Annotated in this window: 49 protein-coding genes and 1 pseudogene (1 of these 50 running past the window's edge); 18 read left to right on the top strand and 32 right to left on the bottom strand. The window is 69.1% G+C overall.

Annotation, left to right across the window (positions count from 1 at the left end):
* A protein-coding gene (locus ON41_RS06205; protein WP_040745914.1) for an FHA domain-containing protein crosses the window boundary here: on the bottom strand, window positions 1–666 show its 5' portion. Its footprint begins 633 nt before the window's first position; 666 of the gene's 1,299 nt are visible here — the first part of the coding sequence; it begins with the start codon at window positions 664–666; its stop codon lies beyond the left edge, outside the window.
* 294 nt (window positions 667–960) lie between these two features.
* Here ON41_RS06205 and ON41_RS06200 point away from each other — a divergent pair, with 294 nt between their 5' ends.
* Window positions 961–2,376, top strand: coding sequence for a type VII secretion-associated protein (locus ON41_RS06200; RefSeq protein ID WP_040745912.1), 1,416 nt, complete (start codon window positions 961–963; stop codon window positions 2,374–2,376).
* An 87-nt stretch (window positions 2,377–2,463) separates the two neighbouring features.
* On the opposite strand, the gene ON41_RS06195 is transcribed toward ON41_RS06200, so the two are convergent.
* Window positions 2,464–3,576 (bottom strand): metallophosphoesterase, encoded by a 1,113-nt coding sequence (locus ON41_RS06195; RefSeq protein WP_373281322.1) that lies wholly within the window; start codon window positions 3,574–3,576, stop codon window positions 2,464–2,466.
* Between the two features lie 194 nt (window positions 3,577–3,770).
* Between ON41_RS06195 and ON41_RS06190 the strand changes: the two genes are divergently transcribed.
* The 5 genes from ON41_RS06190 (at window position 3,771) to ON41_RS06170 (ending at window position 10,448) form a co-directional block, all read left to right on the top strand.
* Window positions 3,771–4,979, top strand: coding sequence for a DUF7373 family lipoprotein (locus tag ON41_RS06190; RefSeq protein ID WP_040745902.1), 1,209 nt, complete (start codon window positions 3,771–3,773; stop codon window positions 4,977–4,979).
* Entirely contained in the window at window positions 4,976–6,253 is a 1,278-nt protein-coding gene (locus ON41_RS41025; protein ID WP_040745901.1) for a DUF7373 family lipoprotein, read from the top strand. The genes ON41_RS06190 and ON41_RS41025 overlap by 4 nt, the downstream gene beginning before the upstream one ends.
* Window positions 6,254–6,332: 79 nt before the next feature.
* On the top strand, window positions 6,333–7,898 hold the full coding sequence (locus ON41_RS06180) for a serine/threonine-protein kinase (RefSeq protein WP_040745900.1): 1,566 nt from the start codon (window positions 6,333–6,335) through the stop codon (window positions 7,896–7,898).
* A gap of 117 nt (window positions 7,899–8,015) precedes the next feature.
* A complete protein-coding gene (locus tag ON41_RS06175; RefSeq protein WP_040745899.1) occupies window positions 8,016–9,233 on the top strand; it encodes a DUF7373 family lipoprotein in 1,218 nt (405 codons plus the stop codon).
* Between the two features lie 6 nt (window positions 9,234–9,239).
* Entirely contained in the window at window positions 9,240–10,448 is a 1,209-nt protein-coding gene (locus ON41_RS06170) for a DUF7373 family lipoprotein (RefSeq protein WP_157185377.1), read from the top strand.
* Window positions 10,449–10,503: 55 nt separating this feature from the next.
* Here ON41_RS06170 and ON41_RS06165 read toward each other — a convergent pair whose 3' ends face one another.
* The 3 genes from ON41_RS06165 to ON41_RS06155 form a co-directional block, all read right to left on the bottom strand.
* On the bottom strand, window positions 10,504–10,809 hold the full coding sequence (locus tag ON41_RS06165) for a WXG100 family type VII secretion target (RefSeq protein WP_040745896.1): 306 nt from the start codon (window positions 10,807–10,809) through the stop codon (window positions 10,504–10,506).
* A gap of 37 nt (window positions 10,810–10,846) precedes the next feature.
* Complete coding sequence (locus tag ON41_RS06160) at window positions 10,847–11,191, bottom strand: WXG100 family type VII secretion target (RefSeq protein ID WP_040745893.1); 345 nt, start codon at window positions 11,189–11,191, stop codon at window positions 10,847–10,849.
* A 353-nt stretch (window positions 11,192–11,544) separates the two neighbouring features.
* Complete coding sequence (locus tag ON41_RS06155) at window positions 11,545–15,582, bottom strand: type VII secretion protein EccC (RefSeq protein ID WP_040745892.1); 4,038 nt, start codon at window positions 15,580–15,582, stop codon at window positions 11,545–11,547.
* A gap of 158 nt (window positions 15,583–15,740) precedes the next feature.
* Between ON41_RS06155 and eccD (ON41_RS06150) the strand changes: the two genes are divergently transcribed.
* Window positions 15,741–17,207: a type VII secretion integral membrane protein EccD gene (eccD, locus tag ON41_RS06150; RefSeq protein WP_040745890.1), complete on the top strand. Its 1,467-nt coding sequence runs from the start codon at window positions 15,741–15,743 to the stop codon at window positions 17,205–17,207.
* Between the two features lie 5 nt (window positions 17,208–17,212).
* On the top strand, window positions 17,213–18,634 hold the full coding sequence (gene mycP / locus ON41_RS06145) for a type VII secretion-associated serine protease mycosin (protein ID WP_246460905.1): 1,422 nt from the start codon (window positions 17,213–17,215) through the stop codon (window positions 18,632–18,634).
* A 40-nt stretch (window positions 18,635–18,674) separates the two neighbouring features.
* On the opposite strand, the gene ON41_RS06140 is transcribed toward mycP (ON41_RS06145), so the two are convergent.
* Window positions 18,675–19,208 carry a pyridoxamine 5'-phosphate oxidase family protein gene (locus tag ON41_RS06140; protein ID WP_040745886.1) on the bottom strand — a complete coding sequence of 178 codons (534 nt, stop codon included), beginning with the start codon at window positions 19,206–19,208 and terminating at the stop codon, window positions 18,675–18,677.
* A gap of 49 nt (window positions 19,209–19,257) precedes the next feature.
* A complete protein-coding gene (gene eccB, locus ON41_RS06135; protein WP_040745885.1) occupies window positions 19,258–20,769 on the bottom strand; it encodes a type VII secretion protein EccB in 1,512 nt (503 codons plus the stop codon).
* A 110-nt stretch (window positions 20,770–20,879) separates the two neighbouring features.
* Here eccB (ON41_RS06135) and eccE (ON41_RS06130) point away from each other — a divergent pair, with 110 nt between their 5' ends.
* The gene (eccE, locus tag ON41_RS06130; RefSeq protein WP_051161031.1) at window positions 20,880–22,523 is read left to right on the top strand and encodes a type VII secretion protein EccE; all 1,644 of its coding nucleotides are present in this window, start codon (window positions 20,880–20,882) and stop codon (window positions 22,521–22,523) included.
* An 80-nt stretch (window positions 22,524–22,603) separates the two neighbouring features.
* Here eccE (ON41_RS06130) and ON41_RS06125 read toward each other — a convergent pair whose 3' ends face one another.
* Complete coding sequence (locus ON41_RS06125; RefSeq protein ID WP_040745884.1) at window positions 22,604–23,164, bottom strand: NADPH-dependent FMN reductase; 561 nt, start codon at window positions 23,162–23,164, stop codon at window positions 22,604–22,606.
* Window positions 23,165–23,356: 192 nt separating this feature from the next.
* Between ON41_RS06125 and ON41_RS06120 the strand changes: the two genes are divergently transcribed.
* Window positions 23,357–24,343, top strand: a complete 987-nt coding sequence (locus ON41_RS06120; protein ID WP_040745994.1) for a GAF domain-containing protein — start codon at window positions 23,357–23,359, stop codon at window positions 24,341–24,343.
* Between the two features lie 89 nt (window positions 24,344–24,432).
* Here ON41_RS06120 and ON41_RS06115 read toward each other — a convergent pair whose 3' ends face one another.
* Together ON41_RS06115 and ON41_RS06110 are read right to left on the bottom strand one after the other, a co-directional pair.
* On the bottom strand, window positions 24,433–25,626 hold the full coding sequence (locus ON41_RS06115) for an NAD-dependent epimerase/dehydratase family protein (protein WP_040745882.1): 1,194 nt from the start codon (window positions 25,624–25,626) through the stop codon (window positions 24,433–24,435).
* Window positions 25,627–25,667: 41 nt separating this feature from the next.
* Complete coding sequence (locus tag ON41_RS06110) at window positions 25,668–26,477, bottom strand: S-methyl-5'-thioadenosine phosphorylase (protein WP_040745880.1); 810 nt, start codon at window positions 26,475–26,477, stop codon at window positions 25,668–25,670.
* Window positions 26,478–26,569: 92 nt separating this feature from the next.
* Here ON41_RS06110 and ON41_RS06105 point away from each other — a divergent pair, with 92 nt between their 5' ends.
* Entirely contained in the window at window positions 26,570–26,911 is a 342-nt protein-coding gene (locus ON41_RS06105; RefSeq protein WP_051161030.1) for a metal-sensitive transcriptional regulator, read from the top strand.
* Between the two features lie 246 nt (window positions 26,912–27,157).
* On the opposite strand, the gene ON41_RS06100 is transcribed toward ON41_RS06105, so the two are convergent.
* The 11 genes and pseudogenes from ON41_RS06100 to ON41_RS06050 form a co-directional block, all read right to left on the bottom strand.
* Window positions 27,158–27,991 (bottom strand): LLM class F420-dependent oxidoreductase, encoded by an 834-nt coding sequence (locus ON41_RS06100; protein WP_040745878.1) that lies wholly within the window; start codon window positions 27,989–27,991, stop codon window positions 27,158–27,160.
* 37 nt (window positions 27,992–28,028) lie between these two features.
* A complete protein-coding gene (locus tag ON41_RS06095; RefSeq protein ID WP_040745876.1) occupies window positions 28,029–28,931 on the bottom strand; it encodes a hypothetical protein in 903 nt (300 codons plus the stop codon).
* 84 nt (window positions 28,932–29,015) lie between these two features.
* Window positions 29,016–29,870 (bottom strand): tRNA pseudouridine(38-40) synthase TruA, encoded by an 855-nt coding sequence (truA, locus tag ON41_RS06090; RefSeq protein ID WP_051161029.1) that lies wholly within the window; start codon window positions 29,868–29,870, stop codon window positions 29,016–29,018.
* Window positions 29,871–29,936: 66 nt separating this feature from the next.
* Window positions 29,937–30,452 carry a 50S ribosomal protein L17 gene (gene rplQ / locus ON41_RS06085; RefSeq protein WP_040745875.1) on the bottom strand — a complete coding sequence of 172 codons (516 nt, stop codon included), beginning with the start codon at window positions 30,450–30,452 and terminating at the stop codon, window positions 29,937–29,939.
* Window positions 30,453–30,497: 45 nt separating this feature from the next.
* Window positions 30,498–31,557 (bottom strand): annotated as a pseudogene (locus ON41_RS06080) (DNA-directed RNA polymerase subunit alpha).
* A 113-nt stretch (window positions 31,558–31,670) separates the two neighbouring features.
* Entirely contained in the window at window positions 31,671–32,276 is a 606-nt protein-coding gene (rpsD, locus tag ON41_RS06075) for a 30S ribosomal protein S4 (RefSeq protein WP_040745874.1), read from the bottom strand.
* 21 nt (window positions 32,277–32,297) lie between these two features.
* Entirely contained in the window at window positions 32,298–32,711 is a 414-nt protein-coding gene (rpsK, locus tag ON41_RS06070; protein WP_040745873.1) for a 30S ribosomal protein S11, read from the bottom strand.
* 9 nt (window positions 32,712–32,720) lie between these two features.
* Window positions 32,721–33,092: a 30S ribosomal protein S13 gene (gene rpsM, locus ON41_RS06065; protein WP_040745871.1), complete on the bottom strand. Its 372-nt coding sequence runs from the start codon at window positions 33,090–33,092 to the stop codon at window positions 32,721–32,723.
* Window positions 33,093–33,270: 178 nt separating this feature from the next.
* Window positions 33,271–33,384 (bottom strand): 50S ribosomal protein L36, encoded by a 114-nt coding sequence (gene rpmJ, locus ON41_RS06060; protein ID WP_025347279.1) that lies wholly within the window; start codon window positions 33,382–33,384, stop codon window positions 33,271–33,273.
* A 138-nt stretch (window positions 33,385–33,522) separates the two neighbouring features.
* Window positions 33,523–33,744: a translation initiation factor IF-1 gene (gene infA / locus ON41_RS06055; RefSeq protein WP_003886926.1), complete on the bottom strand. Its 222-nt coding sequence runs from the start codon at window positions 33,742–33,744 to the stop codon at window positions 33,523–33,525.
* Between the two features lie 204 nt (window positions 33,745–33,948).
* Complete coding sequence (locus tag ON41_RS06050) at window positions 33,949–35,220, bottom strand: MFS transporter (RefSeq protein WP_040745869.1); 1,272 nt, start codon at window positions 35,218–35,220, stop codon at window positions 33,949–33,951.
* 194 nt (window positions 35,221–35,414) lie between these two features.
* Between ON41_RS06050 and ON41_RS41390 the strand changes: the two genes are divergently transcribed.
* Window positions 35,415–36,218 (top strand): hypothetical protein, encoded by an 804-nt coding sequence (locus tag ON41_RS41390; RefSeq protein ID WP_157185376.1) that lies wholly within the window; start codon window positions 35,415–35,417, stop codon window positions 36,216–36,218.
* Between the two features lie 170 nt (window positions 36,219–36,388).
* Window positions 36,389–38,419, top strand: a complete 2,031-nt coding sequence (locus ON41_RS42895; RefSeq protein ID WP_246829457.1) for a MinD/ParA family ATP-binding protein — start codon at window positions 36,389–36,391, stop codon at window positions 38,417–38,419.
* Window positions 38,420–38,424: 5 nt separating this feature from the next.
* Here ON41_RS42895 and ON41_RS06035 read toward each other — a convergent pair whose 3' ends face one another.
* The gene (locus ON41_RS06035) at window positions 38,425–39,414 is read right to left on the bottom strand and encodes a GlxA family transcriptional regulator (RefSeq protein WP_040745865.1); all 990 of its coding nucleotides are present in this window, start codon (window positions 39,412–39,414) and stop codon (window positions 38,425–38,427) included.
* Window positions 39,415–39,538: 124 nt separating this feature from the next.
* Between ON41_RS06035 and ON41_RS06030 the strand changes: the two genes are divergently transcribed.
* Window positions 39,539–40,060: a hypothetical protein gene (locus ON41_RS06030; protein WP_040745863.1), complete on the top strand. Its 522-nt coding sequence runs from the start codon at window positions 39,539–39,541 to the stop codon at window positions 40,058–40,060.
* A gap of 3 nt (window positions 40,061–40,063) precedes the next feature.
* Here ON41_RS06030 and ON41_RS06025 read toward each other — a convergent pair whose 3' ends face one another.
* Entirely contained in the window at window positions 40,064–40,459 is a 396-nt protein-coding gene (locus tag ON41_RS06025; RefSeq protein ID WP_246829456.1) for a DUF4254 domain-containing protein, read from the bottom strand.
* Between the two features lie 285 nt (window positions 40,460–40,744).
* On the opposite strand from ON41_RS06025, the gene ON41_RS06020 reads away from it, so the two are divergent.
* Window positions 40,745–41,584, top strand: a complete 840-nt coding sequence (locus ON41_RS06020) for a GntR family transcriptional regulator (protein ID WP_051161027.1) — start codon at window positions 40,745–40,747, stop codon at window positions 41,582–41,584.
* Window positions 41,581–42,153, top strand: a complete 573-nt coding sequence (locus tag ON41_RS06015) for a GNAT family N-acetyltransferase (RefSeq protein ID WP_051161026.1) — start codon at window positions 41,581–41,583, stop codon at window positions 42,151–42,153. The genes ON41_RS06020 and ON41_RS06015 overlap by 4 nt, the downstream gene beginning before the upstream one ends.
* Window positions 42,154–42,158: 5 nt before the next feature.
* Here the strand turns inward: ON41_RS06015 and ON41_RS06010 are convergent, their stop codons facing one another.
* The 3 genes from ON41_RS06010 to eccD (ON41_RS06000) are packed head-to-tail and all read right to left on the bottom strand — an operon-like array spanning window position 42,159 to window position 49,112.
* A complete protein-coding gene (locus ON41_RS06010; protein ID WP_040745861.1) occupies window positions 42,159–46,220 on the bottom strand; it encodes a type VII secretion protein EccC in 4,062 nt (1,353 codons plus the stop codon).
* A 7-nt stretch (window positions 46,221–46,227) separates the two neighbouring features.
* On the bottom strand, window positions 46,228–47,640 hold the full coding sequence (mycP, locus tag ON41_RS06005; RefSeq protein WP_051161025.1) for a type VII secretion-associated serine protease mycosin: 1,413 nt from the start codon (window positions 47,638–47,640) through the stop codon (window positions 46,228–46,230).
* The gene (gene eccD, locus ON41_RS06000) at window positions 47,637–49,112 is read right to left on the bottom strand and encodes a type VII secretion integral membrane protein EccD (RefSeq protein WP_040745860.1); all 1,476 of its coding nucleotides are present in this window, start codon (window positions 49,110–49,112) and stop codon (window positions 47,637–47,639) included. The genes mycP (ON41_RS06005) and eccD (ON41_RS06000) overlap by 4 nt, the downstream gene beginning before the upstream one ends.
* Window positions 49,113–49,299: 187 nt before the next feature.
* On the opposite strand from eccD (ON41_RS06000), the gene eccA reads away from it, so the two are divergent.
* Window positions 49,300–51,150: a type VII secretion AAA-ATPase EccA gene (gene eccA / locus ON41_RS05995; RefSeq protein ID WP_040745859.1), complete on the top strand. Its 1,851-nt coding sequence runs from the start codon at window positions 49,300–49,302 to the stop codon at window positions 51,148–51,150.
* Between the two features lie 31 nt (window positions 51,151–51,181).
* Here the strand turns inward: eccA and eccB (ON41_RS05990) are convergent, their stop codons facing one another.
* Window positions 51,182–52,687 (bottom strand): type VII secretion protein EccB, encoded by a 1,506-nt coding sequence (gene eccB / locus ON41_RS05990; RefSeq protein WP_040745858.1) that lies wholly within the window; start codon window positions 52,685–52,687, stop codon window positions 51,182–51,184.
* Window positions 52,688–52,925: 238 nt separating this feature from the next.
* Here eccB (ON41_RS05990) and eccE (ON41_RS05985) point away from each other — a divergent pair, with 238 nt between their 5' ends.
* Complete coding sequence (eccE, locus tag ON41_RS05985) at window positions 52,926–54,629, top strand: type VII secretion protein EccE (protein ID WP_040745857.1); 1,704 nt, start codon at window positions 52,926–52,928, stop codon at window positions 54,627–54,629.
* A 57-nt stretch (window positions 54,630–54,686) separates the two neighbouring features.
* On the opposite strand, the gene ON41_RS05980 is transcribed toward eccE (ON41_RS05985), so the two are convergent.
* Genes ON41_RS05980 through ON41_RS05960 form a run of 5 tightly spaced genes read right to left on the bottom strand, consistent with a single transcriptional unit; the run spans window position 54,687 to window position 57,485 of the window.
* Window positions 54,687–54,989 (bottom strand): WXG100 family type VII secretion target, encoded by a 303-nt coding sequence (locus ON41_RS05980; protein WP_040745856.1) that lies wholly within the window; start codon window positions 54,987–54,989, stop codon window positions 54,687–54,689.
* A 49-nt stretch (window positions 54,990–55,038) separates the two neighbouring features.
* Complete coding sequence (locus tag ON41_RS05975; RefSeq protein ID WP_040745855.1) at window positions 55,039–55,332, bottom strand: WXG100 family type VII secretion target; 294 nt, start codon at window positions 55,330–55,332, stop codon at window positions 55,039–55,041.
* 53 nt (window positions 55,333–55,385) lie between these two features.
* A complete protein-coding gene (locus ON41_RS05970; RefSeq protein WP_040745854.1) occupies window positions 55,386–56,180 on the bottom strand; it encodes an ESX secretion-associated protein EspG in 795 nt (264 codons plus the stop codon).
* On the bottom strand, window positions 56,177–57,154 hold the full coding sequence (locus ON41_RS05965) for a PPE domain-containing protein (protein ID WP_040745852.1): 978 nt from the start codon (window positions 57,152–57,154) through the stop codon (window positions 56,177–56,179). Before ON41_RS05965 ends, ON41_RS05970 begins: the two co-directional genes overlap by 4 nt.
* Window positions 57,155–57,158: 4 nt before the next feature.
* Window positions 57,159–57,485: a PE family protein gene (locus ON41_RS05960; RefSeq protein ID WP_040745851.1), complete on the bottom strand. Its 327-nt coding sequence runs from the start codon at window positions 57,483–57,485 to the stop codon at window positions 57,159–57,161.
* Window positions 57,486–57,515 lie beyond the last annotated feature (30 nt).

Here is a 57,515-nt window from a genome sequence, read left to right as displayed (position 1 = left end):
GGCCGGTTCCGGAAGCTGTTCTCGCGCATGGGAATCCGGCATTTCACCGTCCAGCCGCGAGGTGGGCGGCGGCGGCCCCTCCTCGGGCCGGTGATGGGCACCCCGGTTGGGCCGCACCCGATCTCGCGCCCGGGTCCGATCGCCCTCGAACCACACGATCGCACCGGCGGCCGGCGCCACCCCCTCGACCAGCGATCCGATGCCGCGGTCCGGGAGATCGGGGATGCGGCCGTCGTCATCGATGAACAGGGCCACCGCGCGTTCGGGCGGCGACGCCACCCGATCGACGGTGAAGGCGGCGTCCACACCGCGGTAGTGCTCGATATGCTCCCCCGCCAGCACCGCGGTCACCTCGCCGTGCAGGAAGATCGCCACTCCCCCGGTGTCCGATCGCGACAGGATTCCGAGATCGATCGGCCGGTCCGGACTGATCTGCTCCGCGTCCCGCATCAGCCAGCGGGTCGCCTCGCGGGCCACCAGCCGGCCCGGACCGCCCGGCGCGTGCTCCGCGGCCTCCCAGACCAGTTGGGCGAGCGCCTCGGCCGCCCGCATCGCCGGGGCGTCCGGGGTCACCGGCCCACGCTCCCGGTGCCCGACCACCAGCACGGCGCCGGCCACCCGGACCGCCACATGCCTTCCGGTGACAACCTCGACCTGCCGATCCATCAACGGAATCGGCCTCCGCGCCACACCACTGCGGTCGTCACCACACGCACCAGGTTAAGGCAAACGTCTCGCTCCGAACCCCCGCCCGTCCCCGATCCGGTATTTCGCCCCGCTCCGAGGGGAACGAACCGGGCGGTTACCGGGGATTACGGTCGGACGGTGGCGGTCGGGGGGCTGAAGTAGGATTCGCGAGACGTACACGGAAGGGGAGGGCGTGAAGATCGCCGGGAGACTACTGCCGATCGGGGTCGGCCTCGGGGCGCGGCGGAGCACGACGGCCGAAGCGGCGATCTGATGACCGGCGTCGAACTCGTCCTGACCGATACCCGGCTGTGGGCGCGCAGCGAGGCCACGCACTGGGACGGCCCGCCGTCGATCGTTCCCGCCAGCGACGGCGCGAGTTTCGTTGTGGGCGAGGCACTGCGGCCGCAGTATCCCGCGGTGTCGGTGGTCCGGCTCGCCGATGCCGACCGGATCGCGTTCCCTACGCTGCCGACGCTGGCCGATGCCTTCGCGGTGCTGTTCGGCGCGGTGCTCACCAACCTGCACCTGCCCGGCCCGTGTGAGCGGCTGACCGTACTCGCGCCCTCGGACTGGGGACGCCGACGCCGCGCCGCGGTTCAGGCCGCCGCCACGCGCCTGGTCGCCGATACCACCGTGGAACCGCTGGCGCTGCGGGCGGTCTCGCTCGGGGCCAGCACCGCGCAGCATCAGCGCATCGCGGTGCTGGAGGCGAATCCGCTGTCCACGACGGTGACCCTGGTCGGCCGTTCGGGAACGGACATCTGGATCGACGCCTGCGAGCACGAGCCGACCGTCGGCCTCGCCGACGGGCCGAACGGATTCGACGGCATCGGCGCGGTCGTGGCCCGCCTGCTCGCCGGGCAGACTCCGACATATCTGCTGGCGGTAGGCATTTCCGAGCCGGGTCTGCTGGAGGGCCTGCGCGCCGCGATCGCCGGGCAGTGCGGCTTCCCGGTCGACGTGCGCCCGATCGGTGGCGCCGAACTGATCCACGGCGCCCATCCCCCGGTCGCCGCCTCCGGTATGCCCTATCGTCCGGCGGCCGAGGCACAGCCCGACCGCGAGAGTTCGCTGCGGGAGTACGCCCTCGCCGCTCAGCCGCCGCAGCCGCGGCGCAACCGGTTCCTGCTCGCCGCCGCGGCGACCGTCGTGGTCGTGATCGCCGCCGCGGTGGGTGTGATCGTGCTACTGACGGGGTCGTCGGACGAGACGACGACCGCCGCGCAGTCCAGTGCCCCGCCCGCCCCGAAAGCCTCGGCGGCACCCAGCCCGCAGGTTTTCGGCCGGGTCCGCACCCAGATCCCCGCCGGTTGGCATATCGCCTCGCAGACCGACGCGCGCGTGGACCTCGCGCCGGACGGCGGTGCGCGCCAGCGCATCACGCTCACCCAGAAGCCCCTCGCTCCCGGAGCGACCGCCGACGACGTCGCCCACAGCCTGGAGTCCCAGATCCAGCGCCGCCCGCCGGGCACCGTGACCGAACTGCGCCGCGACCCCAGCTTCGGCGGCCGCCCCGGCCTCTCCTACGAGGAATACCCGCCCGACGGCACCACCGTCCGCTGGCAGGTCCTCGTCGACTCCGGCGTCCAGGTCAGCATCGGCTGCCAATACCCCTCGGGCAGCTGGCAACCCCTCGCCCCCACCTGCGAGCAGTTCGTCCACGACGCCCGCATCACCCCGCAATAGAGCGCGAGGCAATACGAGCAGCGTCCCCGCCCAGCGCGCGAGGTAGTGCAGGCAAGGTCCGAGGCAGGTGGGTAGGGCCGGGGCGGATCAGACTCGGAGGGTGAGGACGGTGATCTCGCTGGGGGCGAACAGGCGGAAGGGTGGGCCCCAGAAGCCGGTGCCGCGGCTGGTGTAGAGCTGGGTGCGGGTGCCGTGGCGGCTCAGGCCCGCCACGACGGGCTGGTCGAGGCGGACGAGGTAGCGGAAGGGCCAGATCTGGCCGCCGTGGGTGTGGCCCGAGACCTGGAGTGCCACATCGGCTTTCACCGCGTCCACGATCTGCTTCGGCTGGTGGGCGAGCAGGATCACCGGCACGTCCGGATCGGCCCCGCGCAATGCGGCGGGCAGGTCGGGGCCGTGCCCGTCCAGCGCGACGCCGGTCGGATCGTCGATACCCGCGATCACCAGCCGGTCGCCGCCCCTCTCCACGACCTCGTGCTGATTGCGCAGTGGCTGCCAGCCCAGTTCGGTCATGTAGTCGATCCAGCCGGGTGCATCGCCGAAGTACTCGTGGTTGCCCGTGATGTAGAACCGGCCCAGCGGGGCCTCGACCTTGCCGAGCGGCTCGACCTGCGCACGCCGCTTCGCTACCGACCCGTCCGCGAGATCACCCGCGTGACACGCGATATCGGGACGCAACTCGTTGACGATCTCGACCACCCGCCGCGACCACCCCAGCCGGTTCAACGCGGCGAAGTGGGTGTCGGTGACGACCACCAGCCGCAGGCCGTCCAGCGCGCGGCCGAGACCCGGAATGGTGATGTCGAGCGACCGCACCCGCGGGATCCGCCGGGCCTCGAACGTCGCCCAGCCCATCAGCGCGACCCACACGACCACCACCCCGGCCGCGACGATCCGCGACCGTGCGGGATCGTCCACGCCCGCGACGATCAGCCCGCCCCGCACCACGGCCCCGATCACCGACCAGGTGAACAGCATCCACGCGGCGCCGAGCAGCGTGTCCCCCACGACGACCGCCGCATCCGACTGCCGCGGCCCGTGCCCGAGGAACATCCCCGCGGGCAGGCTCAGGGCGGCGAGCACGAACACCGCCGACCCGGCCCAGAACAGCGGCCCCGAACTGGTGGCATAGACCAGCAACCACCACGGAACCCCGAACAGCAGGGCCGGGATCGCCAGAAATAGAGCCACACGCGGGATGTACTTCACTACGTCATCCTGTCGGCCGCGGGCCCGGCGCGCCACCCCGGCCGCCCGCTACCGACGGCGAGCCCCCCAAAACGACGGTGCCCGGCCGGAGCGTCCAGGTGCTATGTTGTCAACCGCTCGATTGCGTGCCTGTGCCCGGTCACGGTGGCTACGGCGCGGCCGCCGAGTTCCAACGGAGGGGAAGTATGCGGAGGACCACGGGACTCCTGGCGGCCGGGCTGCTGGCCGCGTCGTTGCTGGCCGGATGTGGTTCGGGCGGCGGCGCGGCGGTGCCGGCCGATCCGGTCATCGATATCAAGCAGTTGGATCTGGGTCCCTACAGCGGGCAGCCGCACGATATGGGGACACCCAAGAACAACGAGGCGGCCCGGATGATCGAGGCGGAGCGGCTGGGGAATTTCGTCCCGCTCCCGATGGATATCGATCCGGCGTTCGTCCATCCGGCGCCGTTCGCGTCCCTGGTCTTCGTGGATCCGAAGGATTCGCTGCTGAACAACATCATCAAGGTCGACACCAGCCGGTTCGCCGAGGATGCGCCCGATTTCATCAGCGGCTTCGCCAGTTATGCCCGCAACGATCCGTACAACGAGGGAATGGAGCTGGCCAACACCGTCATGCTCTTCCCCGACGAGCAGAAGGCCGCCAACGCGGCGGCGGCGCTGGAGCGCACCGACGCCGGCTTCAACGACCGCAACCAGCCCGTCTCGCTGCCGAAATACCCCGGCGTGCACGCCCATTGGGATCCGACCGTGCAGTCGATCGGATCGTGGTACGCAACCGGGCGGTACGTCGTCTACACCTGGATCTACGACCAGGCGAAGGCCTGGCTGAACAAGGTGGACCTCCCAGCACTGACAACACTGCTGCAGAAGAGCTTGGACGTCGTCGTCCCCTCGATCGCCAAGTTCACCCCGCACCCGCCCGACACACTCATGTCGCAGCCCATCGACGACGAGGCGATGCTGCGCCGGACCCTGATCCGGCCGAAGGAGGACACCGGCGGCGCCTGGCTGAACCCGCCCGGCGTCTACAACGCGCACTCGGCGCTGCACTTCAACTCCAATCCGGACGAGACGAAGAAGGTCTTCGAAGACAACGGCGTGGACAAATTCGCCGACTACGGCAACCAGCTGTTCCGGGCGCGCGACGCGGAATCCGCCAAGAAGGTCCGCGACGAATTCGGCGGCCCGACGAAGCACTTCCACACCGCCGAGTCCCCCGCCAACCTGCCGGTCGCGAAATGCCGCGAGTACCACGGGAAGGAGAAGCTGGCGGTCCGCTACTACTGCGCCGTGTCCTACGACCGCTACGCCGCACTGGCCTGGGGCAGCCAATTGCTCGACGCCCAGCAGCGGATCTCCGCGCAGTACGCGATGTTGGTGAATGCCGCATGATCACCTCGAACACGATCTCCAGGCACGGCATTCGCAGGGTCGCGGGCGTGCTCGCGACGGTCGGTCTCGTGGCCGCGCTGAGCGCCTGCAACGCGACCCTCACCGGTATCGCGCAGCCCGGCGAGGTCGATATCCGCAAGCTCGACGTGGGCTCGTACCCCATCGAACCGGTCGATATCTACGAGGACTACCGGCCCGGCTTCTACGCCATGGATTCCGTCGGCGCCATGCGGCTGGCCGATTATGTGGCGACCGCCGAAGACGTCGACCAGCGGTTCACCTATGCCGTGGACTCGTCCGACTTCAGCGCCGGCGCCCCCGACGGCCTGCTGGGCCGGGGCGATGCCGTGGAGACCATCCTCAAACGCAACAAGATGATGTTCGGCTTCAAATCGGAGGGCTCCGACCGGCCGACCTCGGTTCTCGACTTCACCTGGCCCGAGGTCAGCCGCACCACACCCGACGCGACGACCGTGAACCTGCTGGTCATGCAGTTTCCCGACGCCGACGCTGCGAAACGGACCGCCGGCGAACTCTACGACGCGGACTTCGAGGCGAACAAAGACAAGAACCAGCCGCTCGCGCTCCCGAAATATCAAGACGCGCGCGCCCATTGGCGGCCGGGCGGCACGGCCTCACGGGCGTTCCTGGCGCACGGCCTGTACGTGGCGGCCGTCGTCCTCACGGTCCCCAAGGCCGATCCGGCCACGCTCACCTCGCTGACCGAGGCGGCCTACAGCACCCAGGTGCCGATGCTGGATCAATTGAAGCCGCTCACCGACGAGGAAGCGCTGCATCTGCCCTGGGATCAGGACCACATTCTCAGCCGCACCCTGAATCCCAACGAGCTCAACAAACCCGGGCTCGGCTCCACCCCCGCGATCCTCGGCCGCCGCGGCATTCTGCAATTCATGCCCAACCGCACGCAGGCCCGAAAGACGTTCGAGGCCATCGGCGCCGACCGGTTCGCGATGACCGACGCGGCCCTGCTGGCACGGGGGAAGGACGAGGCGTCCGCGAAAAAGGCGGTGACCGAACCGCTTACGATCGCTCCGGTCGGCAAGCCCGCGGATGCGCCGCCGAACGTTCCGGATTCGGTGTGCATGGAGAACAGCACCGCCGGACAGGCCTCGCGGACGAAGGCCAAGCGCTTCACCTGCATCGTCGCGTATCGCCAGTACGTCAGCTATCTGTCGGCCGATCAGCTGCTGGACGCGCACCAGCGCACGGCCGCGCAATACGCGCTGCTCGCGAACAGTCAGTGGCAGCCGTGACTCGACCCGTACCGGCACGGCACAGTAGGCTCCGCCTGAGCAGGATCGGCCCCACCGCGCGACCAGGAGTTTGTTTCAGATGGCGATGAGTCCCGGCACGATCGTCGGTGGGTACCGGATCGAGCGTGTACTCGGCGCGGGCGGTATGGGCACCGTCTATCTGGGCAAACACCCGAGCCTGCCGCGCATGGACGCCATCAAGGTGCTCGGCGGCGAGCTGTCGAGTAATGCCGAATTCCGCGGTCGCTTCGAGCGCGAGGCCAATCTCGCTGCGGGCCTTGATCATCCGAATATCGTCTCGGTCTACAACCGCGGCGAGGAACACGGCCAGCTGTGGATCGCCATGCAGTACGTCGAGGGCACCGACGCCTCGGCCGAACTCGCCCGCGACCCGCACGCCATGACCCCGCTGCGCGCGCTACGCATCGTCACCGAGGTCGGCAAGGGCCTGGACTACGCGCACCGGCGCGGCCTGCTGCACCGCGACGTGAAACCCGCCAACTTCCTGCTCTCCCGCGACGACGAGGAAGAACGGGTCCTGCTCACGGATTTCGGCGTCGCCAAATCCACCGACGACGCCACCGAACTCACCCAGACCGGCAGCTTCGTGGCCACCATCGCCTACGCCCCGCCGGAACAGTTGCAGGGCATGCAGGTCGACCACCGCGGCGACATCTACAGCCTCGCCTGCGCCCTCTACAAACTGGTGACGAACCAGAATCCCTATCCGGCAACGCAACCCGCCATGGTCATGATGGGGCATCTCTACGAGCCCCCGCCCCGCGCGACGGCCGTCAACCCGAACCTGCCGAACGCCCTGGACCACATCTTCGCCCGCGCCATGGCGAAGAACCCCGCCGAACGATTCAACACCTGCCGGGAATTCACCGACGCCGCGGCCAACGCCCTGATGCCCGGCCACAATCCGGTCCACTCCAACACCTCCCCCACCTACCCCATCCAGGTCCCCGACTCCCGCCCCCGCACCGATCCGCGCGTGGCCCTCTCGGCCCCCGGCCGCCCCGACTTCGACGTCTCCTCCCTGACCAAAGAGCCCCCGAACCCGCGCAAGAAGTGGATTCTCGGCGGCAGCGCGGCAGCGGTAGTCGTCGCCCTCGCCGCCGGCCTCGGCATCTGGGCCACCCAGAGCGGAGGCGGCGGAACCACCACAACCACAACAACAGCCGCCACCCCCACCGCCATCGCCACAGTCGCCGACGCCCGCAAGGCGAACCCCGCATTCGAGGGCAAGACCGTCACCATGGTCGACGTCACCGGCAGCGAATACGGGAAGTTCGGGATCTACCTCAGCGGCACCACGCAGACGCAGTTCCTGGAAGGCCTCGGTTTCGTCTACAACCTGAGCTACGCCAAGAACGGCGACGAGACCTCGCCCCGCCCGGCGCCCGACAGTTACCCGAGGTTGTCGGCGCCCTCCGACAGCTACATCCTCGCCGTGCGCAGTGACGAGAAAGCAGGCGGCGGCGGACTCATCGGATTGCCGTACGAGATCACACAATCCCGCGCCACCGTGATCCCCATCGATGAACCAGCGGTGGTCGCGGCCATCCGCAACTGGTCGCCGAACTCCGAGAAGACACTGCTGGACAAGCTGATTCCGGTACTGCACACCCGGATCAAGTAGTGCTGGGCGGCGTCCCGGGCGAACGCCTGAAGTAGGATTCCGCTCGTACTACACGAGAGGGGGGTGCGTGAAGCTCACCGTACACATTTCCGCGACAGGGGTGGGGGGAATTCGACCGTGCACAGTCTGATCAAGAGCCTGACCGCATTGTGCGTCGCTACCGCTATTGCATCGACAGCAGCGTGTGGTTCGGACTCCCCCGATACCTCGGGGACCGACCCATCCGTCGACCTCACCAAGCTGGATACCGGCCCTTACGCCACGACGCCGCGTCGCATCGACAACGCGCAGAACATGGTAGTGGCCCGATACATGGAAGCTGAGCGGCTGGGAAATATCATGCCGCTCCCCACGGAGGTCGACCCCGCCCTGAAATACGGCGATCCGAGCGGGACACACGCGTTTCTCGGCGCGGGCAAGGAGACGCACTCGAGTCAAATGTTCCGATGGCTGCGCAGCGATAATTTCGACGAGGCTGCACAGAATTACGTCGCAGGATATTCGACCATCGGACTTTCGAACAAGATTCTGAATCTTTCCTACGAACTGGTGAACTCGGTTCTGATCTTCTCGGACGAGGATTCTGCGCGCGCCGCTGCCGGAAAGCTCTCCGAAGCTGGCTATTACATGGATGGGCAAGTAGATCCGGGAAGACTCGAAAAATACCCCGACGCGATCGTACGCCAGCAGGCGAAGGATCAAACCCTGTTCTCGTGGCTCGCTACCGGGAAGTACGTCATCGTCACGATCGTGCAGCACCACGAGAACAAGCAGCTCGATGTTTCCGATTTTCCGTTCATGTCCGCTCTTGCCGAGAAGACGGTCGCGGCGACGATACCGGCCCTCGAGAAGTTCGTGCCGACGCCACCGGACAAACTCATGACGGTACCTATCGACCCGGAAAATATGCGCGGTCGAACGGTACGAAGGCCGGAAGGCGATTCTTTCACCAATGTTCCGGGAACCTACACGGTGCACGGCGCCCTGGACTTTGCGGATGACATCGAAGAAGCTCGGCGGCTCTACGAGGAGGCGGGCGTCGACCTCGTGACTTTCGACGGAGCGGACCTGTACCGCACGAAGGGGCCCGCCGCGGCCGCGAAGTTGTTCGAAGCCACGACCCAACCGGACCGCTTCTCGAGGCATGCGCCCTCGCCTGCCGGGCTTCCGAACGCCTTGTGCTTCGAGTTCAAGGGTCCGAAAGGCCGTGGCCTCGTCCGGTACAACTGCCAGATCCATTACGACCGTTTCGCCGCGCAGGCTTCCTCGAGCCAGCTGCAGGACGCTCAGCAGAAGATCTCGGCCCAATATGCAATTCTTGCCAATAGCAAGTAGGCGGCAATGACTACCAAGACCTGTAAATTTTCCCATTCTCTCATCGGACTGACAGCTGCGCTGACACTCGTCGGCTGCGCCACCGTGACGGGAAACAGTAAACCCGCCGAAATCGATGTCCGGAAGCTCGACACCGGAAGCTACAGCACCGAGCCCAATGACCTCCGGTACGACTACACTCCGACGCTGGAAGGAAACAAGGCCGAAGCCATCTTCCGCTTGGCAGACGTTGTCGCACCAGGGCCGGAAATCGATCCGAAACTGAATTACGGCGCCGGAGCGACGGAGATCCGGCTTCCACAGGACGCTGTGAAGAGCAAATATCTCGAGAATTTCTCGCCGGTACTGCTCACGCATCAGATGCTGTACGGGCTGACGATCGCAAGCAGCGACAAGCCGTCGGAAACAGGGTCCACAGACGGTGATACCTACGTCGAAGTCACGATATTTCAATTCCCGGACGAGAAAAACGCCGCCGACGCCGCGCGCGAGTACGAGACAGCGGATTTCGATATCGCGAAAGACCAGAACCAGCCGGTGACGCTGGCAAAGTACCCGCAGGCTCTTTCACATTGGCGACCAGGTATCCGGACCCTTGGTGCACGAATGGCACGGGGCTCCTACCTGGTCAACCTCTTCGTGCGTACCCCGAAAGACAATCTGTCGGATCTGACAGCGTTGGCCGAGCGAGCCTACGATGTACAACTGCCTTTGCTGGACACGTTGAAACCACTCTCGAAGAGAGAAATTCTTCACCTGTCCAAAGATCCACTGGGAATAATGCGGAAGACGCTACATCCGGAGGATTACTTCACTTCGTCGATTATCAACGACATGGCCATCGGACCGCGGGGATTCGTGAACCTCGTCGGCATGGACAAAAAGGGCGCGAAGTCGATGCTGGACCGCGCCGGAGTCGACGCCATCGGAGTAGTCAACAGGGTGAGCATCGCCTACCGGGCCCGAGACGAGGAAGCGGCAAAAGGTCTGATCCAACAGACACGCGACAGCACGGCGAAACGCCCCGTCGACCCCCCACCGGGCATTCCCAACAGCTCGTGCACGGAAGATACCAACACCTCGGTGTCCTACAACCGCTACGCGTGCCTGGTGCGATACGACCGGTATGTGGCCAAGATTTCGAGTGGGCAGTTGATGGATGCATATCAGCGCAGCGCCGCACAATTCGCGCTCTTCGCGAACAGCAGCTGGTAAAAATACATCGGCCGCATTTCCCTTGGCGGGAAATGCGGCCGATGTGTCGTCGTTCTCAGCCGCCGATGATTTTGGCGGCAAGACCGTCGGCACTCTGCATGGCCTCGCCGGCACTCACGGTCGTGGTGCCGAGCTTGCCGAGGGTCAGCGACAGCTCCGCAGACTGGCCCTGCCACCTGGTCTGAACCGCGTTGAACGCCTCATTACCCTGACCACCCTGCCAGTGCGAGGTGATGAAGGTCTGAAATTCCTTCTCCATGTCTTCCAGGAGAGAGGTGATGTTCTTCGCGGTGGTGTGCAGGCCGGTACCTACGTCGTTGATCGAACCGAAATCGTAGGAAATTTCACCAAAGTCGCCCATTGTTTACTCCAGAAGTATTGTTGGATTCGGATCAGAATTAGGTGCCCATGTTGAGGCTGGGAGCAGGCGCGCCGCCGGGCAGCGAGCCGTTCACAGCCTTCAACTGGGAGATCTGATCTTCTTCGGTGCTGCCGAACTGCTTGGTGACCTGCTCCAGGTTGGTGGCATTGCTCATCAGCGTTTCGTTCATCGCGTTGGCGGCGCGGAGAAACTCCTGGAATGTCTGCTTGAACATCTGGCCGGCCCCACCTTTGAATGCCGGGCCGTCCAGTGTGCTCGCGCTGGACTCAGCGCCAGTCACCAACCTGCTGATCTCGTCATGCTTCGTCTGCATCGTGTCCTTGAACCGGACGAATGCAGCATGATCGGCTGACAACCCCATCTGGGTAGCTCCTTCAGTCGGTCACCACGGTGCGCAGTGACTGTGATGGTCCTTCAATCTGTTTGGACGCACGAGTGGCGTCACCGGTTCCATGTCGGCCCCCTGCTTGTGGGTAGGCACGGCAATCGACCGTACGACCCGGGCATATGCAGATTCGCTGGTATCCCACCTCCCCCTTCTCACCGACACTGCACGCTCGCCCGCGAACCTCGTCGGCGCTAAGGTACCACCGAAGTTCGCAGCTACGTAAGGCCTTCGAACAGCACGTTCGGTACAGCCGCGGCTCCTCGTACCGTCCCCTGGCGCACAAGCGAACTCGGCCCGGAACGAGGTTTCACAGTGTACCGCCCCGGTCATGGCGCCGCGCTCCATGCGGTTTGGACCAGCGCGGCCCCCGACCGCGTGATCATGGTGCCACGGCCGGGCGGCATCTCGCTCGGCCGGATATTGCCGAGCAGCATGCCCTCGTCGCGGTTACCGCTCATGATCAGGCCCGTTGTGCCGACATCCTTCATGCGGGAGATCAGCGGCTCGTACATCGCGCGCGAGGCGCCGCCGGAGCGGCGGGCGATGATCAGGTGGAATCCGATGTCCTTGGCGTGGGCCAGGTATTCGGTGAGCACGCCCAGCGGATTACCGCTCGAGGTGACGACCAAGTCGTAGTCGTCCACGACGACATAGATTTCCGGACCGGTCCACCACGACCGCTGCCGCAATTGCTCCTGGGTAACGTCCGGACCGGGCATGCGCTGGCGAAGAATTCCGACCAGCTCGGCCATCATCTGCTCGAGCCGCTCCTGCAACGGCGCGTACCCCGCGAGGTGCATGCTGTCGACGACGCCCAGCAAGGTGCGGCGATAGTCGGCGATGATCAGCTTGGCCTGCGCCGGGGTGTTGGAGTCGACGATTCCGCGGATCACGCTCCGCATGAGGTTCGTCTTGCCGCATTCGGTATCGCCGAACACCAGGAAGTGCGGCTGCTCGTTCATGTTGAGATACACCGGCGCGAGCTCGGATTCGTTGAGCCCGATCGGGATCTGCAGGTTGGGACCCCGCGTATCCAGGCCGTTCGGCCAGCCGCCGAGGTGCTGCAGCAGATCGTCGCGGCTGAAGGTGTCGGGCAGCATGCGGACCGTGGGGGCCGGGCGGCCCGGGGTCTGCTGGGCCAGGCGGGCGACGGCGTCGGCCACGCCCGTGCCGAGCGTTTCGGGGTTGGAATCGCCGTCGACGCGGGGCAGGGCGGTGAGCATGTGGAGGGCGTCGGGGGTCATACCGCGGCCCGGGCGGCCCTGGGGCACCAGGGCGGCGACGCGGCGGCCCAGGTCGGAGTCCATCGGGTCGCCGAGGCGCAGTTCGATGCGGGTGCCGATCTGGTCCTTGAGGGCCGGGCGGGCCTCGGCCCAGCGGTTCAGCGCGATCACGATGTGCACGCCGTACGAGAGGCCCTGTGCGGCAAGGTTGTTGATCTGTTGCTCGAGGACGTCGAAGTCCTGGCGGATGGACATGAAGCCGTCGATCACCAGGAATACGTCGCCGAAGGGGTCCTCGTGGACACCGGCCGCGGCGGGGCTGGACGACGGCTCGGTGGCGCGCAGCCGCCGGAACTCCGCCATGGACTCGACGCCCAGCTGGCGGAAGCGCAGCTCGCGCTGCCGGACGATCGTGGTGACCTCGGAGAGGGTGCGGCGCACCTTGTCCACGTCCAGGCGGCCCGACACCGAACCGACGTGCGGCAGGCCCTCGAGGCCGGCCAGGGTGCCGCCACCGAAATCGAGGCAGTAGAACTGCACCTGCTCCGCGGTGTGGGTCAGCGCCATCGCCATGATGAGCGAGCGCAGCGCCGTCGACTTACCGGACTGCGGGCCACCGACGATGGCGACATTGCCGCGCGCGCCGGACAGGTCGACGATCAGCGGGTCGCGGCGCTGGTCGTACGGGCGGTCGACGATGCCGATGGGCGCCCGCAGCGAGGCGGCCGCGTTGTACTCGCCGGTGAGGATCGACCGCGGCAGCAGCTGATCCAGCGTCGGGGCCTCCTCGAGCGGCGGCAGCCAGATCTCGTGCGCCTGACGGCCGTGACCGCGAATGCGGGAGACCAGCATGTCGAGGTTGGACATCTTCTCGGCGGCCTCGTCCTTGGACTCCTCGGCCATGGTCGGCTCCGGCGGGAGCGGAATGCGGTCGCTGTTGCGGAAATCCACGTGGCCGGCGGTGAACAGCCGGGCGTTGATATCGATCTCGCCGCCCGCGATACCGGCCTGGGTGACCTCGCGCTGCGCGCCGCCGCCGACGTACGTTCCGGACACATACGAGGCCTGGAAGCGCCGGATCTCGCCGTCGCCGGATTTCAGGTAGCCGCCACCCGGGCTGTTCGGCAGGTTGTAGGCGTCGGGGACCCCCAGGACCTGGCGAGACTCGTTGGCGGAGAAGGTCTTCAGGCCGATGCGGTAGGACAGGTGCGATTCGAGGCCCTTGAGCTTGCCCTCTTCCAGGCGCTGCGAGGCCAGCAGCAGGTGCACGTGCAGCGAGCGGCCGAGGCGGCCGATCATGACGAACAGTTCCGCGAAATCCGGGTGCTGGGTGAGGAGTTCGGAGAACTCGTCGAGCACCACGAACAGCGCGGGCAGCGGGTCCAGGTCGGCGCCGGCGGCGCGGGCCTTCTCGTACTCGCCGACGTTGGCGAAGTTGCCGGCCGCGCGCAACACCTCCTGGCGGCGGTTCATCTCACCGGCCAGGGCGTCCTTCATACGGCCGACGAGGTCGGCCTCCTCCTCCAGGTTGGTGATGACCGCCGCGACGTGCGGGACACCCTCCAGACCGAGGAAGGTCGCGCCGCCCTTGAAGTCGACCAGGACCAGGTTCAGCTGGTCGGGCGAATGCGTCGCCAGCTGCGAAAGCACCAGTGTGCGAAGGAATTCCGATTTACCGGAACCGGTGGCGCCGATGCACAGGCCGTGCGGGCCCATGCCGTTCTCGGCGGCCTCCTTGATGTCGAGGTACACCGGCAGGCCGTCGGCGCCGACGCCGAACGGGACGCGCAGGCGCTCGCGGCCGTAGCGGGGCTTCCAGGCGTGCTGCGGGTTGAAGGTGCCGATATCGCCGAGGCCCACCAGCTGCGACCAGGAGGAGATGACCTCGCTGCTCTCCTCGGCGACCGTCTCGGCGCCGCGCTGCACCGCGACCCGGAACGGGGCCAGGCGGCGCGCCACCTGCTCGGCCTGCCGGGCGCTGATGCGGTCGATCAGCGCGAAGCGCTCCATATTGCCGGTGGCGCCGCGGCCGACGCACTCGCCGTTCTCCACGACCATCTGGATGCCGCGCGACACCGCAAGGCGCGGAGCGTAATTGCAGAGGTCGATGATCGTGACGCCCTCGAAGCCGGACTCCCGCAGGCTGTCCTCCTCGGCCTCGAGCAGGCCGCCGTCGACCACGATGACGATATGCACCAGGTTCTGGTTGGCGGGCTGGTTGCGCGAGTACCGAACCCGGTTGTGCAGCAACGGGCTCAGCCCCTGCGCCATCTCCCGGATCGAGCCGAAGACCATGCGCTCGGTGCCGACGCCGTCCTGCGATTCCGGATGCTGGGTGTGCGGGAGCCATTTGGTCCACTCCCACTCGCGCACCGTGTCGGCGCCGCACACCACCGCGAGCAGGACCTGGTCCGGCGCCTGGAACATGCACAGCTGCAACAACATCGCGCGCGTCATGTCCCGGGCCTCGGCGCGGTCGCCGTTCAGCTGGATGGTGGCGAAGCCCTTCACCGCGATGGCGGTGGGCAGGTCGGGGACGGTGGAGTGGGTGCGCACGAACCGGCGCAGCGAGACCGCGGCGATCGGCTCCAACTCCTCGACCGGGCCGGTCTCCGGGGAGACCAGGCGCGTCGCCAGGCGCTGCCCGCCCAGGCCGATGCGCGCGTGGCAGAAGTCCTTGTCACCCGGGCGGCGCTCCCACATGCGGCTGGTGCCGGCGAGCATCCAGATCAGCGCGGGCTCCGGATGGCTCCACTCCACGGCCTCGCGCTGCTGCTGGGCGGTGTCGTCGACATCGTTGCGGACCTGGTCGAGATAGCGCAGGTAGTCCTTGCGGTCCTCGTTGGCCTCGGCCGCCTTCTGGCCCTTCCCGCCCTGGCCGGCGAACATGCCGACCATCGAGAAGACCATCATCATCGGGAACATCATGCTCATCGGGTTGGAGGCGATGCCCCCGCCCTGCGTGAACAGCAGGGCCATCATCCCCACCATGCCGACGATCATCACGACGGGCATGAGTTTCTGGAGCAGGCTGCCCGGTACCGCGCGTGGGATCTCCGGCGGCGGCTGCAGCGTGACCTCGCCCCCCGGAGACCGCGGAACCTCCCGGCGTTGACGGCGTTGGAACCGGACTGTGCTCATCGACGGAAGATCCCCCTTCGCGGCAGTGCTAGCGGCCTCAGTGTAGAGGGCACTGCCGACATGACGTACAGTTCGAGGGCATTCTGCACGGGCCGGCCGCGCGACCGCAAACCGGGGAGGATGCGGAAACCCGAGGTAGAGACGGAGTTGGGGGAAGCGTGACGCACGCGCGACTGGAACATGTCGAGGAAGATTCGAGCCGCGGGATCGTCCGGGCACCCGATCTGGCCCGAGTAACCATCCTGGCCAAGCATACCCAAGTGGATATGGCCATTCCCGTCGACGTACCGGTCGCCCTGGTCATTCCCAGCGTCGTCGATATGGTGGCACAACACAGCCGCCACAACGATTTCGACAATTCCGGTGAACAATTCCAGCCCGCCGAATGGGTGCTGGCGCGCGTCGGCCAGCCGCCGTTCTCCAATTCGCTGAGCCTCGGCGAGCAAGGCGTGCGCGACGGCGAGCTGCTGATGCTGGAGAGCGCCGACCACGTCGCGCCGACACCGCTGTTCGACGACATCATGTACAACGTCGCGATCGCCGACGCCGACCACTTCCGTGCCTGGTCACCGGCGGTCGCGCGGATCACCGGCTCCGTGATCGCGGTGCTGACCATGCTGGTCGGCTGCGCCGGACTGCTCGCGGCGCCGGATGCGTTGTCCGGCTACGTCACCGGGTCCATCGCCGCCTTCATCGCCATCCTGCTGGTCGTCGCCGCGACCGTGCTCAGCCGCATGTACGGCGACCGGCCGACGGCATTGATCCTCGGCGGCTGCGCGCTGCCGGCCGCATTCACCGCGGGCATGCTGCTGGTACCCGACCACTACGGCTGGGCGAATTTCCTGCTCGGATCGGTCCTCGTCGGCGCGACCGCGGTGCTGACCTGGCGGGTCAGCGGGGTCGGGCTGGCGCTGTTCATCGGCGCGACCACGCTGGCGGTCTTCGCCGTTCCCGCGGCCCTGGTCGGGCTGCTGACCTCGCAGCCGGTCAAGGCCATCGGCGCGGTCGCCGCGGCGCTCGCCCTGGGCACCCTGTCGCTGTCGCCACGGGTGTCGATGCTGCTTGCCAAGCTGCCGCTGCCGCCGGTGCCCTCGCCCGGCACGCCGATCGACCCCACCGAGGAAGATCCCGACGACCACCGCGCGCTGCCCAGCATGGACGTCCTGCGCGCGAAGTCCGAACGCGCGCGGATGTATCTGGCCGGCCTGGTCGCCGCGACCACCGTGGTGACCGTGGTCGGCGCGCTGGCCGGGACGGACCCGACCGCCGACAACCCGTTCTGGCCGGGAGTCGCTCTGGCACTGGTGAGTTCGGTGGTGCTGATGTTCCGCAGCCGCACCTATGCCGGGGCCGAGCAGGCCGTGGTGCTGATCTCCGGCGGTGCGGTGATCCTGCTGTCCATGATGGTGGCCGCCGCGCTGAAGATGGACCAGCCGCTGGCCGTCTTCGGGGCCGCGATGGTGATGCTGATCGGCGCGCTGATCCTGGGCCTCATCGTGCCCAACCAGTCCGCCACGCCGCCCATGCGCCGCGCCGTGGAACTCCTGGAGTACGCCTTTGTGGCCGCGGTGCTGCCACTGGTGTTCTGGGTCGCGGAGCTGTACTCGCTGATCCGCTCGCTCTGACCGCGATGGGACCGAAGATGTTCGGGCACAGCGTGATTCGTACCGTCGTCGCGACGGCGGTACTGGGATCGAGCGTATCGATCGGGGCGGGATCGGCATTCGCGGAGAAGCCCGTGGTGCCGCCGGGCGCGGCGCCGCCGGCGGGTAACGCGGCGCCACCGGGCGCGACCGAACGCGGCTCCAACTCCGTCTGCCCGATCGGCACCGCGTGGGGCGGCGACGGGCCGACCATCCCGACTCCGCAACGCGCACTGGATCTTCCGCACGCCTGGCAGTTCTCGAAGGGCGCGGGACAGCTGGTCGCCGTCATCGACACCGGCGTGGCGCGGCATCCGCGGCTGCCCGGGCTCATCGCCGGCGGCGACTACGTCAGCACCACCGACGGCACGGAGGATTGCGACTCGCACGGCACGGTCGTGGCCGGAATCATCGGGGCCAGCGAGGAACCGGGCCAGGGCTTCTCGGGCGTGGCGCCGGAGGCGCAGATCCTCACCATCCGCCAGCTCAGCTCGCAGTACCAGGAGAAGGGCAAGTCCAAGGACCAGGCGCCGGACGCCATGCCGGAGGGCTACGGCACCACCGGCACACTGGCCTCCGCGGTACGCCGGGCGGCGGATATGGGCGCCTCGGTCATCAATGTCTCGGAGGTGGCCTGCAAGTCGAAGGTCGAGGACACCGAGCTGGGCGCCGCGGTGCGCTACGCGGCGATCGAGAAGAACGTCGTCGTGGTGGCCGCCGCGGGCAACAACGACAAGTGCAAGGGCACCAATCCGGTTCAGGATCCGCTGGATCCGGCCGCCGATCCGTGGAGCAAGGTCGATATGGAGGTGTCGCCCGCGCGCTACGACGATTACGTCCTGTCGGTCGGATCGATCGATCAGAACGGGCAGCCGTCGAAGTTCACCGTGCCGGGGCCGTGGCTCGGGGTGGCGGCGCCGGGCGAGAACATCGTCTCGCTCGACGTGCATTTCGCCGAGGCCGGGAGCAAGGGCGTCATCAGCGGCACGGTGAGCCCGCAGCAGCAGGGACAGCAGTCCCCGCTGGCGGGCACCAGTTTCGCCGCACCGTACGTCTCCGGCGTGGCCGCCCTGGTCCGGGCGCGATTCCCCGAACTCAGCGCCCTCGACGTCATCAAGCGCATCGAGGCCACCGCGCACGCCCCGGCCGAGGGCTGGAACCCCTACCTCGGATACGGCGCCGTCGACCCCGTCGCGGCCCTCACCGCCGAGGTGCCGGACCAGTTGCCGCCCAAGCGCCCCAGCCCGCCGACGAACGTGCAGCTCGCGGTGCCGAAAGCGCCGCCCGCACCGGACAACACCGCGCGCAACGTCGCCCTGATCGGCACCGGCGTGATCGGCCTGCTCCTGGTACTCGGCTACCTCGCCTCGTTCCCGATCCGCCGCCGCTTCGGCGTCCGCGAGGACTGAGGCCTACCTCCGCGTTCGCCCCGCCACTGTCCTCCGGGCGTCAGTCGAAGCGCCAGCGGGTCGCGCCGAAGGGCTCGACGGTGGCGAGAGCCGTTGCGGCGCTGGGGTTCACGCGGTAGACGTGCCACGGCGGGCGGCCCGCCGACTGGGCGCTGTATTCGGCTGTGAGTGCCAGGCCGGTGTCGTCGACGCGGGCGGGCCAGCCTCCGGCGGCCCAGCGCGCGGCCATATCGGCCACCGTCGCGGGATCGGTGACCAGTTCGGCGGAACCCTCCACCACCACGTCGAACTCCCGGACGGCCAGGCTGACGGCGCAGCGTGGATCGCGAGCGATATTGCGGCCCTTGCGCGTTCGCATGCCGGTCTCGAACCAGAAGGTGCCGTCCACCCACAGCGCGCCGATACCGGTCACGTGCGGGCTACCGTCCGGGTTGAGGGTGGTGAGCCAGCAGGTGTGGCGGTCGGGCCCGCCGCCGCCCGGCTCCTGCTCGACTCCCGCGTCGAGCCGGGCCAGCACCTCGGACCAGCTCATCGCCTCCGTGTCGTACTGTTCGGCGAGGTTGATCGTCTCCATACCGGTACCGACTGCGCGTCCGCGGCGGACTCATCGGTACTGCCGACGATCAGTTCTGCGCCGTGGCGCCCTGCTGATCCTGCTTCGACTTGACCAGCTGCTTGGCCGGATTCGGGTCGGGGGCCACGCCGTCGTGGGCGACCATGGCCTCCTGACGGCCGAGGCCGGGACCGCCCGCGAGCAGGCCGACGATCGGCCAGGGGGCCGGTTCCGGCTTGGCCTTCTCGCTGTCCATGCCGAGCGCCTTGGCCGCCGCGGAATCCTTGATGCCGTACCGGACGCCGGTGTCGGCGATGAAGAACTGGCTGTCGCGGCGCTGGCTGTCCGGCTCGATGCCGGTGGTCTGCACGAAGAATCCGGAGCCGGGCGTGGAGTGGAAGGCGTCGACGTTCGGGCCCGAACCGTCGGCCTGGGCCAGCGGCGTCGACTGCGCGTTGTCCGGCAGCGGCAGCGCGTGGCCCGTCAGCACCGACAGCTCGGCGTGCCGGGTGCCGTCGGCCTTGTCCCCCATGCCCGCCGTCGGCTTCCAGGACAGGCAGCCGACCGGCTGATCCTTCGGGTCCACGATGGTCGGCGCGGTATCCGGATACTTCGACACCGGCAGCGTATTCGTCATCGACGCGCTGCTGCGGTCGTGCGGGGTGATCTCGGCGCTACGCGACGCGGCGGTCGGATTGGCGTTGCGGACGATCTCCGCGGTCAGCGGCGAGACCGGCTGCAGGCCCTCGTGCAGCACCACGAAGTACTGATCCTCGGTGCTGAGCCGCACCACGTCGCCGACGCGGTGGTCACCGACCGGGTTCACGGGCAGGCCGCCCGGATCGTCGATCCGCGGCGGAACGATCGGCAGCACTTCGGGAATGGCGTTGAGGAAGCCCTCGCTGACCGGGCGCGGCGTCATGCCGCGGATCTTCAGCGCGTCGGTGACGTAGCGGTCGGTCATGTCGACCCGGGCGCGCTGGTTGTCGTAGATCAGATAGGTGTCGTCGCGGCCGCGTACCAGCAGCGCCTTGTCGTGGCCCAGCACGCCGGCCTTCGCGCCCAGCGCCGGATCGCCGGCCAGCACCGTCGTGCTCAGGTCGCGGCTGCCGTCGTTCTTCAGCTCGTCACAGATGGTCCAGGTGCGGCCCTTGCCGCTGGAGTCGAAGTTCATCGAGGCGGGCGCGCCCGGGATGCCGATGAGGGTGCCGCGCGGCTTCTTCGCGAGCTCGGTTTCCTTGATGGACACCGGTTTTGCCGGTTCGCCGACCGCCAGCCGCGCCGAGGCGAGGTTCAGTGCCGGATGGACGACGCCGTCGATCACCGCGTACACCGCGCCGGTGTCCTTGCCGACGAGGATCTTGTTGTCCCCGATCGCACCCTGCGGGCGCAGCAGCGCGAGGACACCGCAGCCCGCCAGGGCGACCAAGCCCAGGACCAGACCCGCCGCGTAGGCGCGCGACTGGGAACGCATCGGATCGTGCAACATGCGCACGTCCCGGCGGACCAGGGCATGTTCCATCCGCCGCACCAGGAAGCGGTAACCGCTCACCTGCCAGCGCGTAGTGGGTCTTGAAGGCATAAGTACTCCCCCGAACAGTGCTCACGTTCGCTGAACACAGTACAGTTCAGCGGGACTGAAGTTGAGGTCGGCCGCCGAAATGGCCGACACCGGGTACCTGGGGGACGACGATGGCCGAACCGAGCGGGGCGAGCAACCGACCGCTGCTGGGACGAATCTCGCTGCCGAATCTGATCGCGGCACAGGTGTTCGGGCTCGTGGTCGGGGTGGGCGTACTGGTCGCTCGCATGCAGTGGTGGATCGCGCTGGCCGCGGCCGTGGTGGCCGGGCTCCTGCTGCTGATCTCGTTCGGCAAGCGGACGGTGGCGGACTGGATCGCGACGAACTGGCGGTACCGGACCCGGCGCGGCTACCGGCTCGGCGATACGGTCGACTTCCGCGGTCCCGACGGGCGCTCGCTCGGGTTGTATTGGGAGGGCAGCCGAGTGGTGGCGGTCGTCGAGGTGCTGCCGCCCCGGGGCGGGCTGACCCGCATCGCCCGCAATACGGTGCACGCCTCGCATCTGCTGCCGCTGCCCGAACTGGCCCAGTGCCTCAACCAGCACGACATCCTGCTCAGCGGCATCGACATCATCAGCCACGGCCACCGCAGCCGCTCCGGCACGCCGGCCGGCCCCATCTACGAATCGCTGCTCGGCCCGCTGCCCGCGACCGCGCATCGCACCGTGTGGCTGGCGATCAGCTTCGACACGCTGGCCTGCCCGGACGCCGCCGACCGCCGCGGCGGGGGCACCGAGGGCGCGTGCCGCGCGGTGACCATCGCGACGCAGCGCATCGTGCGCGCGCTCGAGGACGCCGACTGCGCGTCCCGCGTGCTCACCGCGCCCGAGATCCGCAAGGCGGTCATGCAGATCACCGCCAACGTCGATCCGCGCACGCTCACCCATAAATGGCGCTACGCCGAACTCGGCAACGGCGTGAACATCGGCGCCGCGGTCGATCCCAAACAGCTGGGCTCCGAACTGCTGTCGCAGCTGTGGGTCGATCCCTCGCGCGGCACCACGGTCTCCGTGCGGCTGCGGCCGGGCAGTTCCGCGGACACGGTGAACATCGGCGCGGCCTGGCGCCTGACCGCTCGCGAGCTACCCGAGAAGCGGCGCCGCAAGGGCATGGTCTCGCTGAACGGACGGCATCGGCAGAGCCTGCTCGCGCACCTGCCGCTCGGCATCCCCGAGGTGGACGACACGGTGCCGGTGAGCGAGTTCCCGATCGATGTGGTCGGGGCGCTGCACCTGCCGTCCTCGGGCTGCGGTCAGCTGATCGGCTCCGACGACGAGGGCAACGGTGTCGCGATCCGCCTTGTCGGACAGGGCATTTCGACCGTCTACGTGGCGGGTGAGCTGTATCTGGCGCAGCAGCTGGTGTTCCGGGCGCTGGCCGTCGGCGAGCGCATCCTGATCCGCACCGACCGCCCGCACGCCTGGGAGCAGCTGGTCACCACCATCGGCAATCCCGAGCGGCTGACCATCGCCGTCGAAACCCACCAGAGCGACGCGAATTTCACCGCCGCCGTGGTCGACGGCGTCCTGGCGCCGGCGCCGCACGCCGGTGTCACCACGATCTACGTGACCGGCGACCCGATGGGCTGGCCCGCCACCCGCCCGGATCTGCAGATCCACCAGCCCGGCGCGATCGGCAACCACGTCATCCTGCGCACGCCGACCACCCAGGTCGACCTGACGCTGGTGTCGATCCCCCGCGAGACCACCTATATCGGTCAGCCGCGCGGCCGTCGAACCATGGCGAACCAGTAGCACGTCCGGTACGGACGCGATTCCGCCGGCCCGGGCGACCGGGCCGCGTCCCCGCGATACCTGTCCGGTCCGGAGACGCGTCAGCCCGGATACGGGTCGGTGGCGCGGGCGGTGCGGAGATGACGGCCCCACCAGGCCAGCTGGCGGAGCAGGCGCTGGGCGGCATCGGTGGCGGCGCCGTCCGCAGTCGCGCCGTCGGCGTCGAATTGTCGTTTGGCCTCGTGGAAGCTGACCGATTCACGGATGGACACCATATGGATCTCGGCGACGACCTGCCGCAGCTGCTCGATCGCGCGCAGACCGCCCGACAGTCCGCCGTAGCCGACGAAACCGATGGGCTTCCCGCGCCATTCGTGCTTGGCGCTGTCGAGCGCGGTCTTCAGGGCGGCGGGGTAGCCGTGGTTGTACTCGGAGGTCACGGCGACGAAGGCGTCCGCGGCGGCGAGCCGTTCGCGATAGGCGCGCACCTCGGGCGTCATCGACAGATCGGTGGGCAGCGGGGTGTGCAGGAGATCGATGACGCCCGTGTCGAATCGGGGGTCCGCCCGCGCGGTCCGCAGGAACCAGTCGGCGACCACGGGCGCGAACCGCTCCGGCCGCACGCTGGCGACGACGACCTCGAGGCGCAGCGGGTTGTCCATCGTACGTCCTTTCCGACCTCAGCGAATCCGTGTGACGACGCGGTGCGGCCGGACCGGCCACGCCGCGAGCCTAGCCGGGGCGCCGCCGCCGACGGGATATGACCACCGCGGCTCCGCGCCGTCCTCGGATGGTGCACGATATTCGCTGGCTATGACCACAGCGACGACGAACTGCGGAAGGGGGTGTGGGACGTGACTCTCGGCGAGTGGCTGCTGATCGAGACGCTCGACGAGCCCGAGACCTGGTCGGTGCTGGCGCGCGGCACCACGCCGCGGGAGTGGAAGTCGTTGGCGCGCACCGTGCCCGCGCGCCTGCTGCCGATCGTCGCCGCCGCACACACCACCCGCGAGCCGGTGGAGCGCGAGCTGCCGAGGTCGCGGCACTCGTGGTCGGGGCAGCGCGCGCGGGCGGTTCCGCTGCTGGGACCGGGCGATGCCGTGTATGCCGTCCTGTTCCGGGTGGGCGAGACGAATCGCGCGCCCCTGCCGGTGGCCCCGTTCGTCATGGATGCCCGGACCCGCCGCACGGAGATATGGCCGGAGGGGCTCGGCCCCCTGTTCGACCGCGGCCGGACGGTGTGGACGGGCGCCGAATCCTTCCAATACGTCGAGCGTTTCGACGGTGCGCTGGACCTGGTGGCGATCGTCTCTCGCGCCGAACCGAATTCGCGCTGGCTGGGCACCTGCACCATGCGCACACCCGCGGGCCTGCGCACCCTGCTGATCGCCACCCGCAACGGCACGGATCCGAGGAGCTGGCGCGGTCTGCTCGCCGATGTGACCGACAGCGTGCCCCCGCAGGGCAAGTCGTTCGAGGCGGCGACGGTCGATTCGCTGGTCAGCACCAACCCCGGGCTGTTCCTGGCGGTGGTCGACACCGCCCACGTCCGGGTGATCCGCTGGATCAGCGGTCCGGTGCCGGGCCTGCGGTGGACGGGCGAGACCGACGAGCGCACGCTGCCACACCCGGACGACCGGTCGCGAATCATCGACGCGCGCAACGACATTCTCGCCGGAGCGCCGTTCAGCACCATCTCCGGCCTGCGCCTGGCCGCGGCCGCCGGCGGCTGGCTGATCGCCGATGTCGAGGCATCCCCCCTGCCGTACGGTCCGCCGGACGCCGCTCCGCCGCAGTTCGCCCTCGTCCGCATAGACCTGCGCTCCGCGCCGGAACACTGAGGGACAACGGCCGCGGAACGCCGCTGTCGTCGATCTGGCGTTACGGATAGCAATCCGGAACGGCCGCTGTGGACTTGGCGTGCGGGAACTCAGTCCGGAACGGCCGTCGTCGATCTGGCGTAGTCGGCGAGGCCCTGGGTGGGCGGGATGTGGGCCGTGAAGTCCAGGGCGTGCCGGGCGCGTTCGTGGTGGGCGACGATGTGCCGGATGTCGGCGGCTCGGTAGCGGCCGCTGACGACCGGTTCGGGCCCGCCGCGCGCCCGGGACATGATCGAGGCCACCTCCCACAGCGTGATCGGATGGCCGGAGGCGATATTCAGCGGGACGAATCCGGGCAGTGAACGTTCGACCGCGGCGACCGTCGCCGTCGCGGCATCGCGCACATGGAGGAGATCGCGGACCTGGCCGCCGTCCTCGAAGACGATCGGCGGCCGCCCGGCCTCCAGGTCGGCGCGGAAGCGCGCGGCCACCCCGGAACGCGCGGCGGTCGCGGCGCAGTCGGCGGCCGGATCGCCGTAGATGTGGTGGTAGCGCAGCACCGTCACCGCGCCACCGGTCGCGACGCCCCACGCGAACGCGAAGTTCTCCTGGGCCACCTTGCTGGCGGCATGGGCCGTGCGAGGGCGGTGCGGGGCCTCCTCGCCGACGGGTTCCCAGGTCAGGATCTCGCCCGTCCGCGGTGCGCGATGGTCGAACATGCCGCGATCGAGATCGGCCCGCCGTCGCATGGTCGGGAAGTACGGCCCGCTGTGCGGCGCCCGGTAGCGGCCCTCGCCGTACACCGAGACCGAGGACCCGAGCACCAGGCGCCGCACCCCGGCCCGCTCCATCGCCGCCAGCAGCACCGCGGTGCCGAAGTCGTTGTGCGCGGCGAACATCGGGGCCGCCCGCAGGACGGGCGCGGACGGACGCGCCGTCGGAGCGTGCCGGTCCACGGGCCGGGTAGTGGGCTCACCGACGGAATCGTCCGGGTCCGCGACCACGGGCGCGGCGTCCGTCGCGGGCGGGCCCTCGACGCGAACCGGACCGCCGGCCGCGTCCGGAACGCCCGGCGAGACGGCGGCCGCGAGGTGACACACCACGTCCACCCCGCGCAGCAGCGCCTCGACCCGTTCCGGATCGCGCACATCGACCCGCGAAACATCCGGCGGCAGGGCCGGATGCGCGCCGTGCACCGCCTCCAGCATGGCGTCGACCGCGATCACGTCGTGGTCGGCGGCGACGAGCGCCCGGCGGACGTGGGATCCGAGGAATCCGGCCGCACCGGTCAGCAGCACGCGCACGAGGTCACCTCCTCATCGGGCACGCCCGTGTGCCTGTCCGCTCAGGGTAGTTCGAACGGCAGGGACACTCCCGCATGAACACGGCAGCGCTCGCAGGTCTCGGTGCCGTCGACCGCCGCCACCGCCCGCCGGACGAGCGTCTTGAACGGCACCAGGTTCCGCTCGAACTCCGCGAAGACGGCCGCCGCGCTCACGCCCTCGCCGGCCTCCAGGCCCGCGTCGAGGTCGGTGACCAGAGCGATTGCGGCATAACACATCTCGAGTTCGCGAGCGAGGACGGACTCCGGATAGCCGGTCATGTTCACCAGCTCCCAGCCCTGCGTGGCGAACCACCGGCTCTCGGCGCGGGTGGAGAACCGCGGCCCCTGCACCACGACCATGGTCGCGGCGGGCTGCATTGGCAGGTCCGCCACGGCGGATCGGGTTGCCGCCGTGCGGAGTTCGTCGCAGTACGGATCGGCGAAGGAGACGTGCACCCCGCCGTTGTCGAAGTAGGTCTGCGGCCGACCGGAGGTGCGGTCGACCAGCTGATCGGGAACGGCCACGGTACCCGGACCCCAGTCGGCGCGCAGGCTGCCGACCGCGCACGGCGCGAAGATCCGCCGCACGCCGATCGAGCGCAGCGCCCACATATTCGCCTGGTACGGGACGGTGTGCGGCGAGTACTCGTGCTTGCGGCCGTGCCGCGGCAGGAACGCCACCTGCCGCCCCTCGACCTCCCCGACGGTGATCGGCGCGCTCGGCGCACCGTAGGGTGTGTCGATATCCAGGGTGGTCGCGTCGTCGCCGAAGAAGTCGTAGAAGCCGCTGCCGCCGATGATGGCCAGCGCGGGCCGGGGAACCGAACTCATGTCCCCGATTCTCGCACTCGGCACGCGCGTGGCGCATCGCCGCCGGACGTTGTACCCTAGGGGGGTATTGACGTCGAAGGGCGGGAGTGAGGATGCAGCCGGTGACCGAGGATCAGACCACAGCGGCGGACCAGACCGGCCACGACCACGCGACCCACGGTTACATCACCGCCAAGGACGACTACCTCAAGCGCCTGCGCCGGATCGAGGGCCAGGCCCGCGGCCTGCAACGCATGGTCGAGGAGGAGAAGTACTGCATCGACATCCTGACCCAGGTATCGGCGATGACGAAGGCCCTCCAGGCGGTCGCGATGGGTCTGCTCGAGGACCACATCAGCCACTGCGTGGTCGATGCCGCGGTCCAGGGCGGCCCCGAGGCCGACGCCAAGATCAAGGAGGCCACGGACGCCATTGCCCGCCTGGTTCGGTCGTAGGCCCTTGTTTCCGGCCAAAAGCACGCCGGAAACAAGGGCGATAGCGGGCCGGAAACGCGAGCGATAGCGGGCCGGATACACGAGCGATAGCGGGCCGGATACACGAGCGATAGCGGGCCGGATACACGAGCGATAGCGGGCCGGATACACGAGCGATCGCCGCAGCGGCACTCACCACCCGACGGCGTACCCGCTGCCTCGTGTTTCCGGCGTGCTTTCGGCCGGAAACACGAGGTGCGCGGAGGATCAGGCGTGAGCGCCCATGGCGGTGGCGAGGGCGCGCAGGGTGGCCAGGTAGTCCTCGTCGAGGGGCTGGATGGCGATGTGGTCGGCGCCTGCGGTGAGGTGGGCGGTCAGGCCCGTGGCGATCTCGTCGGCGGTGCCGTGCAAGGCGAGGGCGTCGATCAGGCGGTCGCTGCCGGGCTTGGTGACGTCCTCCTCGGTGAAGCCGAGGCGGCGCAGGTTGGAGACGTAGTTCCGCAGGTCGAGGTAGAACCCGACGCTGCCCCGGCCGGTGCGGCGGGCGCGGTCGACGTCCGTGTCCAGGGTGACCTTGTTCTCGGCGACCAGCAGGGTGTCCTCGCCCAGGATCTCGCGGGCCCGGCGGGTGTGCTCGGGGGTGGTGAGGTACGGCAGCGCACCGGCGGTGCGGTCGCGCGCCAGCTCCAGCACGCGCGGACCGAGGGCGGCCAGGGCACGGCTCTCCTTGGGCACTCCGGCCTCGTCGAGTTCGTCCAGGTATTCGACCAGGGCGTCGTAGGGCTTGCGGAAGGCGCTGTCGTGTTCCGGATGGCCCGCGCCGACGCCGAGCAGGAAACGCCCGGGGAAACGCGCCTCGATGCGGTGGAACGAGTCGGCCACCTGCTTGGCCGGCGCCGACCAGATATTGACGATGCTGGTAGCCACCCGCTGCGTCTCGGTCGCCTCCAGCAGCGATTCCACCACCGGTAGATCGGCGGGCGGCGATCCGCCCAGCCACAGCGTGCTGTAGCCGAGCCCCGCCAGCTCCCGTGCGTGCTCGGGTGTGAATCCCGCGTAGTAGCGCCAGACTCCGAACCGTCCCAGTCCCTGAATCGTCATATCCGGTGCGAACCTCCGTCCTGCCGGTGGTATTCCATTACTCGGAAAGTTCCGGATGCGTATGCGCCGGAAGGGGTTTGTCAGGCATCGGCAGCGCCCGGATCCGGGCGCGCAGCACCACGTCGGTCACCTCGTGCGACACCTCGTCGGGGTCTTCGGGTTCCGGCGGCTCGATGCCCAGCTCCAGGGCGGTGCGCTCGTGCAGGGCCCGGGCGTTCAGGGCCGATTCGACCTGCCAGCGGAATTCGCCGGCCGTGATCGGCTCCTCCGGCGCGGATTCGCGCTCGTTGGTGAGCCGCCGCGCCTCGGTGAGCCCCTCGCCGATGAACGGGGCGAGGTCGTTGGCCGCGCCGCAGTCCTCGTCGTCCACGAACAGCAGGACCCCGTCGCTCCGCCCCGCGCGCTCGAAGCTGCCGTAGAGCACCGCGCCCTGGCCGTCGTCCGTGGGCCAGCGCAGATATTCGCCGGCCGTCACCGGTTCGTCGAGTTCGGCGACCCAGTCCGGGGCGGATGCCCCGGCCGCGGCCAGCCGCGCGGCGGCCTCCAGTGCGGCGGCCCGCGCCGGATCGGCGGTCAGGGCGGCCACGCAGCGCAGGAATGCCAGCGCTCCCGGCCCGCCCAGCTTCTCGGCCTCGTCCACGAACATCATGGCGAAGGGCTCGTCGTATTCCGGAGTGCCGTAGGTGGCGGCGAGCAGCGACGCCGCCATGTACTCCCCGTCGACCGGATCGTCCACATCCTCGAAACGTCCGATGGTGGCGGCGATTTCGTCGATCAGCTGCTCGAACCCGCCCCGGTCGATACTCAGCTCCGTATCCTCGAGCGCGAGATCCGCGGCCTCGAACTCCGGCTCGCCGGTGCCCGCGCCGGCACGGTCGGCCGTGCGCGCCTGGTTCTTGCTCGTCTTCTTGCCCTTGCGGCCGCGACTCACCGGACTCATGTGCGCCGAGTCTGCCACCCGGGCGGGGTGCGGCCCACCATCAACTCGCGGATATTTACCGGCGAAAACTATCGGCTGCCCGGATCAGCCGCCGCAGCAGCCCGCCTCGCCCGGCACCGTCCGCGTCTCGCGGGTCTGCGCATTGCGCGCGGCCAGATCGGCGTCGGCCGGATAGTCGACGGCGACCAGGCTCAGGCCGTGCGCCGGGGCGACGGTGACCGAGCTGGATCGCTCGCGTTCGCTCAGCAGCCCGGCGACCCACTCCGGGGTGCGGCGGCCCTCCCCCACGGCCAGCACCGCGCCGACCAGGCTGCGCACCATGGACCAGCAGAACGCGTCGGCGCTGACGTGGGCCGTCAGCAGCACGCCCTGCCGCTCCCAGTCGAAGCGCTGCAATTCGCGGATGGTGGTCGCGCCCTCGCGACGGCGGCAGAACGCGGCGAAATCGTGCAGTCCCAGCAGCTCGCGGGACGCGGCCCGCATCGCCTCCAGATCCACCTCGCGGCACGGCACGACACTGCGCGCCGACAGCGGATCCGCGCCGTAGGGCGCGGTGGTCAGGCGATAGACGTAGTGGCGGCGAATCGCCGAGAAGCGTGCGTCGAATTCGGGCGGAGCGAGACGAATCTCCTTGACCCGCACATCCTTCGGCAGAAAACGGGCCAGGCGGTGGATCAGTTTCGGCGCATCGATCTCGGCGGTGGTGTCGAAGTGCGCGACCTGCCCCTCGGCGTGCACGCCCGCGTCGGTCCGCCCGGCGACCGTGAGCTGGATCGGCTCACGCAGCACCTTGCTCAGCGACTCCTCGAGCACGCCCTGCACCGTGCGCAGGCCGGGCTGGCGCGCCCAGCCCGTGAAATCGGTGCCGTCGTAGGCCACGTCGATTCGTGCCCGAATCGCAACGGTGTGCCGGGCCGGATCCCCACTGGTCACAGCCATCTCCTGGTTAACATGAGAGAAGCCCGCCGACCCGGAGGGGACGGCGGGCTCACGGGGGTGAAGACCCTACTTCTCGTCGGCCTTTTCCTCGGCCTCCGGAGCATCCGCTTCGGCCTTCGCCTCGGTGGCCTCCTCGGCGGGAGCCTCCTCGGCCTTGGGGGCCTCGGCCTTGGCCTGCTGCGAGGCGGCGACGCGACGGGCACGATCGGCCTCGGTGGTCACGGTCTGCTCCCGGACCAGCTCGATGATCGCCATCGGCGCGTTGTCACCCTTGCGCGGCAGGGTCTTGATGATCCGGGTGTAGCCACCCGCGCGGTTCTCGAACGAGGGTCCGATGCTCGCGAAGAGCTCGTGCACCACATCCTTGTTGCGGATCACCTTGAGCACCTCGCGGCGGTCGGCCAGGGTGCCGGCCTTCGCCTTGGTGACAAGCTTCTCGGCGTACGGGCGCAGCGCCTTGGCCTTGGCCTCGGTGGTCGTGATCCGACCGTGCTCGAAGAGCGCCGTCGCCAGATTGGCGAAGATCGCCTTCTGGTGCGACGCCGACCCGCCGAAGCGGGCACCCTTCTTGGGCTTGGGCATTGGTTGTTCTCCTTTAGGAAGGCCCCCGGGCTTGGCCCGTACGGCCTAGAGCTGTTCGGTTTCGGCGTAGTCCTGCTCGCCGTGATCGGTGTCGCTGAACGAGCCGCTGTCGCTCCAGGTTCCGGTGGAGGCGTCGTAGCCGACGACACTCGACGGATCGAAGGAGGCCGGGCTGTCCTTCAGCGAGAGGCCCAGCGAGTGCAGCTTGACCTTCACCTCGTCGATGGACTTCTGCCCGAAGTTGCGGATGTCCAGCAGATCCGACTCGGTGCGGGCGACCAGCTTCGCCGACGGTGTGCACACCCTCGCGCTTGAGGCAGTTGTACGACCGCACGGTGAGGTCCAGGTCCTCGATCGGCAGCGCGAACGAGGCGATGTGGTCCGCCTCGGCCGGGCTGGGGCCGATCTCGATGCCCTCGGCCTCGACATTCAGTTCCCGTGCGAGCCCGAACAATTCGACCAGGGTCTTACCGGCCGACGCCAGCGCATCCCGCGGGGAGATCGAGTTCTTGGTCTCGACATCCAGGATGAGCCGATCGAAGTCGGTGCGCTGCTCGACACGGGTCGCCTCGACCTTGTAGGTCACCTTCAGCACCGGCGAGTAGATCGAATCCACCGGGATCCGGCCGATCTCCGCGCCCGAGGCCTTGTTCTGCACGGCCGGGACGTAGCCGCGACCGCGCTCGACCACGAGCTCGATCTCCAGCTTGCCCTTGTCGTTCAGGGTGGCGATGTGCATGTCCGGGTTGTGGACCGTGACACCCGCCGGCGGGACGATGTCACCGGCGGTGACGGTGCCCGGGCCCTGCTTGCGCACGTACATGGTGACCGGCTCGTCCTCTTCGGACGACACGACCAGGCCCTTGAGGTTCAGGATGATGTCGGTGACATCCTCCTTCACGCCCGGGACGGTGGTGAACTCGTGCAGCACGCCGTCGATGCGGATGCTGGTGACCGCGGCGCCCGGGATGCTCGAGAGCAGCGTGCGGCGCAGCGAGTTGCCGAGGGTGTAACCGAAACCCGGCTCGAGCGGCTCGATGGTGAACTTCGAGCGGTTCTCGGCCAAGACCTCTTCGGTCAGCGTCGGTCGCTGTGAAATCAGCATGAGGATCTCCTCCTTCAGGGGCGCCCGCTATTTGACGCCCACGAACTGGGGTTTCCCGCTCTGATCCCGGCCGAGAGCACGCCGGGAAAAGAGCGGAACAGCAACTCTCAGCCTTACTTCGAGTAGTACTCGACGATGAGCTGTTCGTTGATCGGCACGTCGATCTGCGCCCGCTCGGGCAGCTGGTGGACCAGGATCCGCAGCCGGTTCGGGACGACCTGCAGCCAGCCCGGGATCGGGCGGTCGCCCTGGGTCTCGCGCGCCACCTGGAACGGCAGCGTGCCCAGCGACTTCTCCTTGACATCGATGATGTCGTACTGGGAGACCTGGAAGCTGGGGACGTTGACCTTCTTGCCGTTGACCACCAGGTGGCCGTGGCTCACCAGCTGGCGGGCCTGACGGCGGGTCCGGGCCAGGCCGGCCCGGTAGATCACGTTGTCCAGCCGGGTCTCGAGCAGCTGCAGCATGTTGTGGCCGGTCTGGCCCTTGCGGCGGTTCGCCTCTTCGTAGTAGCGGCGGAACTGCTTCTCCATGACGCCGTAGGTGAAGCGAGCCTTCTGCTTCTCCTGCAGCTGGACCAGGTACTCGCTCTCCTTGATCCGCGCGCGGCCGTGCTGGCCGGGCGGGTAGGGGCGACGTTCGAACGCCTGGTCTCCGCCGACTAGATCAACACGGAGCCGACGGCTTTTGCGGGTGATGGGGCCGGTGTAACGAGCCATGATTCTCTACCTTCCTTCCCGCTAGACGCGACGCCGCTTGGGCGGACGGCAGCCGTTGTGCGGCTGCGGGGTGACATCGGAAATCGAACCCACCTCGAGGCCGGTGGCCTGCAGCGAGCGGATCGCGGTCTCACGGCCCGAACCCGGGCCCTTGACGAACACGTCGACCTTCTTGACGCCGTTCTCCTGCGCCTTGCGGGCAGCGTTCTCGGCAGCGAGCTGCGCGGCGAACGGGGTCGACTTGCGCGAACCCTTGAATCCGACGTGACCCGACGAGGCCCACGAGATGACATTGCCCTCGGGGTCGGTGATCGAGACGATCGTGTTGTTGAACGTGGACTTGATGTGCGCGTGGCCGTGCGGAACGTTCTTCTTGTCCCTGCGACGCGACTTCTGGGACTTCTTGGGGCCGGAGGCCCGACTCTTCGGAGGCATCGGTTATCCCTACTTCTTCTTGCCGGCGACGGTCTTCTTCGGACCCTTGCGCGTGCGCGCGTTGGTCTTGGTCCGCTGGCCGCGCACCGGCAGGTGGCGACGGTGGCGGATGCCCTGGTAGCAGCCGATCTCGATCTTGCGACGGATGTCGGCCTGCACCTCGCGGCGCAGGTCACCCTCGACCTTGAACTCCGACGCTTCGATGTAGTCGCGCAACCGGGTGACGTCGTCGTCGGTGAGGTCCTTCGAGCGCAGGTCCGGGCTGACGCCGGTGGCTTCCAGGATCTCCTTCGAGCGGGTACGGCCGACGCCGAAAATGTAGGTCAGTGCGATCTCCATGCGCTTCTCGCGCGGGAGATCGACGCCCATCAGACGTGCCATGGTGGCAATTCCTTAACTGTTGCGGAGGTCTTCTCCCCGGCCGTCCCCTCGTATGGGGCCCCGGCCTCCGTTCCGGGGGTGTGTGGGCATCCGCCCTCGCGGGCTCGTCGATACCCAGTGGCTCTGGGAGGTCTTCTTCTCTGTCAAGCAGAACTGCGGTCGTGCTCTGCCGCGACTCTCAGCCCTGGCGCTGCTTGTGGCGCAGGTTGTCGCAGATCACCATGACCCGCCCGTTACGGCGGATCACCTTGCACTTCTCGCAGATCTTCTTGACGCTCGGCTGAACCTTCACGTCCGTCCAATCTGGTTGTGGTTCACGGGGTGTGAACACAGGTTTTCCCCGGTCCTACGACCGGGGAAGTTTGGGTGCTCGCGAATCACCTCGCGAGATCCCGGCCAAACGCGTGCCGGGATGACGGCGTTGCCGCCGTCACTTGTAGCGGTAGACGATGCGACCGCGGGACAAGTCGTAGGGCGACAGCTCCACGACCACACGGTCCTCGGGCAGGATGCGGATGTAGTGCTGCCGCATCTTGCCGCTGATGTGCGCGAGAACCTTGTGACCGTTCTCCAGCTCGATCCGGAACATCGCATTGGGCAGCGGCTCGATAACTCGACCCTCGACCTCGATGGCCCCGTCTTTCTTCGCCATATCCTCCGCGATCCCGTTTACGCTGGTCCCGGGCTGGGACCAACTCTTCGGCCAGCTAGTCACTGCAGTTTGTCGTGCATGTGTGTCGACCCGGTGCCATACTTTCCGGAAGCACCATGCGGACATGAGCAACCGGCAGGTAGATGCACCGCCGGTCAAGCTTACCCGTGCGTCCAGTATCCGGCCAAATGGGGTCGCCGCAGGCTACCCGGCATCCAGCGGTTTGCGGCCCGTCACCGGCCCCCACACCCCGATCAGGGCGGTCATCAGCAGCAGAGCGACGGTGATCACAGTGAACACCGTGCCCGAGCCGTGGCTGTCGAGCAGCGGGAGCAGCAGGAACGGCTGGATCGCGGTGCTCAGCTTCGACAGCGAGTAGGTGGTGCCGGAGGCAGTGCCCCGCACGGTGGTCGGGAACGACTCCGGCAGGTAGGTGTGGATCGCGTTCGAGAAGACGTTGCTGGCCACCGTGAACAGGCCGCCGGAGAGCAGGATCAGCGGGACGTTCGTGGCGAAGCCGAAGATCAGCCCGAACACCGCCATCAGCGCGGTGCTCGCCATCACGAGGTATTTGCGCTCGACGCGCTCGATCAGCGGGATCGACAGCAGCGAGCCGAGCGGATAACCCAGATAGGTGATCGCCAGGTAGCCGACGCTGTTGACGACGTCGAAACCCTTGTGCTGCAACACCAGCACGGCCAGCGTGCCGAATCCGTAGTAGCCGAACACCTGCAGGATCATCGCGGCCGAGAACAGCGCGGTGCGGCCGCGGAACGGCGGGCGCAGGATCGTGGTGAACGGCACGCGCCCGGCCTCCGAGCGCGCCTCGGCCTGCCGCTGCCGCGCGAGCCACAGCGGCGACTCGGGCATGAACCGCCGCGCCGCGAACACCAGCGCCGCGCCGAGCCCGCCGAAGACGAACAGCCAGCGCCAGCCGTCGACGCCGAGCGGTTCCCGCGGCACGAGCCAGCGGGCCAGGAAGCCGACGGTCGGCACGGCGCAGAAGCCGATGGTGTAGGCGATCGCGATCATCCGGCCGCGCACCTGCGCCGGCATCACCTCGGAGAGATAGGTGTCCGACAGCGTCATCTCCGCGCCGATGCCGAGACCCGCCAGCACCCGCGTCGCCATCAGGAACCACACGTTCGGGCTGAACGCGCCGAGCAAGGTGAAGCCGGCGTACAAGCCGATATTGATCATGAACATCCGGCGGCGGCCGTACACGTCCGACAGGCGGCCGAGGACCAGCGCGCCGAGGAATTGCCCGGCGAAGGCCGAGGCGAGGATGCCGCTGAGCTGATAGGTCGACAACTCCAGCTGCTGCTTCAGCACGCCGGTGATGGTTCCGGCGAGGAACAGCTCGTACAGGTCGAAGAACAGGCCCATTCCGACGAGTGCGACCAGCTTGCGGTGGATCGGCCGGACGGGAAGTTCGTCCAGGCGTGGCCCGTCCTCGCGGTCGACTGCTGTTGCCATCTCGTCTGCTCCCCGATCTCGCAAATACCCGGCTATCCAGCACGCCGAGTGTGCGGAACACTACACGCGTCACGATTGCCGCACGGCGTACCAGCGGTGGGTAGCACGTCCTTCGCCACGGTGTGCGCTCGCGTAAACTACGGCCTGTCCAGGTAAAGGTCCAGCAGATCCAGGGGGATCGGTGAGGCGCAGTCGTGAGTCGTAACAACGAACTCCCCATGCTGCCGCCGTGGCTGTCCGAGAGCGAGGTCACGCAGAGCGGCTACGAGGCCCCGGTGCAGAACCTGCCGCATCAGGAGCTGATTCCCGAACAGGGGTCGCTGAAGAAGCGCGCCAAGCGCAAGTCCGACGACAAGGACAAGGACAAGGCGGATCCCGACTCCGGCAAGAAGCGCCGGACGTGGCGCAAGGACAAGTCCGATCAGCAGGACCAGCAGCCGCCGTCCAGCTGGGGCACGCCCCCTATGCCCGATGCCGTTCCGGCGCAGGGCGATCCGTCCTACCGCACACCGGAGTCCTTCCGCCCCGACGGCGGATTCCAGCCCGAACCGCCCCAGCGTCCCGGTGGCGACCACTGGGACGCGCAAGGTCGCGGCGCAGTAGCGGACCCCCGCCCGAGCACCGGCTTCCCCCCACAACAAGATCCCCGCGCCCCCTACCCGGACGCCCCTCCCCCCGCCCCCGCCCCGACGCACCGCCACAGAACACCTGGCAAGACGGACCGCCCCAAGGCCCGCGCCCGGACGCACCACCCCTTAACGCTTGGCAAGACGGGCCATCCCAAGGCCCCAACCCCGAAGCTCTGCCGCAAGGCCCGCGCCCCGACGCACCGCCACAGAACGCCTGGCAGGGCGGGCCGGCCCAAGGCCCGCAGCAGGACGGACCGTTTCAAGGGCCGCGTCCGGACGCGCCGCCCAACGCTTGGCAAGACGGGCCATCCCGAGGCCCCAACCCCGAAGCTCTGTCCCAAGGCCCGCGCCCGGACGCACCGCCGCTGAACACCTGGCAAGACGGGCCGTCGCAAGGCCCGGGGCAGGACGGGCCGTTTCAGGGGCCTCGGCCGGATGTGCAGGGGCAGGGTGCGCCGCCTGCGTGGCAGCAGCCGCCGATTCCGCCTGCGCCCCAGGCGTTTTCCGGGTCGACGTCGCCCGATGCGGTCGAGCAGACGATGCGGGTCACGAATCGGCCCGATCTGCCGCCGCCGCCCGAGCGCGCCCAGAGCCGGCCGCCGCTGCCGGAACCGCCCGGCCCCGGCGAAGCCGCTCCGGCCCCCGCGGAAGAGCCCGCGCCCCAGTGGCTGGGTGGGTCCGCCGACCCCCGGACGACCGGGGAATCCGCCGCGATCCCGCCCGGCCCAGACGCGCCCCCGGCGCGCCTGAGCCCGTTCCTCGAGGAACGCGCACCGCAGCGGGCAGCCGACGCGCCTTCGCAGGACGATGCCGCGCCGCAGGAGAGCCCGGTCGGCGACGAAAGCCGCACTGCGGCAACCGGTCCAGAGGTTCTCCCCGGCGACCGCAGCCCATCGTTCACGGACACCCCCAGCCCCCGGGCCCCCGAGAGCGCTCCGCGCAACGACTTCCGGTCCGACAGCCCGGCCCCGAGCATCCCCGACCCGAGCCCCGCACAGGGCGCGACCGGAACCGCCTCCACGCCACAGCCATTCGCGAGCCGGCCGAGCACTCCGCACGAGGGCACTCCCCGGCCCGCGGACGGAGCCGGCACGGCCTCCCCGAATTTCACCGCACCGCCCACTCCCTACCCCGCCCCGCCCGGCGACCAGGCCGGAACCGGAACCGCAGCAACGGGATTCACCCGACAGCCGAGCGCCGAGGACGTCACCCAGCACTACGGCCCCCAGGGCAGCGGCAACGGCCCCGCGCCGATCGGCGACCCGCAGCACTACAGCCCCCAAAGCGGCGGCAACGACCGCGCGCCCGTCGGCGACCCGCAGCACTACAGCCCCCAAGGCGACGGCAACCGCCCCGCGCCGGTCGGCGACCCGCAGCAATTCAGCCCCCAAGTTGGCGGCAACGACCGCGCGCCGGTCGGCGACCCGCAGCACTACGGCCCCCAAAGCGGTGGCAACGGCCGTGCGCCGGTTGGTGACCCGCCTGTGGACCCGCGGTACGCGGCACCGGCCGAGGGGCCCGCGCAGGGTGGGCAGTGGCAGTCTCCCGCGCCGGAGCAGCAGTGGGGCGGGCAACCGCAGCCGCCGCAATACCAACCGCCGCAGCAGTATCAGCAGCCGCCGCAGTACCCGCAGGGCATGCAGCCCTCGCTCGACGACGTCCCGGTGCGGCGGGCCAAGAAGGCTCCCGGGTCGGGCTGGCGGCGCGCGGTGCACCACATGTCCGGCGGCTCGATCAATCCGGGCATGTCGGCCGAGGAGCGTCGCCTGCAGGAGCTGGTCGCGCGCATCCGGCAGCCGGTGCGCGGCGACTACCGGATCGCGGTGCTGTCGCTCAAGGGCGGCGTCGGCAAGACGACCACCACCATGGGTATCGGCTCGATCTTCGCCTCGGTCCGCGGCGACCGCGTGATCGCGGTCGACGCCAACCCGGACTTCGGCACGCTGTCGCAGCGGGTTCCGCTGCAGACCCGGTCCACGGTGCGAGATCTGCTGCTGGATCAGGCGATCAACAGCTACGGCGACGTCCGGCGGCACACCTCGCAGGCCACCAGCCGCCTGGAAGTGCTTGCCAGCGAACGGGATCCGGCCGCGTCGGAATCCTTCAGCGAGGACGAGTACCGGCGGGTCGCGCGCGTCTTGCAGCGGTACTACAACATCATCCTCACCGACTGCGGCACCGGCCTGATGCATTCGGCCATGGCGGGCGTGCTGGATCTCGCGCATTCGCTGGTGCTGATCTCGTCGTCGGCCATCGACGGCGCGCGCAGCGCCGCGGCCACGCTGGACTGGCTGTCCCTGCACGGTCACGATCACCTGGTCCGCAATGCCGTCGTGGTGATCAACCTGCCGCGGCCGGGTTCGCCGAATGTGGGTATCCAGCAGCTGCGCGAGTACTTCCTCTCGCGCTGCCGCGCGGTGCACATCATCCCCTACGACCCGCACCTGTCCGAGGGCGCCGAGATCGATCTGGCGCGCCTGCACAAGAACACCAAGCGCGCCCTGGTGGAACTGGCGGCGACCGTCGCGGACGATTTCGCGACCGATCACCGCCGCTTCTATCAGTACTGATCGCGCTACCGCCGGACCAGCGTCTCCTCCCAGGACAGCGGGGAGGCGCGCACCTCGGCGAGGCTGCGCCGCCGGCGCCGCCGGAACAGTGAGCGCAGCGTGCCGGGGTTGAGGTAACCCACCCGGGCCGCCACGGCGTCGACGGTCAGCGTGGTGTTGCGCAGCAGGTGGGTCGCGCGTTCCAGCCGGATCTCGTTGACGAAATCCCTGGGCGACATGCCGATTTCGGCCTGCGTGGCGCGTTGCAGGCTGCGCACGGTGACGCCGAGCGCGGCGGCCGCGTCGGCGATCCGGAACTGTTCGGCGATACTGTCGCGCACCCAGCGCTCGAAGGCGGCGACCAGCGAATCGCCGCGGGCCACCAGTTCCGGAATCGCGACCTGCACCCGCCGGTCCCCGACCAGGAAGAACCGCGAGACCAGTTCGGCCAAGGCGGGACTCTGCGCGGCGATCACCGCCAGCGCGAGGTCGATATGGGACAGCACCGCCGCGGCCGTGGTGACCTGCCCGGCGCGGCACAGGATGCGCTCCTCGTCGAGTTCCACCCGGGGATAGCGCCGCCGGAACGCCGGGCCGAGCCACCAGCTGGTGGTGGCCGGTATTCCGTCCAGCACACCGGATTCGGCCAGGTAGAACGTGCCGGTGCAGGCCGCGGCCAGGTGCGCGCCGTCCCGCTCGGCGGCCGAAATCCGTTCCAGCACACCGCGGCTGGGCGCGGAGGAGACCAGGTCGATCAGGCCGTCGGCATCGGTGATCAGGACGGCCGGCACGACGAGGAGCCCGATATCGCCCGGCAGTTCGGGCAGCGGAGTGGTCGGCACCAGCTGGCCGTGGCCGGACCGGACGCTGGTCCCGGTGGAGACCACCCGCACCTGCCACGGCTCCGGCGCGCTGTCCAGCTCGCCGAGCAGGAGGTTGGCGGTGTGGAAGGCCTCCAGTACGGCCGCGAGACCGAAGTCGGCGACGCCGTCCACAGCTAACACTGCAACATCCATGTCGCAAACAGTACTGAATGTGTCGGTTACGACACTGCTATCCGGAGAATCGGCTCTTTAAGGTTTCTCACAGAGCCAAAGCGACACCCATGATCGCGGCTCACAACCTACGCAGGAACACCCGATGAGGATTTACGCCAACCGCTGCCACAGCTTCGACTACCGGATCACGGCCGCCCACCCGTGCGCCGTCGATCTCGAACCCACCGCGGTCGTCGGCGCCACCCGGCCGTTCTTCGACTGCCTGGTGCTGGCGATCGGCGTCGACCGCGGCGATCTGGCCGTGACCGAGACCGCCGCCACGATCGTCAAGTGCATAGCGGCGCAGACCGATTCCGGGTACATCGTGATCGACGGATTCGCGCGCTGGGCGATGGCCGGTCGCGGCGCGACGAATCCGGACATCGATGTCCTGACCGGACTCGCCGATGCTCTGGACGTGCTCTCCGAACTGGTCGAACGCCTGGAGGAGCGCGGCGAACTCGTCCACCAGATGCCCTTCGGCTGGAACACGGTCCGGCACGCCGACGTCATGGACGGCGAATGGTCGAACCGGGTGATCGATCTCGGCACGACGGAGCGCCCGCGGCAGGCATGGAGCCTTACGCCGCGGGCGCTGCGATCGTGTGGGGTGCCCTCGCGCTGACCGCTACCAGGCCGGGAGCCGCCGCCGACCGGCGAGCACGTCGCGCACCAGGTCGTCGTAGCCGTCGGCCAGTTCCGCCAGGTGGTGCCAGGCGCCGTGCAGGATCTCGTCGTTGGCGTCGAGCGTCATCAGCGCGTGATGGGCGCGGACCGACGCCTCGGCGAGCCGGTCGATGACCGAGCCGATGGTCTCCGTGTGCAGGGTGGCGCCGAGCCGATGCTGCGGAACGGTGCGCGAGATCCAGTCGTCGATCGCCATCACCAGTTCGGCTCGGCGGCGCTCGATCTCGACTGTCGCGGTCGCGTCGAGTGCCGGCGCGGCACCGCCGCGACCGATCAGCCGACGCTCGTGTAGCACCGCGAGATCACGGGCGAACCATAACAACGGACCGCCGATCACCCGGTGACCTCGACAGGCGCGCAGCATCAGGTCCGAACTCGGCAATAAGCCGGTCGTCAAAGATTGGACCGCCATCGATGCATGCGGCATATCGGGCACTGCCGCCACCACCATCGTCTGGGATGTCTCCGAACCAGCCACGTTGCCTCGCCGTCATCGCCGTTACAACACATATGTTCAGGACGTTCCTTACAATAAACCTCTGAAAGCGTGTGTCAAGGGTCACACGCCCGCTGGACCCACGGAGTAGACTTCTTTTTCTTGAAGACACAACCGAGGAGCGAGATGGCGGACGGTCCCAGGTACCAGCGGATCGCAGACCTCCTCCGGGAGGAGATCCGCAACGGGACATGGAAACCGGGCGATCGACTACCCAGCCATAACGAGCTGGCCGACCAGATGCAGGTCTCGATCACCACCGCCCGCAACGCGATCCAGGTCCTCGTTGCCGAAAACCTGCTGTACACCGCCACGTCGCGTGGCACCATCGTGCGTAGCCAGGAAGTCCTGGAATCGGTCGTCACCAATCATATCCGGCCGGACCGGCCCAAATCCGCGAACGACATCTTCTCGGAGATCGCGCGCGCCGTCGGCCGGGAGCCGTCCAAGCAGTTCAGCGCCCGTATGGAACCGGCCGGCGCCGACGTGGCGCACTGGCTGGGCATCCCCAAAGACTCCTGGGTGGTGTCGCGGACGGTGGTCCAGTATCTCGACAACGAGCCGTGGTCGTGGGAGGTCAGCTTCTATCCACGGGACTTGGCGGAGGCCACCGGAATCGACTTCCCGCACGACATCCCTGAGGGCACCACGCGCAGACTCGCCGACCGCGGCCAGCCCGAGACCGCGCACCGCGACACCATCGTCGCCCGCCCCGCCACGGCCGAGGAGGCGGCCGTCCTGGGCGTCGGCATCGGCACCATGCTGCTGGACCACCTGCGCATCGGCGCCAATCAGACCCGGATCACCCGCGTGACCAGGCAGCGATCCATCGCCGCACGCAACCGCCTCGCCTACGAACTGGGCGACGACGACGGCACGGAGGTCATCCGCCGCACGCTGGGCACGGCGCACCCGCCCGGCAATCTGCATTCCTTCGGTAACTCGCTGGTGCCCGGGCCGCCATGACACTCCGCATCCGCCAGGCTCAGATGGACGACCTCGGCACGATCTGCCGACTACGGCTCCAGCGCACGACCTGGCTTGCGGCTCGAGGCTCGGATCAGTGGACTCCGCAGGGGCGGGGACTGCCGATCGAATTGTTTGCCCGCGCGGTCGGCCGCGCGCTCGAGGCGGGCGAGACCTGGATCGCGGAGGTCGACGGCGAACCGGCGGGCACCATCACCGTGAACGACCGTGCGGACGAGGGCCTCTGGTCACCGGGCGAGATCGCCGACGCCGTCATCGTGCACTACATGATCGTCGACCTGCGCTTCGCCGGGCTGCGGGTCGGCACCACCCTGCTCGCCCACGCCGCCGCCCTGGCCCGCGCCCGCCACCGCACCTGGGTCCGCCTCGACGCGTGGACCACCAACGCGGCGCTGCACAACTACTACCAGCGCGCCGGTTTCGATCTGGTCCGCATCGCCGGCCCCGAGGCCCAGGGCCCGTCGGGCGCCCTGTTCGAGCGCCGGGCCGCCAGCTGGGTGCCGCCGGTCCCCACGCCCGTGATCCGGGCCGAATTGCAAACTCGCTGAACAGGTTACAGCTGCGGCAGGTGCGCGATCTGGACCATCTCCTGGCCGCGTGTGCGGGAGACCAGAATCCCCCGCCCCGGCGGCAGTTTCGTCGGGCGCACATCGCCGATGAGCCGGCCCTCGTCGCGCGGGCCGCTTCCGATGAGCGTGTCGACCGACAGGTTCTTCATACCGCCCAGGATGGGATCGAACAGCGCCCGCGACACACCGCCGGTCCGCCGCGTGACGACGAGGTGCATCCCGATATCGCGTGCCTGGGGCAGATATTCGACCAGCGGCGTCAGCGGGTTGATGCCGCCGCCCGCCGCGACCACCATGTCGTAGTCGTCGACCAGGATGTAGATCTCGGGCCCCGTCCACCAGCTGCGCTCGCGCAACTGCTGGGGCGTGATGTCCGAGCCGGGAATGCGCCGCGACAGGTAGCTGGCGATCTCGGCGACCATCGGCCCGCACGTCTGCGACGAGGTCGAGTAGCCGGCGAGGTGATCGTCGTCGACCACCCCGAGCATGGTGCGCCGGTAGTCGACCAGGATGATCCGCGCCTGCTCGGGCGTCGATTGCTCGCACACGCCCATGGCGATATTGCGCAGCAGCGTGGTCTTGCCGCATTCGACGTCGAAGAACGCCATGAAATGCGGTTCGGACCCGAAATCCAGGACCAGCGGCTCCAATTCGGCCTCGCCGATGCCGACGGCGATGCGGGTGGGGCTCAGTTCCATGCCGCGCTCCGCGGCCGACGCCAGCACCTTCTCCCGCTCGATCTCGCCGGACAGCATCCGGACCACGGGCGCCCGCCGGTCCGGGTAGAGCGCCTGGAGCTGCTCGCGGGCGGCGGCGACGCCGTCGGCCATACTCTGCGGATCGGAGTCGGAATCCAGCCGCGGCAGCGCGACCAGCATATGTAGCTGGTCGGAGGTGAGGCCGCGGCCGGGACGGTTCATCGGCACCGAACCCGCGGTGCGGCGGCCCATCTCGGAATCCGACGGATCACCGAGCCGCAGCTCGATGCGGGTACCGATCTGGTCCTTGATCACCGGCCGGATCTCGGCCCAGCGCGACGCGCCCAGCATCACGTGGACGCCGTAGGAAAGACCTTGTCCCGCAAGGGCGTTGACATCACCCTCAAGCACCTCGAACTCCTCGCGGATCACCGCCCAGCCGTCGATGACCAGGAAGACGTCGCCGAAGCGGTCGTCGGCCAGCGGATGGTCGGCGGGCAGGCGGCCGTTCGCGTCCAGCGCGGCGAACTTGCGGCGGCGGAACTCCGTCATCGATTCGATGCCCATCGCGGTGAAGCGCTCCTCGCGCTCGCGCACCAGCGTGGTCAGCTCGGCGATGGTGCGCCGCACGCGATCCGAATCCAACCGGGTCGCGACCGAGCCCACGTGCGGGATGCCCGCCAGGCCGGTCATGCTGCCGCCGCCGAAGTCCAGGCAGAAGAACTGCACCTGCTCGGGGGTGTGGGTGGCGGCGGCGGCCATGATGATGGTGCGCAGGGTCGTCGACTTGCCCGACTGCGGACCGCCGACCACGGCGATATTGCCCTGCGCGCCGGACAGATTGATGGTCAGCACGTCGCGACGCTGCTCGTAGGGCTTGTCGATGATGCCGATCGGCATCCACAGCTGGCCGTGCCGGTTGACCGGCGACCGCCAATCCGGATCCGGCAGCAGCATGTCCACCGTCGGCGATTCCTCGAGCGGCGGCAGCCACACCTCGTGCGCGGGGCGGCCGTGCCCGGTCAGGCGCCGGACGACGACCTCGAGCAGCGTATCGGGGATTCCGCCCTCCTCACCGCCCTGCGAGGACGGCGGCGGAGGCGGCAGTTCCAGGGGATCGAAGCCGCCCTTCCCCGGCGTGCCGTCCGTCTCGATCACCGGCTTCTCCACCGGCGAGGCGGTGAACACCCGCGGCGGCTGGTCGACGTATTCGCTGGCCTCGATCACATTGCCGCCGCCGCGTGGCGCCACATAGGGCCCGGAGACGTAGGTCGCGTTGAACCGCAACGGATCCGAGGCGTCGCTCTTGAGGTATCCGGAGCCCGGCACCGCGGGCAGGTGGTAGGCGTCGGTGATACCGAGGACGGCGCGGGATTCGTTGGCGGAGAAGGTGCGCAGGCCGATGCGGTAGGACAGGTGCGAGTCCAGGCCGCGCAGCTTGTTCTCCTCCAGGCGCTGCGAGGCGAGCAGCAGGTGGACGTGCAGCGAGCGGCCCAGTCGGCCGATCATCACGAACAGGTCCGCGAAATCCGGCTTCTGCGAGAGCAGTTCGGAGAACTCGTCGACGACCACGAACAGCGCGGGCAGCGGATCCAGCGGGACGCCGGCGTTGCGGGCCTTCTCGTAGTCGTTGACGTTGGCGTAGTTGCCCGCCGAGCGCAGCAGCTCCTGGCGGCGGTTCATCTCACCGGCCAGCGCGTCCTTCATGCGGTCGACGAGCGACAGCTCCTCCTCGAGGTTGGTGATGACCGCGGCCACGTGCGGCAGCGGATCCAGGCCGAGGAAGGTCGCGCCGCCCTTGAAGTCGACGAGAACCAGGTTCAGCGCGTCCGGCGAGTGCGTGGTAACCATCGACAGCACCAGCGTCCGCAGGAATTCCGATTTACCGGAACCCGTTGCGCCGATGCACAATCCGTGCGGCCCCATCCCGTTCTCGGCGGACTCCTTGATGTCCAGCTCGACGGGCGTGCCGTCGGGGGTGACGCCGATCGGCACCCGCAGCCGCTCCCGGGCCGTCCGGGGACGCCACACCTTCACCGGATCGATCTGGGCGGCGTCGGGGATCTTCAGCAGCGCCATCAGGCCGGGGTCGGCGCTGGTGTCGTCGCCGAGGCTGACGATCTGCGCCGCGGTGGCGATCCGGTAGCGGGCGAGGTGGCGCGCGAACGATTCCGCCTCGGCGAAGTCGACCCGGTCCGCGTTCGCGAACTTCTCCACGCCCGCCGCACTGCGCGCCGACACCTCGCCGCCGGCCGCGACCAGTTGCAGGCCACGCCGGGCGGCCAGCCCGGCCTCGGGCGCGGTGAGATCGAGCACGGTGACCGAATCCAGCCCGGATTCGCTGATCAGGCGCTCGGTTCCGTTGACGTAGCCGTCGTCGATCACCACCACCAGATGGACGCGGCCCTGCGTCGGCTGCGGATTGCGCATGAACCGGCCGCGTTCGAGCAGTTCGGCCGACAGCGCGGTCTCCAGCTCGCCCAGCGACTGATACATCATGCGGGCGGAGCCCATCCCGTCGCGCTGTGACGGATGTTGCAGGTGCGGAAGCCATTTCGCCCACGCCCACGCGGGCGTATCGGGGTCGGCGCAGACGATGGCGACGATGAGATGGTCGGGGCCGTGAAATGCGGTGAGTTCCATCAGCATCGCGCGCACCAGCATGCGCGCGTCCTCCGGCGGCCCGTCGATGTTGATGGCGGGGAAAGCGCGCAGCGAGACCGCGGTGGGCAGGTGGTGGACCACCGAGTGACTGCGCACGAAGCGGCGCAGCGCCACCGTCGACACCGGCTCCAGATCCTCCAGCGGTCCGGTCTCCGGACGCGCGAGTTTGGTTGCCAGCCGGTGACTTCCGACGCCGACGCGCACATGCCCGAAATCGGGATCGGCCGGGCGGCGTTCCCACATCCGCCGGGTCCCGATCACGGAGTACAGATCGGCCGGTTCCGGATGGCTCCAGGACAGCGTCTCGAGCTGCTTGACCCCGGTCCGGCGGACCTCCTTGCGGATCTGGTCCAGGTAGCGCAGGTAGTCCTTGCGTTCCTCGTTGAGTTCGCCGGCGGATTTGGGGCCCATCCCCCGCATGCCGAACATCATGCCGAACATGGACATCAGCATCATCATCGGGAACATCAGCATGTACGGGTTCTGCAACAGGTTGCGACCCATCATCGCCATCATGGCGATCATGCCGACCACGGCGACGACCATCACCACCGGCATCAGCTTCATCAGCAGCGGGGCCGGCATCGGCCGCTGCACCTCCGGCGGCGAGCTCAGCGCCACCTCCCCGCCCGGCGGACGGGGCGGGGCGATGCGGGGACGTCGGACGAATCCTTCGGTTGCCATAATTCACTCAGTCCAGATTCGGATCGGCATCGTCGTGTGACCGACGCCGGAACGGAATTGCCACGGCCACACCGATTCCCAGGGCCACCAGACAGGTGATCGACCCGACGACCGCGATGCGGCGCGGGCGCGGATCGGGCCCCGGGGGCCACACGGGCGCCGCGATGGGCTTGGGCACATCGGCGGCGGCGCCGATCGGGGTCTCCGGCAGCTCCGCGGTCAGCGCGGCCACCGGATCGATCAGGCCGTGCCCCACCCGGTCGTCGTGCCCGGAGCCGGGCCCGTGGGAGGTGCGGAGAATACGGTCGATGACCTGTGCGGCGCTCAGCTCGGGATAGCGGGCGCGCACGAGCGCGGCGAGTCCGGCGGCGTAGGGCGCGGCGAAGCTGGTGCCCTGGATATCGGACATGCCCTCCTGGGTCTGCACGCCGTTGACCAGTCCGGTGGCATCGCGTTTGCTGTCCAGCGACACGATCTTGCGCCCGATCGCCGCCACGCCGATCCACGGCCCGTGCAGCGACAGGTCCGACGGTTTGCCGTCGGGATCGACCGAGCCCACGGTCAGTACGTACGGACTGAACCAGGCGGGGGTGGCGACGGTATGCACCGAATCCCAGCCGGTTCCGGTGTTCTGCTTCTCGCACGCACCGCCCTGCTGCAGGTTTCCGGCGGCCGCGACCACCACCACATTGCGGTCGTAGGCGTATTTGATCGCCGCGCCCAGCGGGGCGTCGGCGGTATCGCTTCCGGCCGGGGCGCAGGCGACCTCGGAGATGTTGATCACCGTCGCGCCCATGTCCACCGCCCGCACGACGGCCGCGGCGAGGGTCAGCACAGTGCCGTACCCGCCCTCGGCCATGGCGCCCGGCGGCTTCTGCCCGCCGCCGCCCTTGGTGTCGTAGATCTGGCTCAGCTGGCGGATGGAGAGGATCTCGGCGCCCGGCGCCACACCGGCGAAGGCGTCGTCCGGGCCGGGCTGCGCCGCGATGATTCCGGCGACCAGCGTGCCGTGGCCGTCACAGTCGAAGGTGCCGTCGCCGTCGGAGACGTAGTCCCCGCCCGCCTGCAGTGCGGGCAGCCGCGGATGCCGGGTCACGCCGGTATCGATCACGGCCACCTTCTGCCCGGCGCCCGTACTGAACTTCCACGCGGTCGGCAGGTCCAGCACCTGCTGGGCGATCGGCACGTCCCGGGGCGGGGCGCCGACCAGAGTCGGCTCGGCGCACAGGGATTTCGGCTCGGTCGGGTCGGGCGGGGCCGCGCGACCGGCCAGCGCCTGGGCTGCCGCGAGCGCGCCCGGATCGATCGTCGGCGGCGCGACCGCGGTCGCCGCGGCCGGCCAGGCGAATATCGCCGCGCCGAGAACCGCCGCGCCACAGGCCAACCGGAGCAGCCGGGAAACCGGGGTCGCGGCCGTCATATGTTCCGCGCGACCGAGTACACGTCCATGATCCACAGCACCAGCGGGATCAGCGCGACGATGAGCAGGTACTCGAAGATCTCGCCGGCCCGCCGGGTGACCGGAGTCACCTCGACGTGCGGTGCGATCACCCCGAAGCCCACCGCGGCCGCGGCGAACAGCAGCAGCACCCCGGCCGCCGGCAACCGGTAGTCCGGATTCCCCAGTGCCAGACCGACACTCAGCGCCACGACGAGGGTCCCGCCCCCGCCGATGAGCGTCGCCGCCTGGGTGAGATCGGCGAACGAGCGGCCCCGCAGGCACAGGACGACGGCCGTCACCAGAGCCAGCGCGATGCCCTGCCAGCCCACGTCGCCGAACGGATCCGCGGCGCCGAGCGCGCCCAGCACCGCGACGATCGTGCAGCCCGCGATCATGCCGGACTGATAGTGGTTGGCGGCCTTGGCGCGCTGTCCCAGTCCGACGGCCGACGGCAGGGCCGTGGCGCCGATGGCGCCGATGCCCTCGATGGTGGGGCGGGGCTCGTGATCGGCCGGGTCGATGGCGGCGCCCGCGGTCGGCACCGGCGGCACCGGCAGTCGCGCCAGCCCGGCGGCGAACCGGGGCACCAGGGAAATCACGGCGATACCGGCTATCAGCAGGCCCGCCGAGATCTGCGGCAGATCCAGATCCCAGATCAGCTGCACCGCGGCGGCGATCCCGCCGAAGACCGCGACGGTGGCGGCGGTCGAGAACATCGTCGCGCCCACACCGATGACGCGGTAGCCGATCACCGCGACCACGAGCGTGACCGAAAATCCCAGCAGCAGATGGGGACTGCCCAGCCCGCCCGGGACGAACAGCGCCGCGCCGCCGAACAGCAGCAGCACTCCGATCAGCGCGAGCCAAGTGGCGGTCAGTTCGTCGGCGTACGTGCGGGCGGCGAATCCGGCGGCCACACCCGCGGCCAGCCCGCATCCGGTCAGCACGAACGGCGCGGCCAGCCCGTCGCCGTTCGTGCGCGACACCGCCAGCACGAGAAGCGCCGCCACCACCGCGAGCACGGCGGCCACCAGGCCGGTCCAGCGGGCGGCGGACGGCGACCAGCCGCGGAAGTCGGCCGACGTGAGGCGGGAGACCGCATCGATGACGTCGTCGAACAGGGCCGGCGACTCCTTCGCCGAAACCTCGCGCAACACCAGCAATTCGCCGTCGAACACCTCCGCCTCCGACAGCGTGCGGCTCGCGGAGATCGCGTCCCGGCCGAGCCGGGCGAGGGTCCAGTGCCGGGTCCGCAACGGCACGGCGCCGTCGTCCGACTCCGTCACGTCCACGGTGCGCGATTCGATCAGCTCGACCAGATCACCGATGAATGCGGCGATCGGCACGGTCGCCGGCAAGCCGACGTCGAGCTGGGTGTTTCCACCGATCACGGAGACCCGGCACAATTCGGGTTCTACGGCACGAGTTCCGGCCGCTGACGGCTCGGTCAATTGCTGTCCACCCCCCACTCTTTCGTGAACACCTGTGAAACGACCCTCACCGTTGACGACACTCACGTTGCAACCATTCGGCCGCAAAATCTAATCTATCGAACTGAACCCGCCGACGCGATCGGTAGTCTGGCGGAGGGATGAACGCACGCATTATCACAAACGAAGATTTCGGGGTTGAACACTCATGAGCGGCAACCGCCAAGCACAGCGCGCCTTCGACGCCGGAATCCTGTCTCTCGGCTTGAGCATCGACGGTCAGGAGTCCGCCCGCGACCTCGAGTACGCCAAGCTGGCGTTCCAGCGGGCAACCGAATGGGACCCGACGATGTGCGACGCGTGGCTGGGCCGCGCCGCCGCCGGCGAGATGACCGAAGAGGTGGTGTTCAACCTCTACAAGACCAGCTCGAGCACGCTCTACCGCGAGCAGCGCCGCCTCGGGCTGGCGCCGCGGGTGCTGGCCGGGCGGTTCCTCCCCGGCCTCTACATCGACTATCCCCTGGCCGGCTACACCGAGATCTCGCTGGCCTACGCGTCGAAGCTGATGGCCGACCGCGAATACGACGAGACCGAGCGGGTGCTCGACGAACTGGCCGAACACCGCCGCGGGCAACTGAACGATCCGGATCGTGAAGCCGACGATCGCATCTGCGCCTATGTCCGCGGTGTGCTGCACTACAACACGCAGCGCTGGCCGGACGTGATGGCCGTACTGGCCGGCTCCGCCGAGTGGGACGATCCGTATCTCGCCGCGGGCGCGCACGTGATGGTGGGCTCGGCCTGCGCGCAGCTGGGCCTGTTCGGCGAGGCCATCCGCCGCATGGAACAGGCGGAGGCGGGCCCTATTCCGGCCGCCCGCACCACCGCGATGTTCTGCCGGGGCCTGTGCCTGCGCGAGACCGGCAACGAGTCCGAGGCGCAGGCGCTGTTCGAGAAGGTCTACTCCCAGGCCCCCGACTTCACCGCGAACACCGAGGCGATGCGCGACCGCGCCTACCGCCTCACCCTCACCAGCAAGGAGCAGATCGACTCCCGCACCGATCGCTGGGATCCGGCGTCGGCGCCGTCGACGGAGTCGATCCAGCAGGCCGAGCACGAGGACCGGGCACAGCGCATCCTCGCCGAGGCGCGCGCCGAACTGGAGCAGCAGATCGGCCTCACGGCGGTGAAGACGCAGGTCGCGAAGTTGCAGTCGAGCGCCCAGCTCGCCAAGATCCGCGCCGAGAAGGGGCTGGCCAGCGCCTCGCGCGGGCAGCACCTGGCGTTCACCGGACCGCCGGGCACCGGTAAGACGACCATCGCGCGCGTCGTCGCCAAGATCTATTGCGGCGTCGGCCTGTTGAAGACCGACAAGGTGGTCGAGGCCAAGCGCGCCGACTTCGTCGCCCAGCACCTCGGCGGCACCGCGATCAAGACCGAGACGCTCATCGACTCGGCCCTCGACGGCGTGCTGTTCATCGACGAGGCCTACACGCTGATCCAGACCGGCCTGTCCGGCGGCGACGCGTTCGGCCGCGAGGCCGTGGATACGCTGCTGGCCCGCATGGAGAACGACCGCGACCGGCTGGTGGTCATCATCGCGGGATACGACGGCGAGATCGACCGCTTCCTGGCCGCGAACGACGGTCTGGCGTCCCGGTTCTCCAAGCGCCTGCAGTTCCCGTCCTACACGGCGACCGAACTCGGGCAGATCGGCCAGGTCGTGGCGGGTAAGCGCGATTCGGAACTGTCCGAGGACGCGATGCGGCTGCTGGTGGAGGCGTGCGAGACGCTCTACCAGGCCGAGAGCACCGACCAGAGCGGCCAGACCCGCCGCGGCGTCGACCAGGCGGGCAACGGCCGCTTCATCCGCAACGTCATCGAGGCCGCCGAGGAGGAGCGCGAATTCCGCCTGGCCAACGACGATTCGATCGACCTCACCGCGGCCGACGAAGCCCTGCTGATGCGCATCGAGGAGCCCGATATGCGGACGGCGCTGAGTGGGTTGATCAGCTCGCTGGGCCTCCCGGCCGCGCCGGGCCTGCTGTCCGGCCCGTAACGCGTTCCGGGGCGCTGTGCGCGTGGAGTGGCTAGCCGTTCTGCGGCAGTGTGTCGTGGCTGACCAGGGCGTCGGTCTTGTTCAGCGTCGGCCCGGGTACGAGCTGGCCCACCACGGCCCAGGGCGCCAGGCGCGGCGTCTTCTCCAGACCGAGCTGCGCGGCGGTCTCCTTGTCCGGGATGCCGTAGCGAATGCCGTTGTCCGCCACGAAGAACAGCCCGTCGCGACGGGGACTGCCCGGCTCGATGCCCGTCACCTGCACGAATTCACCCGTGGCGGGCGGCACGTACACCGCCTCCACGTGATCGCGGGCGCCGCCGCTGGCCATGACGACCGGTTTCGCGGAATCCGGTAGCGGCAGCCGGTTTCCGGCCAGCACGGTCACCGTCGCGCGGTCCGCGGGCCCGTCCGCCGAGGCTCCGGGCCCGGTGGGCTTCGACCAGGACAGGCACGCGACCGGCGCGTCCTCGGCCGACAGGATCTTCGGGGCCTGCTCGGGGAACTGGTCCACCGGCAGCGAGTTCACCATCGGGACGCCGTCCAGCAGATCCGGCGGGATGCGCTTGATCTCGCTCATCCCGTGCGAATCGGCATTACGAATCACCTGCGCGGCGAACGAACTCACCGGCTGGACACCGTCGCTCAGCACGACGTACATGCTGGGATGTTCGGGATCGACGACGCTGACCACCGAGACCACGCCGCCCACGGGCACGCCCGACAGCTTGCCCGGACCCGGCTGCCCGGCCTGCGGGATCTGCGGCGCGGTGAGCGGCGCGACCTCGCGGGCAGCGTCGAGCAGGCCCGTGGTGACCGGGCGCGGCCGCGCGCTCATATCGAGCGAGCGGGCCATCACCGTATTGCGCGGATCGATGACCGCGCGTTTCCCGTCGTAGATCAGGTAGGTCTTGTCGCCACGCTTGGCCAGCAGCGCCTCACCGGGTTGCGTGGCGTGCATCCGGTCGTCCAGCCGCGGACGGCCCGCCAGCACCGTCATGGTGGCGCTGGTCGCGCCCGCCGCGCTGCCGGTGGACGACAGGGCCACGGCGTCGCAGAGCGTCCAGTCCGAGCGCCCGCCTTGACCGGACGCGGGCAACGCCCCGGGGGCGCCGGGTATCCCGAGCAGCGGGCCGCGCGGCATCGAGCCGAGCTTGCTGTCCTTCACCGACCTCGGGGATTCGCTGGAACCCGTGATCAGCCGCGCCGAGGCGAGATTCAGCACCGGATGCAGGGTGGCCTTCGTCTTGTCGGGGTTGTTGCCGTCACCGTCCGGGACGACCACGTACAGCGCGCCGCTGTCCTTGCCCATCACGATGTGCGCGTCGCCGATCGACCCCTGCGGGCGCAGGAACGCCAGAATCGCGCACCCCGCCACCGCGATCAGGCCGAGCACCGCGCCGACGAGCAGCGACCGCGACTGCGAGCGCATCGGATCGTGCAGCATCCGGACGTCGCGACGCACCAGTGCGTGGTCGAGACGGCGTAGCAGGAAGCGATACCCATTGACCTGAGCCCGGGTTGTCAGTTGTGCCGGCACGCAAACTCCACAATCTCCGACTGCGCCTTTATCCTTCGACACGGTACCGTAATTAGGGGCCGGCAACCGCCTTGCCCGGACGTACATCGGTTAATAACCGAAGATCTCGCAAAGAACACCAGACATCGCTGTGAACGACCGGGAAACCATGGTAGACGCCAAAGCCAACGCCGACGGAAATATATCGCCGCCCCGAATCGTCCGTACACATTCCGGAGAATCACGCAAGACCGAAGTTTTGCGGGATCCCGAATTCCCACTCTTCCGGCTCTATCCGCTGCGCCTGGTCGTTCCGGTGCTGCTGCTCGCGGCCGCGGCGGTCTGGGGCGCGCTGGCCGGCCGGCTGCCGGTCCTCGCGGCGGCGGGTATCGGCGCGGCGGTCGCGGTCGTCGGCCTGATGCCGGTGCGCCGCAGGGATCCGCGCACCGTCGCCGGCATCGTCGCCCTGTCGCTCGGATACCGCTGGCGGCGCAGGCGCGATCGCGACCGGACCTATCCGGAGCCGTTCGACGTGCCGCTGCCCGAGGGCGGCAGCTACGGACTGCGCTGGGACGGCGACCGGTTGATCACGATGCTGCGCATCGAACCGCCGCCGGACTCCCTGACGCTGCTGCGCCGCGGCGCCCTCAGCACCGATCAGCTGCTGCCCCTGGCCGAGATCGCCCGCTGCCTGGGCCAGTTCGACATCACCCTGGCGTCGATCGACGTGATCAGCACCGGATCCCGCACCGCTCGAACGGGTTTCGTGGCGCAGCTGTACGACCGGATCCTCGGGCCGCTGCCGGCCATCGCGCACCGCACGGTGTGGCTGGTGCTGCGGCTGGATCCGCTGGCCAACGCCCAGGCGGTCGACAGCCGCGGCGGCGGCGCCACGGGCACGATCCGCTCGGCCGTGATCGCCACTCGCCGCGTCGCGAACCGGCTGGCCGCCCGCGATATCGCCGTCTCGGTGCTGACCGCGAACGAGATGAACGGCGCGGTACGGCAACTCACGCACGGCATCGCCCTGGACGAGCTGGCCGAATCCCCGGCGTCGCTGCATGCGGGCGACTTGCGCCTCACCAGCTACGAGATCGGCGCCGACCTGATCAACTCCGCCGGCTTCGCGGCCCTGTGGGCCACCCCCAGCATCGCGACCACCGTCAGCCTGCGGCTCAAGCCGTCGCCGCGGCGATCGGGGCACGACGACGGTCCCCCGGCCATCGTGCTGGACGCGGTCGTCCGGTTCGATACCGCCGCGGAACTCTCGGCCCCACCGGTTTCCGGCCTGCGCGCGCTGCCCGGCCGCCAGCTGCCGACCCTGCTCGATACGCTCCCGATCGGCAGCCAGGCCCGCCGCGCGGCCGATCCGGGCCACCGCGGCCCGATCACGGCGCTGACCGAGATCGTGGTGCCCACCGCCGGATGCGGTCAGCTCATCGGCGCCGACGCCACCGGGCAGGGCATCGCGGTGCCACTGGTCGGCGAGGGCACCCGGCACGTGGAGGTGGTGGGCAAGCTGGACCTGGCGCAGCAGGTGGTCCTGCGGGCCATCGCGCTGGGCGCGCGCGCCGTCGTGCACACCCACCGGCCGGAGGCGTGGCAGTCGATGGTGCGCAACGTCAATGCGCCGCAACTGCTTTCGCTCGCGCCCAGGCTGGCCGGGACCGGCTCGCACGCGGTGCTGCCGATCGCGCACCCCGGCACTCCGGCCTCGATGTCCACCGTGCTGGTCTTCGACGGCACCGTCCCCGCCTCCTCGAGCGGCGGGGCGACCATCGTGCACGTCCGCTCGCCGCGGCAGGAGGGCGGCCACTTCGACCCGGATATCACCCTGGCGCAGGACGAGAGCGCGCCCAATGTGATCACCGTGCGGACTCCCGCGGCGCAGGCGACGGTACAGATGGTGACCACGCCGGACGAGATGCGCTACATCGGCGAATCCCTGGTCACCACACGGTAATAGACGAAACGGCCGGCTCCCCCGCCACCGGGGAGGCCGGCCGTCCGGCGAACTCGATCAGAGACCGGAGAAACCGTCGCCGATCTTGCCGTCGGTGCCCAGGGCGCGGGTCAGCGCCTTCTCGACCGCCTTGGCGACCTCTTGCAGCACGGTCAAGGTGTCCTGGTACTCCTTGTCCCACTGCTGGGCGATCACCTGGAAGTCCTCGTGGGCCTTGTTGTCCTCCCACGCGTTCTGCAGAATCCCCTTGGCGTCGTGAATATCGTTGCCGTAGTTGATCAGATTGCCGTGCGAGGTGTTCAGATCGTTGAACAGCTGCATCATCTCGGCCGACTTGTATTCCTGTACTCCACCGCTCATTGCTGGCTCCTTCGAAGCTGATTGTCAGATGTCGAACTCGGACGGTTGCCTACAGTCCCATCAGGTGCTGGAACTCGGCGTGGTTGTCGGTCTCCATCGCTTCGAACTGCTTGGAGCCGTGGCCGACCTGCTCGGTGATGCGGTTGAGCAGCGCATGAATCTTGTCCGACTGTTTGCCCCAGTGCTCCGCGGCCGCGCCGAACGCGTCGCGGGCCTCGCCGCGCCACCCGGCGGCATTGGTGACGTCGGTATCGATCTTGTGCAGCGCGCTGCGCATGTTGTCGACGGCCGCAGCCATCGCCTGCTCGGCCTTCTTCGCGAGTGCCGGATCAACGTGAACCATCTTGGAACCTCTTTCGTAGTCGAGTTGTCGTAGTCACTGAGTCGGGCGTGTAGCTATCGGGCCATCCACCTCCCCCCGGGCAGCGACTCGATCAGCGCCGAAATCGCCTGGGCGACCCGGTGATCGGTGCCCGGTGTGACGGTTGACCAGACTCGCTGGTCCGGCGCGGCATTCGGAGCGGCGACGATCCGGCCGCGGCCGGTGTCGTAGATCACGACCGCTCCGGGAGGTCGGGTGGTGATGCCGTCGTCGTGGTCGTAGGCCACGATCTCGGCGTAGGCGTGGCAGGACGCGAAGGCCAGGCCGTAGGCGGTGGCGTCGTGGGTGGCGACCCCTAGGGCGTAGACCGCGTCGGCGTAGTCGGCCGAGGTCTTCGCCGCGTCCAGCCGCTCGGCCAAGTCGTCGGACAGCGCGCTGAAATTCGCGACCTCCGCCGGTGGGCACGCACCGAGCGCGTCGAAGACCGGGCGCATCAGCGCGGCGGCCGGCTCGTCCGCCCAGACCGACGTGATGTCCACGTCGTCCTCGGTGCGGACCGCCAGCGCGCATTGTTCGCCGCGGCGCGCCAGGCAGATTCGGACCGGCCGGGCGCCGGCGGTGAACACCCGCGCGACCAGTTCGCGATCGGGCTGCGACAGCGTGTGCAGGGTGGCGGCCAGATCCGGATCGACCTCGCCGTGCCCGTCGATGACGCCCGCGCCGGTCAGCGCCGTCGCCGCCCGGCGCTGCGCGACCGTCCACTCGTCGAACGAATCCTGTTGCGGGCCTATCGAAAGCACCAGCGGCAGGGTCTGGACGCCGAGGCGTTCGGCGAGTACCAGCAGGCCGTCGTTGGTCACCACCGTCATGCGGCACCCCCGGACGAGGCGGTCGCACCGCCCGGACCGCGCGGGGCGACCTCGCCCAGCACCGCCGGCGCGGCGACGATGCCGAGATCGGCGCCGATGTCCTCACCGGCGTATCCGGCGCGCGGCTCGTACTCTTCCTCCTGCGCGGCGTTCGCGGCCGGGGCCATCGGCGCGTACGGCAGCGGCGACGAGCTCGTCGCTTGTGCCGGAGTAGTCTGCGGCACAACGGTTTCCGCCGCCTGCGCGGCCTTCGCGAAGGCCGGCGCCTGGTAGGCCGTCAGCACCCGCGGCACGGTGACCGGACCCGGCAGCGACGGCATCGCGATCCGCGGCACGCCCGCGGCCGCGGCCATGTCGGCCGCGGCGGCCGCCGACTGCGCCGCGGTGGCCTGTTCGGCCTCCAGCGCGGCCGCGGGGGCGATGACCGGCGGCTGTTCCTGATGCCAGGGCATCGCCAGGGGTTCGGTCGCGCCCTCGTAGGTCTGCATCACCCGGGCGGCGGCCGCCTTGGCCATATCGGTGTCCTCGTCGGCGCCCGCGGCGACCGCCTTCAGCGGCGAACCGAGGGAGATGCCGAGCTGCTGGAGCACCTGCTGAATCGCTTGCAGCGCGGCGAGTTCCCCGGCATTGGGCATCGACATCCGCGCCACCTCGTAGGCCGCGGCCTGGACGCCGGCGCGTTGCGCGTTGGCCGTCGCGGCGGCCGCGGCATCGGTGAGCCAGTCGCGCAGGGTCGAGACCTTGTCCAGCACCGGCCCGCTGGTCTGCGACTGCCAGGCGCCGCGCAGGCTCGCGACGATCTGGTCGTACTCCACTACGGCCGCACCGAAAGTGGCGGCCAGCCGGGACCACGCGGCCCCGGCCTCGGCCATGGGAACCGCGCCCGGCCCGGTGGTCAGATCGCGCGCGAGCCGGTCGGGTTCGCGTGCGGGCCAGACCACCCCGGTGAATCCGGGTTGCGGCGGTTCGATCATCGGCTCAGCCCACCCCGCCGAATTCGGCGACGCTCTCGTCCTCGCTGCGCGCGAACTGCCCGGTCTGCGACCGCAGCGTGGCGGCGAGCTTGCGCAGTTCGTGAATCCCCGAGGCGGAGCTCTCCGAGTAGGACGCCGCGACCTGGCTCATCGTTCCCGCCGCGCGGACCGAGACCTCGTCGACCCCGGCGGGGGGCACCGTGAGCGCGCCCTCGTCGGCACGCATACCGGCCTCGAGCCGGTCGGCCAGGCCGTCGAGACGCTGCGCGGCCGCCAGGGCCGCCGTCGAATCGAACTGGACACCATCGATTTCCGCACCACTGAGGGCCATGGTTACCTCCTGTATTCGGACCGTGTCAGA

It is taken from the genome of Nocardia transvalensis NBRC 15921 (genome assembly GCF_000308875.1).
GTDB lineage: Bacteria > Actinomycetota > Actinomycetes > Mycobacteriales > Mycobacteriaceae > Nocardia > Nocardia transvalensis.
The sequence above is the reverse complement of the archived record's forward strand: the minus strand, read 5'-3'. Positions and strand labels throughout refer to the sequence as shown.

What these genes read in the sequence shown, in the direction of transcription:
- ON41_RS06200 (WP_040745912.1), top strand. Translation starts at nt 961, where the DNA reads ATGACCGGCGTCGAACTCGTCCTGACCGATACCCGGCTGTGGGCGCGC.
- ON41_RS06190 (WP_040745902.1), top strand. Translation starts at nt 3,771, where the DNA reads ATGCGGAGGACCACGGGACTCCTGGCGGCCGGGCTGCTGGCCGCGTCG.
- ON41_RS41025 (WP_040745901.1), top strand. Translation starts at nt 4,976, where the DNA reads ATGATCACCTCGAACACGATCTCCAGGCACGGCATTCGCAGGGTCGCG.
- ON41_RS06180 (WP_040745900.1), top strand. Translation starts at nt 6,333, where the DNA reads ATGGCGATGAGTCCCGGCACGATCGTCGGTGGGTACCGGATCGAGCGT.
- ON41_RS06170 (WP_157185377.1), top strand. Translation starts at nt 9,240, where the DNA reads ATGACTACCAAGACCTGTAAATTTTCCCATTCTCTCATCGGACTGACA.
- ON41_RS06165 (WP_040745896.1), bottom strand. Translation starts at nt 10,809, where the DNA reads ATGGGCGACTTTGGTGAAATTTCCTACGATTTCGGTTCGATCAACGAC.
- ON41_RS06160 (WP_040745893.1), bottom strand. Translation starts at nt 11,191, where the DNA reads ATGGGGTTGTCAGCCGATCATGCTGCATTCGTCCGGTTCAAGGACACG.
- ON41_RS06155 (WP_040745892.1), bottom strand. Translation starts at nt 15,582, where the DNA reads ATGAGCACAGTCCGGTTCCAACGCCGTCAACGCCGGGAGGTTCCGCGG.
- mycP (WP_246460905.1), top strand. Translation starts at nt 17,213, where the DNA reads ATGGGACCGAAGATGTTCGGGCACAGCGTGATTCGTACCGTCGTCGCG.
- ON41_RS06140 (WP_040745886.1), bottom strand. Translation starts at nt 19,208, where the DNA reads ATGGAGACGATCAACCTCGCCGAACAGTACGACACGGAGGCGATGAGC.
- eccB (WP_040745885.1), bottom strand. Translation starts at nt 20,769, where the DNA reads ATGCCTTCAAGACCCACTACGCGCTGGCAGGTGAGCGGTTACCGCTTC.
- eccE (WP_051161031.1), top strand. Translation starts at nt 20,880, where the DNA reads ATGGCCGAACCGAGCGGGGCGAGCAACCGACCGCTGCTGGGACGAATC.
- ON41_RS06125 (WP_040745884.1), bottom strand. Translation starts at nt 23,164, where the DNA reads ATGGACAACCCGCTGCGCCTCGAGGTCGTCGTCGCCAGCGTGCGGCCG.
- ON41_RS06110 (WP_040745880.1), bottom strand. Translation starts at nt 26,477, where the DNA reads ATGAGTTCGGTTCCCCGGCCCGCGCTGGCCATCATCGGCGGCAGCGGC.
- ON41_RS06105 (WP_051161030.1), top strand. Translation starts at nt 26,570, where the DNA reads ATGCAGCCGGTGACCGAGGATCAGACCACAGCGGCGGACCAGACCGGC.
- ON41_RS06100 (WP_040745878.1), bottom strand. Translation starts at nt 27,991, where the DNA reads ATGACGATTCAGGGACTGGGACGGTTCGGAGTCTGGCGCTACTACGCG.
- ON41_RS06095 (WP_040745876.1), bottom strand. Translation starts at nt 28,931, where the DNA reads ATGAGTCCGGTGAGTCGCGGCCGCAAGGGCAAGAAGACGAGCAAGAAC.
- truA (WP_051161029.1), bottom strand. Translation starts at nt 29,870, where the DNA reads ATGGCTGTGACCAGTGGGGATCCGGCCCGGCACACCGTTGCGATTCGG.
- rplQ (WP_040745875.1), bottom strand. Translation starts at nt 30,452, where the DNA reads ATGCCCAAGCCCAAGAAGGGTGCCCGCTTCGGCGGGTCGGCGTCGCAC.
- rpsD (WP_040745874.1), bottom strand. Translation starts at nt 32,276, where the DNA reads ATGGCTCGTTACACCGGCCCCATCACCCGCAAAAGCCGTCGGCTCCGT.
- rpsK (WP_040745873.1), bottom strand. Translation starts at nt 32,711, where the DNA reads ATGCCTCCGAAGAGTCGGGCCTCCGGCCCCAAGAAGTCCCAGAAGTCG.
- rpsM (WP_040745871.1), bottom strand. Translation starts at nt 33,092, where the DNA reads ATGGCACGTCTGATGGGCGTCGATCTCCCGCGCGAGAAGCGCATGGAG.
- infA (WP_003886926.1), bottom strand. Translation starts at nt 33,744, where the DNA reads ATGGCGAAGAAAGACGGGGCCATCGAGGTCGAGGGTCGAGTTATCGAG.
- ON41_RS06050 (WP_040745869.1), bottom strand. Translation starts at nt 35,220, where the DNA reads ATGGCAACAGCAGTCGACCGCGAGGACGGGCCACGCCTGGACGAACTT.
- ON41_RS42895 (WP_246829457.1), top strand. Translation starts at nt 36,389, where the DNA reads ATGCGGGTCACGAATCGGCCCGATCTGCCGCCGCCGCCCGAGCGCGCC.
- ON41_RS06035 (WP_040745865.1), bottom strand. Translation starts at nt 39,414, where the DNA reads ATGGATGTTGCAGTGTTAGCTGTGGACGGCGTCGCCGACTTCGGTCTC.
- ON41_RS06030 (WP_040745863.1), top strand. Translation starts at nt 39,539, where the DNA reads ATGAGGATTTACGCCAACCGCTGCCACAGCTTCGACTACCGGATCACG.
- ON41_RS06020 (WP_051161027.1), top strand. Translation starts at nt 40,745, where the DNA reads ATGGCGGACGGTCCCAGGTACCAGCGGATCGCAGACCTCCTCCGGGAG.
- ON41_RS06015 (WP_051161026.1), top strand. Translation starts at nt 41,581, where the DNA reads ATGACACTCCGCATCCGCCAGGCTCAGATGGACGACCTCGGCACGATC.
- ON41_RS06010 (WP_040745861.1), bottom strand. Translation starts at nt 46,220, where the DNA reads ATGGCAACCGAAGGATTCGTCCGACGTCCCCGCATCGCCCCGCCCCGT.
- mycP (WP_051161025.1), bottom strand. Translation starts at nt 47,640, where the DNA reads ATGACGGCCGCGACCCCGGTTTCCCGGCTGCTCCGGTTGGCCTGTGGC.
- eccA (WP_040745859.1), top strand. Translation starts at nt 49,300, where the DNA reads ATGAGCGGCAACCGCCAAGCACAGCGCGCCTTCGACGCCGGAATCCTG.
- ON41_RS05980 (WP_040745856.1), bottom strand. Translation starts at nt 54,989, where the DNA reads ATGAGCGGTGGAGTACAGGAATACAAGTCGGCCGAGATGATGCAGCTG.
- ON41_RS05975 (WP_040745855.1), bottom strand. Translation starts at nt 55,332, where the DNA reads ATGGTTCACGTTGATCCGGCACTCGCGAAGAAGGCCGAGCAGGCGATG.
- ON41_RS05970 (WP_040745854.1), bottom strand. Translation starts at nt 56,180, where the DNA reads ATGACGGTGGTGACCAACGACGGCCTGCTGGTACTCGCCGAACGCCTC.
- ON41_RS05965 (WP_040745852.1), bottom strand. Translation starts at nt 57,154, where the DNA reads ATGATCGAACCGCCGCAACCCGGATTCACCGGGGTGGTCTGGCCCGCA.
- ON41_RS05960 (WP_040745851.1), bottom strand. Translation starts at nt 57,485, where the DNA reads ATGGCCCTCAGTGGTGCGGAAATCGATGGTGTCCAGTTCGATTCGACG.